This window comes from Bacteroides sp. AF25-5LB (assembly GCF_003602965.1).
GTDB lineage: Bacteria > Bacteroidota > Bacteroidia > Bacteroidales > Bacteroidaceae > Bacteroides > Bacteroides uniformis.
Genome location: NZ_QTMC01000016.1, coordinates 1 through 57,671 on the forward strand (window position 1 = coordinate 1; position 57,671 = coordinate 57,671).

Consider the following 57,671-nt stretch of genomic DNA (forward strand, 5'->3'; position numbering starts at 1 on the left):
CTTTTGTAGCTGCGATTTAGTTTAAGTCACTTTGCATAATAAATTTGTTGGCATAAGAATTATTATGTAAAGGTTTGCATAACATTTCCAACAGGTAGCGGGTAACGTGTTTCACCAGTTGTTCTTCAATATCCCTTTCGTCTGCTTTTTCTTTGGCTCCTGCCAAATCAAAGATGTACGGGTCTTTGAGCAGGTAATTGGCAAGGTCGCTTTGTGGAGCCGGAAGTGTGGTCGTGAAATTGTTTACCTTGTTGTTGCTGATTTGTCGGCTATACAAATCACTGTCAATCTGTAATTTCAATACATTGCTGCTCCATCCCATTTCCACAGACTGCTTCATGTACCAGTAGCTTAGACCTAAAGTTAGCGAACTGTCAAGTATAGTCATTTGGCTTGTCCAGTTTATTTTGGCTATAGGAGAGGTCAAGAAAACTTCTTCTATTTCCCTGATTCCCATCCTGTAAATGGCTGAAACGGTTTTTCCCACATCTTCAAATTGCGCAGGAACCTCCTGCGTAATTGCTAACGATTGACAATCAATAGATTGTATTTGCGCAGTAAGTTCCTGCGTAAATTTCTTGTCATTCAGTTTCAATACTTCATTGGTCACACTCTGTATGGTTGGGACAGACAGGCTTGCATCCGTTTCTATGAAACTTTGCAACGCTCTTAAAGGATATGCCTTTGCAAACTGGCACATATAGGTGAGGTTACGTTCCGAATAGCCTTTCTTTTCAGGGTAATGCAGTCGGATAGCCTTTGCCAACTGCTTGATGATTTTGCTTCCCCATCCGTGCAGCTGCTGGTGGTAAAGGATGTAATTGCCTACCTTCCAGTAATGGAACAGCATTTGTGCATTGGCTGCAACAATCAGCCTTACTTGTGCCTGTTCTATTTCCGAACCGACCGCTTGTATGAATGCATCAAAATTCGTTTTTTCTATGTTGGATTCCTTGTTGCTCATATTGTGATGATAATTTCTACAAATATAGTCATTGGTAACTATCTATGAAACTGTTTGATACTTTTATAGTTGATTAAACTTGTTCATGGCGTTCGCCTTAATATCATCCGCTATGTCAATGTAGGGTTTCATAGCCTTGTAGTCGCTGTGTCCCGTCCATTTCATGACCACCTGTGCCGGGATTCCGAGAGCCAGCGCATTGCAGATGAATGTCCTTCTTCCTGCATGGGTACTGAGCAAAGCGTATTTGGGTGTGACTTCATCAATACGTTCATTTCCCTTGTAGTAGGTTTCACGTACAGGCTCGTTGATTTCTGCCAGTTCGCCCAGCTCTTTCAGGTAATCGTTCATCTTCTGGTTGCTGATGACGGGCAGAGCCATGTAATTCTCGAAATGGATGTCCTTGTATTTGTCCAGTATGGCTTTACTGTATTTGTTCAGTTCAATCGTCAGGCTGTCGGCAGTCTTGACTGTGGTTATTTCGATGTGGTCGGATTTCACATCGCTTCTTTTCAGATTGCGAACATCCGAATACCGTAAACTCGTAAAGCAGCAGAACAGGAAAACGTCACGCACACGTTCCAGGTATTGCTTATCCTTGGGTATCTGGTAGTCTTTCAGCTTGTTCAGTTCATCCCACGTCAGGAAGATTACTTTTTTCGAGGTGGTTTTCAGTTTCGGTTTGAATGTATCGTATGCAATGTTCTGATGATGTCCTTTCTTGAAGCTCCAGCGCAGGAACCATTTGAGGAATCCCATTTGCTTGCCGATGGTGCTGTTTCTCATATCCTTGGTGTCACGCAGGAAGTTGACGTATTCGTTCAATCCAAACTCGTCGAAATAGTTGAACGTTGCATCCTCCTTGAACTCTTTGAGGTGGTTCCTCACTGCTGCAAATTTTTCATAGGTGGATGCCGTCCAGTTATTCTGGTTACCGCACTCTTTTACAAATTCATCGAACACCTCCCAAAAGCTGACAGGGGCTTCTTCCAGCTGTTCTTCGCTGGTGTCTTTCATTCTCATGTTGAAAGCTTCCTTCAACTGTTGGGTTGTTGGCATGACCTCCTGCACCTCAAATTCCTTGAAAATATTCTGGATTTCGGCATAGTATTTCAGCAAGTCCGTATTGATTTCGGCTGCACTTTGCTTTAGCTTGTTGGTACATCCGTTCTTTACCCGCTGCTTGTCTGCATCCCATTTGGCTACGTCAATCCGGTAGCCCGTTGTAAACTCGATGCGTTGGCTGGCAAAGATGACACGCATACGGATGGGTACGTTCTCTACGATTGGCACACCGTTCTTTTTCCGGCTCTCCAATGCAAAAATGATGTTGCGCTTGATATTCATAATTGGGTGCGTTTGAAATTCTACACCCAAATATACACCCAATTATTGAGATAGCAAAAGACATTTAGAAACATTTAGTTTTACTCTATGTTGTAATTTGCACTTGATTATCAATTGTTTGCAGTTTTATGATATTCTGTGAAAGTATAAGTTCGAGAGCCCCTCTCTCCGCAACAGTTCTGAATAAGATGGAAAACTAGCGGGTAAAGGTCTACAAATCTATGATTTGTAGACCTTTTTTGCTTGTACTCCGTTTGCTTTGAAAGACTTGGAAACTATGTCTTTGTAAATTAATTATAGATAATGAAAGTTGGATGACATCTCCTTTCATAATAAGGCGATGGGATAATGCATTGCCACTGCAAAGCAAGTGCATGCTTTTTGCAGTGCTACTGCATTCAGCTTTGCAGTGGCGCTGCAACACATATGCAGTGTCACTGCAGCATATATGCAGTAGCGCTGCAACACGTTTGCAGTCACACTGCAGCAGATGTGCAGCGACGCTGACCCGGTAGGTGTGTACGGGATTGTATCATGTTTCGTTAAGAAGATATTATAAACTATCCTTTGAATGCCGTATTTTTGTCTATCCGTAATTTAGAGTAGTCAAAGAAAGCTATGAAACACACTCGTATGAAACTAAAAACAGCGGTAAAGAACCTTCATGAAGGCTGGAAATTCCGGCAGGCGAGACTGACCAATTGGTATCCGGCTACAGTTCCGGGAGTAGTCCACACGGACTTACTGCAGAACAAGATTATTGAAGACCCGTTTTTCCGGTTGAACGAACGGGGATTGCAATGGATTGACAAGGAAGACTGGGTTTATGAAACTTGCTTTACTCTTGCTGCCGACATGATGCGGAAAGAGAATATGGAGCTTGTGTTCGAGGGGCTGGATACTTACGCTGACGTTTATTTGAATGATGAATGTATACTGAAAGCGGACAATATGTTTCGCCGCTGGTCTATCCCCGTTAGGCAGTACATCAGGGAGGAGAATAATATACTGAAGGTGTACTTCCATTCGCCGGTAAAGATAGACGTCCCCAAATGGGATGCACTTCCTTACCAGTATCCGGCATCCAATGACCAGTCTGAAAACGGAGGCTTGTTCAACAAGAAGATAAGCATTTTTGCCCGTAAGGCGGGTTATCATTATGGCTGGGACTGGGGCCCACGTCTGGTTACCTCCGGCATCTGGCGTCCGGTGTATATCAGGGCTTGGAGCGATTTGAGAATCAACGATGTGTTTATCGAGCAGAAGGAAGTCGGTGCAGGCAGGGCCGTGATTGCCGGACATGTGGAGCTGGATGCCGATAAGGATATGGACGGAGTGCTGGTCACGATAACAGACGAGGCTACCGGAAGAGTGCTTGGCGAGTGGCAAGCGGATTTGAAGCGAGGCACCAATCGGGTGACCGTTGATTTCGTCCTTCACAAGCCGAAGCTGTGGTGGAGTAATGGACTGGGGGAGCCTTTCCTTTACCGTTTCCGTACGGATATCATTGCAGGCGGGGAATTGTTGGACTCTAAAACCGAAAGGGTGGGCATACGCTCTTTGAAGGTGGTGCATCAGCCGGATAAGGACGGGCATACTTTCTATATAGAGCTGAACGGGCGTCCGGTTTTTGCCAAAGGAGCCAATTACATCCCTTCGGATAACTTCCTGCCGCGCGTCACTCCCGAGAATTATAAAAGGACGATTCTCGATGCCGCCGGTGTAAACATGAATATGTTGCGTGTCTGGGGCGGAGGTATCTATGAGAACGATGTCTTCTATGATTTGTGTGATGAGCATGGAATTATGATTTGGCAGGACTTTATGTTTGCCTGCAGCATGTATCCGGCAGAAGGCGCCCTGCTCGATAATATCCATCAGGAGGCGGTGGACAATGTGAAACGTTTGCGCAATCATGCCTGCATTGCTTTGTGGTGTGGAAACAATGAATGCCAGGATGCCTGGCTGGGCTGGGGCTGGAAGTGCGAGATAGAACGGCAGAACAAGGAATATGCCGACAAGATTTGGGCACAGTACCGGCAGCAGTATCATGTCACCTTACCCGGGGTGGTCAGGGAGTATGCACCCGGAACCTTCTATTGGCCTTCTTCTCCGTTCGCATTCGAGGGAGAGATGTCCGGTACTACTGACGGGGACCGTCACTATTGGAGTGTCTGGCATGGTAAAGCACCCATTTCCGATTATGACAGCGAGAAATCCCGCTTTTTCAGCGAGTACGGCTTTCAGTCTTTTCCAGAGTTCGACTCCGTCAAGCGCTATGCTCCTTACCCCGAAGACTGGGATATACGTTCCGAGGTGATGATGTCCCATCAGCGTGGTGGCGACCATGCCAACGGGCTGATTGAGACTTACCTATTGAATGAATATAAAAAGCCGCGTGATTTCCGGGCATTCCTTTATATGAACCATGTGCTGCAGGGAGATGCCATCAAGACGGCCATCGAGTCGCACCGCCGCCAGATGCCGTATAATATGGGGACGCTTTTCTGGCAGCACAACGACTGTTGGCCCGTAGCTTCCTGGGCGAGCCGTGACTATTACGGACGCTGGAAGGCGCAGCACTATTATACTCGCAAGGTCTATGATGACATCCTGATTTCTCCGGTAGTGGAGGGGGATGATTTGAAAGTATATGCAGTGTCCGACCGCTTGGAGAATACTTCCGGCCGGCTGCAGCTCCAGGTCTGCCGGTTCGACGGCACTGTGGTTTATCACTGGGACAAATCTGTCGGCATTTCCGGTAATGACAGCCGTGTCTGTTTTTCCGCACCGCTTGCCAAGCTGCTGGAGGGGGCAGATAGAGGAACGGTATATGTCCGCGTAGACTATACGGACAAATCGGGCAGGGTGTACCATAACAACTACTGTCTGGACAAGCAGAAGAATATGAATTATCCGAAAGTGGATTTGCAGACCGAAGTCCGTTCCATTGAAGGCGGATATGAAGTGACGGTATCAACAGACAAGTTTGCCCGTGCCGTATGCTTGTCCGTTGCTGACAATGAAAGTGTATATAGCGACAATTATTTTGATGTCCAGCCGAAGAGCAGCGTGCAGGTACAGGTCAGGACGCGATTGTCTGCCGAAGCGTTCAACGCTTCGTTGAGGCTGACTTGCTTGAACAATGAATTCTGATAAGTTATGGAAAAACAAAGCGGAGCAACATATTGAAATGTTACTCCGCTTCTCATTGAGATGTTGAAAAATGTGTTTTCAGGAGATTTAGTTGTTTTCTTTTTTAATGTCTATGGTCATGAACCGTTCACCGTCATATAGACTTTTGACGCGGATGTTCAGTCCTTTTTTCTCTTTCAGCTGTTCCGCTATATTGTCCAGCTTGAAGGAGGCCAGTCCGGTGCCCAGTGTGAGCTGACTGTCATTGTAGGCATTGTGGCGGAATTCGAGATTGACGTAATCCGGTTTGTCGTTCTCGCCGGTGGATGCTTCGTTGATGACCAGGTTCAGCATGTGCTTCTTATCTTCGTTGTTACTGTGGTAGAATTGATACTTGATGTTCAGATACTCACCCGTAATCCATAAATCCGTGGCGTTGATGTTGTCGTCTCCGATACTGTCCGCCTTTTCGGCAGGCATGGAGTAGATGTCTTTGGTCAGAATATTTTCGATGTGCTTTATTTGGGCATTGTATTCGTAGCCTGGAAGTTTCTCTTCCAGTTCGCGGAAGTAGATGAAAGCCCTCTGGCCGTCTGTTACGGCATAGTCGTGAACATAGGTTGTGTCACTGGGATATAGTTTACTGCCTTCGTCCAGTGAGAAATAGTAGTCTTTTCCTTCGATGACCTTCACCGTACCTACGGCGAACAAAGTGTCATATTTGTCATCCCAATCGTCCAGGCATGATTGCAATACAATGGCAGTCAGGAATAAAAGCATGGATGTTGCCAATGTCATTCTCAGTTTCTTCATAAGTGGTAGGTTTTAGCTCTTTTTCTGTTTAAATCTTATTTTTGTATTCAAAAAATGCGGTGAAAAGCTAAATACTGCGTAGTATATTGTTAAAGAAATGAAAGTATGATTTTCTTCTCTGCCTGATGCAGTATTTTTGCGCCAGTTGCATTTTTAAGGTAAACACGTGTTAAAAGAGAGAATGGAAGAACAGGAATTGGCAGAACGCTGTAGGCAAGGGGACAACCTTGCCCGCAAAGAACTGTATGAGCGCTATGCGGGACGCATGCTCAGCGTATGCCTCCGTTATGCAGGTGACCGGGAGACTGCCCAAGACCTGATGCATGACGGTTTTCTGAAACTTTTTGATTCTTTCGATAAGTTCACTTGGCGGGGAGAGGGCTCTCTGCGGGCATGGATGGAACGCGTAATGGTGAATACGGTATTGCAGTATTTGCGGAAAAATGATGTGATGAATCAGTCATCGGCTTTGGAGAATGCACCCGAAGCTTATGAGGAACCGGAAGGTTCGTCGATAGATGTCATTCCTCAAAAGGTGCTGATGCAGTTTATCAGTGAACTGCCTGCCGGCTATCGTACCGTATTCAACTTATATATTTTTGAAGAGAAATCCCATAAGGAGATTGCTCGACTATTGGGAATTAATGAAAAATCCTCTGCCTCGCAGTTGACGCGTGCTAAAGCGACTTTAGCGGCAAAAGTACGTGAGTGGATGAAAAGAAATGATTAAATGAAGGAACGTATGGAAGATGAATTGTGGTTGAAAAAGATAAAGGACAAGCTGGAAGACTATTCCGAACCGTTGCCGGTTGCCGGATGGGAGCGGTTGGAAAAGGAATTGTCCCTTTCCGGAACTCCGATAACCGGATCGCATAGGATGATGCCTTTCCGTCGCTGGGCGGTGGCTGCGGCAGCTGTGCTGCTGGTGGCAGTATCGTCCGTCAGTCTGTGGCTGTTGCAGAGTCCGGTAGGGAATGAAATGCGGCATACGTCAGTGCCTGCTTTGGCTGTGGCTCCGGATGTCTTGCCGGAACAGACGGTACCTGCTGTACGGACTAATCCCATAGAGCCTGCCTATCGGGCACATGGAAATGCATCGGCACCCAATAGGGAGGCAAGTCGCCCTTTGGTTGCACAACATATCAGAATATCGGTTGACGATGAGCGGCAGGAGGAAATGTTGCCGGTTGAAACTGCAGGTGAGGCTGTCGGTATTGGGCAGCAGGCGGAAGAGCCGGTAATGGAAGATACGGACCATGCGACCGCAATGCAGGCAGAGGAACCGGAGAGAACAAGGAAAGACCGCTATCGTCCGTCAGGCCGGGACAAACTGCATCTTCCGGAAAGAAACAGTTCTGGTAGGGATACTAAAGGATGGGCGGTTGGCTTGTCCGTAGGAAATACGGGAGGTTTTTCATTGGCGAATGAAGGGGAAGCGAATGTGATGTCGGACTACATGCCTGGAAGTCCTATTTATGGCGGTAACGTAGATTTATCCTCTACGGCCAATGGCATTGTTACTATTCCCGACGGGCAGGAACTGGTTTTTAAGGATGGTATGCCCTATCTGCAAAGACGCGAAAAGAAAATTGCGGATATAGACCATAAACAACCGCTCAGTTTCGGTGTTTCGGTGCGGAAAAACTTGGCGAAGGGTTTCTCTGTGGAAAGCGGGCTGACGTATACCTATCTTGCTTCTGACGTAAGGTATGAGGGCAGCTCGGAAAAGATAAGCCAGAAGCTGCATTATATTGGCATTCCGGTACGGGCCAACTGGAACTTTGTGGATGCAAAGAACTTTACGATGTACGTTTCGGCGGGGGGTGCCATTGAAAAATGTGTGTATGGCAAGATTGGTACTGAGAGTGAGACTGTGAAACCGGTACAGCTTTCTGTCATGGGTGCTGTCGGTGCCCAGTATAACATAAGCAATAGGGTGGGCCTGTATGTGGAACCGGGAGTATCTTATTTCTTTGATGACGGTTCGTCGATACAGACTATACGCAAGGAGAACCCGTGTAACTTTACGTTGCAGGCCGGTATACGTCTTACTTATTGATAGCAGGACAGACATGTTTTTGTCCACTTTCTTGTAGATTCAGAATTTTCTTAATAACTTTCGGCCGTGTTTCTTCGTTGGTGGATGAAGGGACACGGTTTTTTATTGATTGAGAAGAAAGAAAGTAGGTCGGGACATGCCCGGCAATATAACAAACACGTAGTAAAATAGACAAAATGAAGATTAAAAAGAAAGTAGCCTTAAGCGGGCTATTGCTTTGTTGTGCAATCACGGCAAAAGCACAAGTGTGTATTACTCCCCAGGTGGAGCAGCGTGCCAGGGAGTTGGTTTCTCAAATGACGCTGGAAGAAAAAATCGATTACATTTCCGGTCCCAAATCTTTTTATATCCGGGCTGTACCCCGGCTTGGCATACCCGAAATCAGGATGGCCGATGGTCCGCAAGGCATACGTAACAATACTCAAAGTACCTTGTATCCTTGTGGCATCTTGTCGGCTTCGACATGGAACCGTAAGTTGGCTAGAGAGCTGGGACATGGTTTGGCCCGGGATGCAAAGGCCCGTGGGGTAAGTATTCTGTTGGGGCCTGGAGTCAATATCTACCGCTCTCCTCTATGCGGGCGAAACTATGAGTATTTTGGTGAAGACCCTTATTTGACGGGCGAAACTGCTAAAGAATATATCTTGGGAGTGCAGGAAGAGGGAGTTATGGCTACGGTGAAGCATTTTGCGGCCAATAACCAGGAGTGGAGCAGACATCATGCCAGCTCAGATGTGGATGAACGCACGCTGCAGGAAATTTATTTTCCCGCGTTCCGAAAAGCTGTGCAGGAAGCAGGAGTAGGGGCGGTTATGGATAGCTATAATCCGCTGAACGGGGTACATGCCACCGAAAACAGCTGGCTGAACATTGATGTATTACGCAAGCAGTGGGGATTTAAAGGTATCCTGATGTCTGACTGGACATCTGTATATTCCGGTGTGGGAGCCGCTAATGGAGGGTTGGATTTGGAAATGCCCGTCGGTAAATTCATGACCAGGGAAATTCTTATTCCGGCAATAGAGAATGGTATCGTGAAGGAAGAGACCATTGACGCCAAAGTCCGGCATATACTCCAGACATTGATTGCTTTTGGAGCACTTGATACTCCGAGAGAAGATAAATCTATCGATAAAGACAATGCACAGTCTAAGGAAATTGCACTTGACTTGGCGAGAGAAGGAGTAGTCTTATTGAAAAATGATAACGGTACGTTGCCTTACCGGAACGGTAGAACATTGGTAATCGGGCCTAATGCCGATATTATTCCCACAGGAGGAGGAAGCGGATTTGTCACCCCTTATTCGGTAGTGTCACTCTATGACGGTATGGTTCAGTTGAAGGGCGGCAGACAGATAGAGCTGCTGTCTGACAGCATTCTTTATAAGGATATGTCCCAACAGATTTATACGGATGGCAGTTTTACGCAAAACGGTTTTAAGGGCGAATATTATAATACTCGTAATCTTACCGGAGAACTCTTTCAAGCTGCCATAGAGCCTGCCATAGACCATGCCTGGAAATACGGTGCACCGTTCGACGGCATGCCGGTAGATCAGTTTTCTGCCCGTTGGACGGGAGTTTACAAGGCTGACAAGGATGGAACTGTCAAGTTCCAGCTGGCTGGCGATGACGGATACCGTCTGTTTGTAAACGATAAGCTGATTACCGGAGATTGGGGGAACCATTCATTCAGTACCCGCAGTGCATTTATGCAGGTCAGTGCAGGGGAGATATACCGGTTGCGTATTGAATATTTTGATAATGTGGGTGAGGCGACTGTCAGTTTCCAGGCAGGAATGATGGATGAGGAGCGTTTGGCCTCTTCACTGAAGCATGCCAGGAATGTTATTGTATGTGCCGGGTTCAACAGCAGTACAGAAGGTGAAGGGTTCGACCGTCCGTTTGCATTGTCATACGGGCAGGAATATCTCATTAATAAAGTGGCTTCACTTCATGATAATGTGGCTGTGGTGGTGAATGCCGGAGGTGGAATAGATTTCCGCAATTGGGGGCAGAGTGTACAAGCTATTTTGATGGCATGGTATCCGGGGCAGGAGGGTGGAAAGGCCCTTGCCGAAATCATTACGGGCAAGCTTTCGCCAAGTGGCAAACTACCAGTCAGCATCGAGGAAAAATGGGAAGATAATCCGGTATATGGTAATTATTATGACAATCGCAATGTACCTCATAAACGGGTGCAGTATGCCGAAGGTGTTTTCGTAGGTTATAGGGGATATGACCGGAACGGAAAGCAGCCGCTCTATCCTTTCGGGTATGGACTGTCATACAGTAGTTTTGAATATAGTAATCTGAGTGTTGAGAAGACGGGGGGGAAGCCGGGTTACGGTAAGCTTTGACATCAAGAATACCGGAAAGATGGATGCTGCGGAAGCGGCTCAGGTATATGTGCGGGATGTGGAATGTTCTGTTCCGCGTCCATTGAAGGAGTTGAAAGGCTACGATAAGGTTTACTTGAAGAAGGGTGAAACCAAGCGCGTTCGGATATTGCTGGATGAGGAAGCCTTTGCCTACTATGATGTGGAATCACATCGGTTTGTAGTGGAAAAGGGGACTTTTGAGATTCTGGCAGGTCCTTCTTCAGCTGATTTACCATTGAAGGCAACTGTTGTTTTATGATAAAATAAATATCAAAACAAGAATGGCAGTATGAAAAAGATAATAATACTGATGGTTTGTCTGTGGGGACTTGGTAACACCTTTACCTCGGCACAAACTACGGAGAAGGAGAAATTCATCTCAAGCTTGATGAAGCAGATGACGCTGGATGAAAAGATAGGCCAGCTTGCACAATGCACCTACCGAGGGAATTTTACCGGACCCGACGGTGGAAATATTCCTAAAGAAGAGTATGTCCGGCAAGGCAGAATAGGCTCTATGCTGAATGTGATAGGAGTAAAGGATATACGCCGTTATCAAGAGCTTGCTTTGCAATCGCGTTTGCGCATTCCTTTAATTTTCGGACTGGATGTTATCCACGGCTATCGTACCGGATTTCCGCTTCCGCTTGCCGAGGCTGCAAGTTTCGATTTGGCCATGATTGAGGAAGCTGCACGCTACAATGCTTTGGAAAGTGCCGCCGATGGTTTGAACTGGGTTTTTGCCCCGATGGTGGATATTTCGTGGGACGCACGTTGGGGACGCGTCATGGAAGGGGCCGGTGAGGACCCTTATTATGGTTCTCGGGTAGCGGAGGCGCGTGTCAGAGGCTTGCAAGGAGACGATTTGGCAGACACGACGACTGTCATGGCATGTATGAAACATTTTGCCGGATATGGTGCACCGATAGCAGGAAAGGAGTATAATAGTGTGGATATGTCAATGGGCCACTTTGCCAATTTTTATATGCCTCCCTATAAGGCGGCCATAAAGGTAGGAGCAGCTACCGTGATGAGTGCTTTCAATGATTTTAATAATATTCCTTGTACTGCCAATGATTTCTTGCTCAACCGGCTATTGAGAGAGCAGTGGGGATTTAAGGGATTTGTTGTGTCCGATTATAATTCGGTAGAGGAATTGGTGAACCACCGTTATGCTGTTGACAAGAAAGATGCCGCAGCCAAAGCGCTGAATGCTGGTCTGGACATGGAGATGGTAAGTACCTGCTACTTGACTTATCTGAAGGAGCTTGTTCAAGAAGGGAAAGTAAAGGAGAGTGTGCTTGATGATGCAGTACGGCGTATATTGGAGAAGAAATATGAGTTGGGATTGTTTGAGGACCCTTTTCGCTACTGTAATCCGGAAAGAGCGGCCAGAATATTCAATGCGCCCGAAGTCCGTAATGCTTCGCTCCGTATGGCCGAGCGTTCCGTTGTATTGCTGGAGAATAGGGAATCTGTGCTTCCGTTGACGGCACAGACGAGGAAGATAGCCTTGATAGGAGGACTCTCAAAATCCCAGTACGATATGGCAGGTGCTTGGGCTGCCACTACGGACCGGAACAAAGTGGTGACCTTATATGATGCATTGGTCCGGAAAGGACTGGAGGTGAGCTATGCTGAAGGCTATGATATGAAGAGCAATCAGTTGACCGGATTGCAGGAAGCATTACAGGCTGCTGAGGCTTCGGATGTCATTGTTGTGGCGGTAGGCGAGAGATTCGGTCAGAGTGGCGAGAAGGCTTCCAAAGTGAATATAGCCATACCCGAGGGGCAGCAGAAGCTGGTGTCGGAACTGGCAAAGACTGGAAAACCTGTCATTGCTCTTGTCATGTGTGGGCGTCCGGTAATCTTCAATGAGATAAGGGAACATGCTGATGCGGTACTGTGTACTTGGTGGCTGGGAAGTGAGGCCGGCAATGCCATATGCAATGTGTTGTGGGGAGAGTATAATCCTTCGGCTAAATTGCCCATGACATTTCCTGCACACGTAGGACAGATTCCCATTTATTATCAGAATAAGAGCACCGGCCGCCCTACCGCATTGAAACAGACCTATAAGGCATCTTATATCGATGCTTCCACTGAGCCTGCCTATCCTTTCGGATATGGGCTTTCGTACACGGATTTTGGATATTCTGATTTGAAACTGCTGCCGGGCAAGGCTGCAGGCGTCCATACGGAGGTGTCGGTAAAAGTGACTAATACCGGTAAGTGTGCAGGAGAGGAAGTAGTTCAATTGTATGTGCAGGATAAGGTAGCCTCTGTTACGCGTCCGATAAAGGAATTGAAGGGCTTCAGGAAAATTCATCTGAATGTGGGTGAAAGCAAAACTGTAGCTTTTCAGATAACTGACGATGCACTGGGATTCTATGACAATGAGATGAATTATATGGTAGAACCTGGTGATTTCGTCTTTATGGTGGGTGGCAGTAGTGATGATGTACAGCAGATTACCTATAACTTGAAAGAATAGGATTCTTACCCTATAAATGAAAAGCAAGGCTGTCTGGAATCATATCCGGACAGCCTTGCTTTTCTGTTTTAGTTGGTTATCACATTCGTGAAATACTCTTTGAACAGTTTTTCTGCCCGTTCCAGTTGTTCCGGAGTATTTTCCTTCACTTCTTTCAATTTGTAATCCCATCCCATGGCTTCGTATTTGTGAACACCCAGACGGTGATAAGGAAGTATTTCCACCCGTTGTATCTGCTGGTATTTGCCAAGACTTTCACCCAGCAGGCGGGTGTCTTCTTCCGAATCGCTGTAACCGGGGACCAGTACATAGCGCAGCCAGAAGGGGTGTTCATGTTCTTCGAGCCAGGCAGCGGTGCGGAGTGTCTGTTCGTTGCTTCGTCCCGTCAGCGTACGGTGGCGTTCGGGATTGAATTGCTTGATGTCCAGCAGCACGAGGTCAGTCAGACTAAAGAGCTCTTCCACCTTTTCATTCCAGATGCCTCCGTTACTGTCCAGACAGATATGGATGCCGTTCGCCTTCAGCTCCTTGAAAAGAGGAATCAGCGCTTCTGCTTGCAGGGTAGGCTCACCGCCGGAGAAAGTAATACCTCCTTTCTTCCCGAAGAATGCCTTTTGGCTGATAGCCATTTGCAGAATCTCTTCCGGAGTGGTGGGAGTGCCTCCTTTTACATCAATCGTATCCGGATTGGCACAATACAGACAACGGAACGGACATCCTTGCAGGAAAACGACGAGCCGGAGACCCGGCCCGTCGAATGTTCCCATACTTTCGTAGGAGTGTACATTTATCATATTACATTCTTTCGTGGAATGAACGGCTGATGACTTCCAACTGATGCTCGCGGCTCAACTTCACGAAGTTCACGGCATAGCCGGAAACGCGGATGGTGAGTTGCGGATACTTTTCAGGATGTTCCATGGCATCTTCCAGCATTTCGCGGTTCAGTACGTTTACGTTCAAATGGTGGGCACCTTTGGTGAAGTAGCCGTCCATCATGGTTACCAGGTTCTCTACACGTTCTTCCGGTGTCGGGCCCAGTGATTTGGGAACAATGGAGAACGTATTGCTGATGCCGTCCTGCGAGTCGCGGTAGCGCAATTTGGCTACGGAGCTCAAGGAAGCGATGGCACCGTTCTTGTCACGTCCGTGCATTGGGTTGGCACCCGGAGCAAAGGCAACACCTTTGGCGCGTCCGTCCGGAGTGGCACCGGTCTTCTTGCCGTACATCACGTTGGAGGTGATAGTCAGCAAGGAAAGGGTGGGACGGGCATTCTTGTAGACAGGCAGCTTTTTCAGTTCTTCGCTGAAATAGTAAACGAGGTCTACTCCCAGGTGGTCCACACGGTCGTCATTATTGCCGAAGCAGGGGAATGAGCCTTCGGTGTCGAAACCTTCGGTCAGGCCGATTTCGTTGCGGCGTGCAGTGACTTTGGCATATTTGATGGCGGACAGTGAGTCTATGGCGATGGAAAGGCCGGCAACACCGTATGCCAGATTGATGCGTGGGTCGGTATCGATGAATGCCATCTGGGCTTTCTCATAATAATACTTATCATGCATGTAGTGGATGATATTCATGGCCTCGTTGTAGACACGGGCTATTTCAGTCAGTACCTTCTTGTAGTTGGCCATAACTTCCTCAAACTTCAGTGTCTCGCCGGTCAATACGGGAATACCTTTCACCATGACAGTTCCGGTGTTTTCGCAACGGCCACCGTTGATGGCAAGCAGCAGGGCCTTGGCAAGGTTGGCACGTGCGCCGAAGAACTGGATTTGCTTGCCGATGGCTTGGTAGGATACACAGCAGGCAATGCCGTAATCGTCGCAGTTGCGCACTTCGCGCATCAGGTTGTCGTTTTCGTACTGGATGGAGCTGGTATCTACAGAAACTTTGGCGCAGAAATCCTTGAAGCCTTCCGGCAGTTCGGGACTCCACAATACGGTCAAGTTCGGTTCCGGAGAAGGACCGAGGTTGTATAGCGTCTGCAAAAAGCGGAAAGAAGTCTTGGTGACCTTCACGCGTCCGTCGTTGAAGCGTCCGCCGATGGCTTCGGTCACCCAAGTCGGGTCGCCGGCAAAGATATCATTGTACGACTGCATGCGCAGATGGCGTACCATACGTAGTTTGATGACGAACTGGTCTATCAGTTCCTGTGCAAACGTCTCGTCAATCTTGCCGTGAGCCAAATCGTATTCGATGAAAATGTCGAGGAACGAAGATACGTTACCCAGTGACATGGCTGCTCCGTCCTGCTCTTTGATGGCAGCAAGATATGCCATGTATACCCATTGCACGGCCTCTTGAGCTGATGTAGCCGGATGGCTGAGGTCGAGTCCGTAATATTCGCCCATAACCTTGATGTCCTTCAAAGCTTTGATTTGTTCTGCCACTTCTTCGCGTAGACGGATGCGTGCTTCGGTCATCGGGCCGGTGAGGTTGCGCAAGTCCTCCTGCTTGGCTTCAATCAGACGGTCGATGCCGTAGAGAGCCAATCGGCGGTAGTCGCCGATGATACGTCCGCGGGCATAGTTGTCGGGCAATCCGGTAAGGAATCCCAGTGAGCGGAAGGAACGGATTTCTTCGGTATATACATCGAATACGCCGTCGTTATGTGTTTTGCGGTAATGGGTGAAGATGTCTTTTACTTTATCGTCCACTTCCACTCCGTTTTCACGGCATGCTTTTGCTACCACGTTGATGCCTCCGAAAGGTTTGATGGATCGTTTCAACAGTTCATCAGTCTGCAAACCGACAATAAGTTCATTGTCCTTATCAATATACCCGGCTTTATGAGAAGTGATGGTAGATACGGTGGTATTGTCCAGTGAACGGACGCCATTGTTGTTCCTTTCTTCTTCGAGAGCCTTCAGACAGATGTCCCAGATACGTTTGGTACGTTCGGTAGGTCCCTGCAAGAAAGATGCATCCCCGGTATAGGGTGCGATGTTTTTACTGACGAAATCACTGACATTGATTTCTTTATTCCAAAGCCCATTGGTAAAGGTTTTGTTCAATTCCATAATATTTGTTTTTGTTAGTAGGTTAGATAATGTTATCCTTTAGAGCGCGCAAAAATACTGAATAAATTCCGTAATTTTATAAGAGATACTTCTCTTTTTATGTTGAACAGCATAAAATAACTATTATTAGGTAGTGAATGTCCGGGGGAGTAGAGATGTTAATACTTTCTTTATATGTGGTTTATGAATTGAAACAAGAACCGAATAATAATCTGCATTATTTACAAATGATGTAGGTTTAAGGAACAGTCGTATTCTGAACCTAATTCAGTCGTATAGTGAATGCCATTCAGTCGTATACTGAATAGGGTTCAATCGTATACTGAATGTGGCTCTTTGTAAATATACTGATAGCCAGTAAGTTATAAAACTCTGTCTTGCCCTTGATAAATTTCAACAAATAGCCTAAATGCCGTTATGTTCGTTCCGTAGTGGGTATAAACAAGAATTTTGGTATAATTGCTCTGTTTTTGTGCAGAAAAGTTTGTAGAATAAAAAATGATTTGTATCTTTGCACCGCTTTAAAAGAAAAGTACTTCTGAAAAAGAAGTTTTGGAGAGGTGGCAGAGTGGTCGATTGCGGCGGTCTTGAAAACCGTTGTGCTGCGAGGCACCCGGGGTTCGAATCCCTGTCTCTCCGCTGAACTAACTGGATAATGAATAGGTAAGTCTCATAAATTCAACGATTTGTGGGACTTTTTTTATTCCATTATCTCTGCCCTATCGGATATTATTTAGCCCTTTATAGAATAAGAATTTATACTTTAGTTTTGACTGAACTTCAGTATATATGTGCAATTTTAGAACAAATAATCTAAAAATGATTTTCTTTTGTAACTTAGCATAATATTTAAAACAAATATGGTAAAAGCTACAAAAGATAATAGGCCTTTTTCAAGTGGTGTGTTTGATTTAGAGGAGTTCAATATTTATACAAAGGTAATTGATTTGCCTCTTGACGGGATTCCGACATATCTAGAAGAAGGGATAAATGGAGTTTGTACCGGAGGCTCTGCTCTTTTTAATGTGTTTTCTAATAAACGCAGGGTTGTGAAGAATGATTTGATAACTATTTTTCCTTATCAGTTGGCAAGTATAACCGAAATCAGTACAGACTTTGCCGTTATTTTCTTTAAAGTACCAAAGAAATTGTTTATGGATACCATTAATGGGCTGGGTAGGCTTACACTTGACTATTTTTTCTATATGAGGAAATATTATAGCTCTCCGCTCAGTGAAGAAGAGTATAAGCGCTTTGTTCATTTCTGTCATATATTGTCATACCGTGTAGATTTATCTTGTGCCTTTCTTAGGAGGGAATCGGTGATGTATTTATTGAGGGTTTATTATTGGGACTTGTATGTGGGCTATAAGAGTAACCCCAAGGCTATGGCTTCCGTGAAGTTTGTACGTAAAGAGAAGCAGGTTTTTGAATTCTTTTATTTGGTTATAGAGTATCATACTATAAGTCGTGATGTGGCATTTTATGCAGATAAGATGTGTATCTCACCTAAATATCTGACAATGTTAATAACAGATAATACTGGTCGTTCGGCTAAAGAGTGGATTGTGGAATATACCATACTTGAGATAAAAGTCTTATTGAAAGACTCCAATCTTGAAATAAAGGAAGTGGTTTCACGAACTAATTTTCAATCGAATTCTACGATGACACGTTTTTTTCGTAAGCATACAGGCACTACTCCGTCAGAATACCGTGAGAGAATGTTTGTCTGATATTTGGATAATTTGTACTTATACCAAAAGGCAAGAAAGATATGAAAGAATATCTTAAAATAATAGATGAAATAATCGCTCTTGTGGGGTTACATTTAATTCCCAAATTTGTTAATCTATATCAAGGCCAGGTTGACATAAGATGTGAGGAAAATGATACTGGAGTCTTAATTAATATTATTGTGTCTTTACCAGATAAAAATGAACTGCAGGCTTTGCAAAATCAAGTTGGTATGGACTCACTACAAGCCAAACAGATCTTAGAAGGAATATTAAAATTGGAGAAAATGGATTCATGCAAACCATTGGAAAACAGACAACTGGAATTGAAACGAATTTGGCTTAACAAGCTTGTTTCAGTGTTGGAAGAGCATATGGAAAATACAGAGTTTAATGTTGCTATGCTCTGTCAACTGTTGGGAATGAATCGAAAACTGTTGTATCGAAAGATTAAACAGTTGACGGGGGTTACTCCAGTAAGCCTTATTCGGCGTGTTAGGATGATAAGAGCCGCTACACTTTTATTACAAGGCAGATTCACTGTATCGGAAGTAATGTATATGGTAGGCTATTCCAATCCTTCTTATTTTTCCAGGTGTTTCATGGCAGAATATAATATTTCTCCAAGTCAATATGCAATAATTCAAAAAAAAACAGGTGGAGCGTCCGAATAAGGGGGCACTCCACACATGATTCATTGTCTTTTGTTCTGTTATTTTTTATACCAATCCTTACAGTCATTTCCCATTGATTTTGCCCATGTAGCAAAACCGGGATATTGGCTGTCAATTCTGTTCCTTTCTGTTACCGGGGTAAACCCTAGCATCGGTATATCGATAGCAAATGGATATGCTCCTTTACGGTCGATATAGTAAGCATCATCATTGCTGCCAATCAATGACTGATTGGCATAAGCTGTAGCTTTGTGTTTGGGCAGATGAACCTCTGTGCGATTCTGTTCTCCTTGTGAATATTTTACGATGATGTATGGATTATAGGACAATAGCTGATTCTTTAGGAAAGAACCGTTGAATTCTCTGGTGACTACATATTTATTGCCTATATTCTGTTTGGCATTGGACATTACGATAATGGACGAAGTCTCTTTTTCCAATATTGCACCTTCCGGCAAAGTGATTTTATCGCCAATTTGTGCTGCATCTATCTGATAGGCAAATGCGTTAACATATGTAGCGCCATCATGTACCGGAGTGAATTCGTCAACGATCTTCGTTACTATATTCTTTTTGTCGAAATAGACTTTGCGTTCGTATTCTACAATTACGTCATTCATGTCATAATCGCCACCGGAAGGCCAAATATCTTCGAATGCCAGTGTGCCGGTAACATTTTCATCTTCATCGGGTTTGGGTTCTTCTTTATCACCTTCATCGGGAATAGACGGCCTTTCAGGATCGTCAATAGAACTTCCCGGAGTAGCATCTACATAAAATAAAAGGTCACAGTAGCTTTGATTTACACCATCTTCTGCTCCAAGAATCGTCTTGCCGCTTTTTTGGTCTTTAACAGAGACAAAGGCCGACATGTTGTTTTGGGGATTGGAAGTGCGAAGATTTGAATTGTATGGATTATATAAATCAGGCAATTTAAGATAATCTTCTAAATTATTTCCATAACCGTTCTTAAAACCGTCGGCATAAAGAAACCAGCCTACTGTATATCCTGCTGGGAATGTATCATGGGCTTGGCCGTCTTCATCGAAGTAAAGCAGACGAACTTTATTCCCGGATTCTAAAATCAATATTTGGCCGCCATACCAGTCAAAAGACACATTGGGGAATATAATGTATTTCCTCACTTGGTCTACATCGACGGACGTTCCGGTTTTATAAAAATAATATCCGAAAGTATTGTTATAACTTGCACTTCGATTGAGAAAAATGAGATTCAATGCGGTGTTGTCCTCCTTTATCGAAATATTGATAGTTTTTCCATTACCAAGTAATTTTGAATTGTCTTGTCCTCCTTTATTGAAGAATGTTTTCATCCGGTCTGTCAAATCCAAAATACTTTCATTACCAATATTTTTTTCCTTTGTCATATATTGGCTGTTCAGCTGACCTCCTTCTCCCCAATAGCACAGTGAGTATAGATTTTGGGATTTGTTTACTAAATAAGGTACATCAGACGAAGCGCGAGTGACAGACTTTGTTTTAGGATTTGATTTTGCCGACATGTCAAAAATGACAGCATTGTCTTTAATTTCAAGTTCTATGCATCCCGGCAATCCCCATGTCGCAGTATATAAATAAACTTTATTAAGATAGGTAGGAAGCTGCATTTTTCCCTCATACTTACCGCTGTTGTCGGTATAGGTTTTGAACAAGGCTTCTATACCCTCTTTCTTTATCGGCGTACCTTCCACTGTTTCCATCGGATTTTCACCGTAAATTTCTATCAAAGGAATAAACCCGTAAATGTCATAGTTGACAGAAAGCCGGACATCACTGCGCATCTCAAAGCCGAAATATTTATCCGGGTCAGGAAGAGGTTCTTTTTCACGATTCGGGTCGTATACGTCTTTCTCCATACAACCTGTCATAAGGCCTGAAAGTGCAAGCACTAAAATGAAAGCCCCAATGCTAATTAAGCGGTTTTGTTTCATAAGATATAAAAATGTTATGTTAATTTTATTTGTATGTATTTTTGATTAGTTACTTGCTCTTTAAATACCCGATACATTTTATTATGCAAATTTAGTCTGTATTGCTCAAACTCATTGATACAAAATTGACAAAAGAATGATAGAAAAAGGACAGTTGATTTTTTTTGTATATCCATGTGATAGTTTGTCGGGAGTGTCTTTTTGTTCTTCCTTTATTGGATTTTACCCTCTTTTCAGTATATTTGCGCTCGGCGTTTTAAGAATATTATCTTTGAGCCGATTCCAATACTAAACTAGATAGAATTAATGGAGAAAATAAATGCAGTAATTACGGGAGTGGGAGGGTATGTTCCTGACTATATTCTGACCAATGAAGAAATATCCAAAATGGTAGATACGACAGATGAGTGGATAATGGGGCGTATCGGTATAAAGGAAAGACGTATCTTGCACGAAGAAGGATTGGGGACTTCGTTTATGGCCCGTAAAGCTGTAAAACAATTAATGCAACGTACAAAATCTAATCCTGATGATATTGATTTGGTGATTGTGGCCACTACAACGGCCGATTATCATTTTCCTTCAACAGCATCCATATTATGTGAGAGAGTAAAGCTTAAGAATGCTTTTGCTTTTGATATGCAGGCTGTTTGTAGTGGCTTTTTGTATGCATTGGAAACTGGAGCCAATTTTATCCGTTCGGGAAAATACAAGAAGGTCATTGTAGTAGGGGCTGATAAAATGTCGTCGGTGATTGATTATACCGATCGTGCCACTTGTCCGATTTTTGGTGACGGTGCTGCCGCTTTCATGCTGGAACCCACCCGGGAAGATATGGGAGTAATGGATGCCGTATTGAGAACAGACGGGAAAGGTCTGCCCTTTTTACATATCAAAGCAGGAGGTTCCGTATGTGCTCCATCTTACTATACACTGGACAATCGGATGCATTATATTTATCAGGAAGGACGTACAGTCTTTAAATATGCTGTGGCCAATATGGCGGATGCTTGTGAGGCGGTCATGGAGAGGAATCACTTGACGAAGGAGGACATTGACTGGGTGATTCCCCATCAGGCAAACATGCGTATAATTACTGCAGTTTCGCAACGCTTGGGAGTATCTCCCGAAAAGGTAATGGTCAATATAGAACGGTATGGAAATACAAGTGCCGGCACGCTTCCGTTGTGTGTATGGGATTTCGAGGATAAGCTTAAAAAGGGGGATAAACTGATTTTTACAGCATTCGGAGCAGGATTTGCCTGGGGAGCTATTTACGTGAAGTGGGGATACGACGGAAAAGGTTGAGGCTCACTGATAAGATTTAGGTTGTTTGTTTTTTTTCTGATACAACTTTTAGTATCTTTGCGAAACAGCAGTTTTTTATTGTGACAGAAAATTGCATGTGTTTTGTTAACCATATAGAAAACTAAAAACAATCAGCGTATTATGAACCAGGAATTATCCATGAGCCCCAATCTATTGGTGGCTGCCCTTCAAAAACCGGCTTCCGAATTTACGAAAGCAGACATTGTTTCCTATATAAAGGAGAACGACATTCGTATGGTGAACTTCATGTATCCTGCGGCAGACGGGAGACTGAAGACACTGAACTTTGTCATCAATAATGAAGCATACCTTGATGCCATACTTACATGTGGTGAACGCGTAGATGGTTCCAGCTTGTTTCCGTTTATAGAGGCCGGTAGCAGTGATTTGTATGTAGTGCCGCGTTTCCGGACCGCTTTTATAGACCCTTTTTCTGAATTGCCCACACTGTCAATGCTCTGTTCTTATTTCAATAAGGATGGTGAACCGCTGGAAAGTTCTCCGGAATATACCCTGCGTAAGGCATGTCAGGCATTCACTACGGTTACGGGGATGGAATTTCAGGCTATGGGAGAATTGGAATATTATGTCATTTCTGAAAATGACGGATTGTTCCCGGCTACCGACCAGCGTGGTTATCACGAATCGGCCCCTTATGCCAAGTTCAATGATTTCCGTACGGAATGTATGTCATATATTGCGCAGGCAGGCGGACAGATAAAGTATGGGCATTCTGAAGTCGGTAATTTTACGCTGGACGATAAGATTTATGAGCAGAATGAAATAGAATTCCTGCCGGTGCGTGCCGAGGAGGCTGCTGACCAACTGGTGATAGCAAAATGGGTTATTCGTAATCTGGCTAGCCAGTATGGATATAACATTACTTTTGCACCGAAAATCACGGCAGGAAAAGCCGGTTCCGGATTACATATACATATGCGTATCATGAAGGACGGGCAGAACCAGATGCTGAAAGATGGGGCACTTTCTGAAACAGCCCGTAAGGCCATTGCGGGCATGATGAAGCTGGCTTCTTCCATTACAGCTTTCGGTAATACAAATCCTACTTCCTATTTTCGTCTGGTTCCTCATCAGGAAGCACCGACCAACATTTGCTGGGGCGACCGCAACCGTTCGGTATTGGTACGCGTTCCGTTGGGCTGGTCGGCAAAAACGGATATGTGCATGTTGGCAAATCCGTTGGAGACCCCAAGTCATTATGATACTACACAGAAACAGACGGTGGAAATGCGTTCGCCTGACGGTTCGGCCGATTTGTATCAATTGATTGCCGGACTTGCTGTAGCTTGCCGTTATGGATTTGAGATAGACGATGCTTTAGGAATTGCAGAAAAAACATATGTCAATGTAAATATCCACAAGAAAGAAAATGAAGATAAGTTGAAACAACTGGAACAGCTTCCTGACAGTTGTGCCGCTTCTGCCGATTGTTTGGAAAGACAGCGTGCTGTCTTTGAGCAATATCATGTGTTCAGTCCTGCAATGGTTGATGGGGTTATTTCCAAACTGCGTTCTTACGAGGATAGAACCTTGCGTGCAGAGATACAGGACAGTCCGGAGGAGATGCTGAAACTGGTCGAGAAGTATTTCCACTGCGGATAGGAGAAGAAATGAGGGCATAACTCGCCGCAGGTTACACAGATTGCTATAGAATTTCTGATAATCAAGAACTTTTATCTGTGTTAATCTGCGGTGATTGTGTATTTTGATACCTCTCCATTATTCCTTTGGCTTTGAATACTGGTTCTGCTTTTTGTATTTCCGATTCGAAGCCGAACCAATAACCATTTTGGGTATTGTCGTCAATGGGTAGAAAACATAAGCGGAGGCTTTCTTTGTAGTTTCCATAGATGACTTCCCAATATTCCGGTGGCATCTGGCGCTTGGTCTTGACTTTCTCTGCTGGTTTTTTCTTTAATGACATGCCTGCCTCTATCCAGGCAATGGTGACCATGATTTTATAGGCCGGATAATGCATACTGCAGAATTCATAGAGTACGAGGCCTCGCTTTTCCAGGCTCATGGGCTGGTCTATAAGATTTTTATCGATTAAAAATTCCAGAAAGCGACGTAGGAAGTCGTTGTCATCCAGAATCAGCTTGCGGGTGATGGCTTGCCAAGCAGTTGTGTTATAGAATCCATCCAGAAGACGTGACAGTTGCCGGGCTGTTTGAAGCTCGTTGACACTGATTTCATTTGTTTGAAGCACTTCATAAGGGGGGAGAGGAGAATATCGGATGCCTAGTTCTTCCGCTCTTCTTCTCATTTCTGTGCCGGGAAGTAACTTCAGGGATTCAAGCTGTATCTCGCCGGCATTGTATCCGGCAAGTGTACGCACATCTTCAAATATTTCGGATAGGCGGTATAGAGGCAAGCCGGCAATGAGGTCGGCGTGTGTTTCCATATTGGGTAGGGAACATAGGAAACGAAGACCTTGCAGTGAGTCCTCCAGGCTTCCCATCCGACGGCTTTTCTGGAGGACCGGTTCGCGCAGGCTTTGAATACCGGCCTCGAGATGGAGCAATCCTTTAGGTAGCTTTTTCAATTCATTTTTCAGCTCTTCGGATAATAGTGCAGGGTGTATTTCTAAGTGAAAGCATATGTCCGGGTTGAATTCCAGGAAAAGTTGCAGTAATTCTTTAGCACGGCGCGGATTATAATTAAAGGTCCGGTCGAGGACGCGTACGTTTTTTATTCCATGACTGTGGATAATTTGAAGGCGTTCACGGATACTTTCAATGGACAGTGTGCGCACCGGTTTTTCTTCACCGCTGACGCAGAATGCGCATGTATTGAAACACCCTCGGGTAGTCTCCAGTTGTACGAATGGTTTGCTCCAGTTGAAGAAACTGCTGTTTTCCGGCGGTACGAGTCGGGAAAAGTTGAGTACACGGGCTATGCCGTTGTCTATATATTGCTTTTGAGGATTCATATAGCAAAGCCCCGGAATGCTGTCCCATTTTTCCGGCTGGTTCCAGCAAGACAGCCATTGGGGGAATGCTTCTTCTCCCTCTCCCCTGAATACACAGTCGATGAAAGGGTTTTTATGCAGAAAGTCTTCATTGTTTCCTAAGAATTCAGGTCCGCCCAAGATGAAGCAGCTATTGGGAAGCAATGCTTTTAATCTCGCCGTGATGTGCAACAGTTGTTCGTGGTTGAACAACCATGTCGTTGCGGCAATGATGTCGGGTTGGTGCCGGTATATTTCGTCGACAATCATTCCTACGTTTTCATTGATGGTGGCAGATACGATTTCCCATTTTACGGAATTGTTCTTTGCTATTTGTGCGTGCAGTGCAGGGAGTGCCAACGAAGAGTGTGCATACGAGCTATTGAGGTCTATCCAAAGAATTTTCATGTTTAATTGAGTTTCATCTTTGCAAAGATAACTGATTTTGCTTTTCGTATAAACAAAAAGGGTTATATTTGCATGACGGAAATCGAAAATAGTAGAGTGTTGGTATAGAATGTTTTTTGAAAGATGAAATATTTCTTTTGTATTCTTATTTCTATAAGGTGATAACGGGTTATCTTATCACTGGCTTGATAAAGTAAGGAAGGAAGTGCTATTAAGTGTGATTGATACAGAATGCAAAATATCGGAATAAGTTTCCAGCTATTTTGAACATTTTGAGAAAGTAAACTCTTTTGTACAAGAACTGGTTTAGGTAATTGATTCCTTCCTATGATGTAGGGATACTCTGTGAGGAGTATCCCTACAATTTTTTACATTGATTCCACGTTGCCTCCCTTTGGGGGGAATTGTTTGGACAATAACAAAAAAGAGGAATATTCTTTCGAATTTCCTCTTCTTTGCGGGTGGCAGATGGGACTCGAACCCACGACATTCAGAACCACAATCTGACGCTCTAACCAACTGAACTACAGCCACCATGTTAGTGCATTTCTTAAATGCGGTGCAAAGATAGGGATAATCTTTAATATTGCAAAGAATGAGACGAAATTTTTTGAGATTTCTGCATTATTTTTTCTTCTCGTAGATATCTATATTGTGTTGCTGGAGCAGCTTTCGAGAGCTTTTGATGAAGATTTCCAGGTGTTTACGAGCTTCCAGAGTTAAATGTTCTGTAGGAAAACTGGCAGGATAAAGAATGTAATTTTTTTCTTTAGTAAGTTCCGGCCGGCCGGTCCAGACCAGATTATATCCACAATAGGAAACACGACAGTATGGAAAAGGCAGAGGATTGGAGTCTGGTAGGGGCGTCTGATTCTGACCGCTGTAAGAGGGACGGATGGGTTGGGGGAGAGGATGTTTCTCCAACTGCAAAGTGAAGATAAGGCCGCCGTCAGTGTTGGCCTTGCTCATATTGGAAATGAAGTTTCCCAAGGAATAGACTATGATGTGCTGTTCGGTACCGTTGGTACGTAGTTCCATCGGTTGAATGACGTGAGGGTGTGAACCGATAATATGTGTTACACCTTGTTGGAGCAACCAGTTGGCCAGCTCGCGTTGCTCACGATTGGGAAGGGACTGGTATTCCTCTCCCCAATGCATGCAGGCAATAATGGCATCTGGTTGGCGTGCCTTGGCACTTTGGATATCTTGCAGGATGGTATTCTTATCAATATAGTTTACGATATTGGGAGAGGTAGCCTTGATACCATTGGTGCCGTAAGTATAGTTGAGCAGAGCAATGCGAAAGCCGTTTCTGTTGATGAACAGAGGATAGCGTTGCCTGCGCTCCGACAGATTCTTGTAGGTGCCTGCGTAACGAATACCGGAGGAGTCGAGCAATTGTATGGTACGCTCCATCCCCTTTTTCCCACGGTCCAGACAGTGGTTGTTGGCTGTCAGTAAAATATCGAATCCGGCGTCCTTTATGGCTTGAAGATATTCATCGGGGGCGCTGAACATAGGATAGCCCCGATAGGGCTTGCCCCCCAATGTGACTTCCAGATTTCCTATGGCGAGGTCTGCCTGGGATATTTGCTCTTTTATGAGGGAGAAGCAGGAGGAGTAGTCATATTTTCCTTCAGATACATGTGCTGCGTCTATTTGTGCCTGGTGCTGCATCAGGTCACCGACAAATAATAGCGTAATCCTTTCCTGGGAGGAAAGGGTTACGCTATACAGTAAGACAGTCATGAAGACGACGAGCGTTTTCATTACGTTGTTATTGGTAGATTGCTTTCTTGCCGGCAAGCAATGTATTCTTCATAAGGGAAACGATGGTCATCGGACCTACGCCTCCCGGTACGGGGGTAATGAATGAACATTTAGGAGCTACTTCATCGAATTTCACATCACCGGTCAACTTGAACCCGGATTTCTTGGAGGCATCGGGCACACGGGTAGTACCTACATCAATAACGACAGCACCTTCCTTGACCATTTCCGCCTTAACAAAGTTCGGTTGTCCCAACGCAGCAATGATGATGTCCGCTTCCTGGCATTCCTTTACCAGGTCTTTGCTGCGGCTGTGGCATACGGTTACTGTGGCGTCGCCGGGATAAGCTTTCTGCATCATCAGGGCAGCCATGGGTTTGCCGACAATGTTACTGCGTCCCAATACCACGCATTTCTTGCCTGAAGTTTCTATCTGATAGCGCTTCAGCAGTTCAAGGATACCGTTGGGGGTAGCGGATACATAGCAGGGAAGACCAATGGACATCCGTCCCACATTGATGGGATGGAAACCGTCCACATCCTTACGGTAGTCGATGGTTTCAATCACCTTTTGCTCAGAGATATGTTTGGGCAAGGGAAGCTGTACAATGAAACCGTCCACATCTGCATCCTCGTTCAATTCGCGTACTTTGGCAAGCAGTTCCTCTTCGGTAACGTCTGCCTCGTAACGGATAAGGGAGGACTTGAATCCGCAAACTTCGCATGCTTTTACTTTGGCGGCAACGTAGGTTTCGCTACCTCCATCGTGTCCTACAAGAATGGCGGCCAGATGCGGGCGTTTACCCCCACGAGCCACTATCTCGGCTACTTCTGCTGCAATCTCTTGCTTTACTTGCTCTGAAATTGCTTTTCCATCAATCAGTGTCATAGGCTATTATCTTATCTTTTTAATTTCGGCATCATCTTGCCCATCTTGCTGCCAGTGACCATCTTCATCATCTTGCGGGTCTGGTCAAACTGTTTCAGCAGGCGGTTTACTTCCTGAATATTCGTACCGCTACCTTTGGCAATGCGCTGGCGGCGTGAACCGTTCAGAATGGCCGGATTACTGCGTTCTTCCGGAGTCATGGAGTAAATAATGGCTTCAATGCTCTTGAAGGCATTGTCGTCAATGTCTATATCCTTGATGGCTTTGCCTACGCCCGGTATCATGGAGGCAAGTTCCTTCAAGTTACCCATTTTCTTGATTTGTGCAATCTGGCTCAGGAAGTCGTTGAAGTCGAACTGGTTCTTGGCAATCTTCTTTTGCAGGCGTTTGGCTTCTTCCTCGTCATATTGTTCCTGTGCACGTTCCACCAAAGATACGATGTCACCCATACCGAGGATACGGTCGGCCATACGTGAGGGATGGAATTGGTCTATGGCATCCAGCTTTTCACCGGTACCTACAAACTTGATGGGCTTGTTTACCACCGAACGGATAGAAAGGGCGGCACCACCGCGGGTATCACCATCCAGTTTGGTCAATACTACACCATTGAAGTCGAGCCGTTCGTTGAATTCCTTAGCGGTGTTCACTGCATCCTGACCGGTCATTGAATCCACTACGAACAGAATTTCGTCCGGATTGATGGCCTTCTTGATGGCGGCAATCTCGTTCATCATCTCCTCATCCACTGCCAAACGACCGGCTGTATCGACAATTACAAGGTCGTAGCCTTTGGCTTTGGCTTCTTGGATGGCATTTTGGGCAATGGCTACCGGATTCTTGCTGTCCGGTTCCGAGTACATAGGTACGCCAATCTGTTCAGCCAGTACGCGTAACTGCTCGATGGCAGCAGGACGGTATACGTCACAAGCCACCAATAACGGCTTTTTGTTCTTCTTGCTCTTCAGCATGCGGGCCAGCTTTCCGGAGAAAGTTGTCTTACCGGAGCCTTGCAAACCGGACATTAGGATAATGGCAGGCTTGGAGTCGAGGTTTATTTCAGAAGTCTCGCCGCCCATGAGCTGGGTCAGTTCATCGTGCACGATTTTTACCATCAGCTGGCTGGGCTTAACGGCTGTCAGCACGTTTTGTCCCAAGGCTTTTTCCTTAACAGTATCGGTGAAGTTTTTGGCTACCTTATAGTTCACATCGGCATCCAAAAGTGCCTTACGTACGTCTTTCAGGGTTTCCGCAACATTGATTTCGGTGATTTTGCCCTCACCTTTCAAAATTTTAAACGACCTTTCAAGTCTCTCGCTTAAATTATCGAACATAGTATCTAATTACAATTACTAAATTACAAATTACTCTTATTGAGGCGCAAAAGTACAAAAAATCCCTTTAACTGCCTTCTTTTGAAGCAGAATATTATTGAAGACTTGCAGTGGATGGGCGAAAAGAATGGAAGTGCCGGTCAGGGCACTGATAATTATCTATATTATTCTGTTTTTTGAGGGCTTTTTACTTATTTTCTATGTATGAAAAAACGGATATAAAAAAGCTTCCACCTACGTTTATGGACGTAAATGGAAGCTTTTGTACAATATCTGTATGCAGTTATTGTTAACTGTTCATGCTCATCAGGAATTCGTCGTTGTCTTTGGTCTTCTCCAGACGGTCTTTTACGAAGTCCATGGCTTCTATCGGATTCATGTCGGCAAGGTACTTGCGGAGAATCCACATGCGGTCCAGTGTCTGCTTGTCTTGCAGCAGGTCGTCGCGGCGGGTGCTGGAGGCAACGATGTTGACAGCCGGGAAGATACGCTTGTTGGACAAGTTGCGGTCGAGCTGCAACTCCATATTACCCGTACCCTTGAATTCTTCGAAGATAACCTCGTCCATCTTCGAGCCGGTGTCAATCAAGGCAGTGGCAAGGATGGTCAGTGAACCACCGCCCTCGATGTTACGTGCTGCACCGAAGAAGCGTTTGGGCTTATGCAATGCGTTGGCATCCACACCACCGGAAAGCACTTTGCCGGAAGCCGGGGATACGGTGTTGTAGGCACGTGCCAGACGGGTGATGGAGTCGAGGAAGATGACAACATCGTGTCCGCATTCCACCATGCGTTTTGCTTTTTCAAGGACGATGCCGGCAATCTTCACGTGGCGTTCTGCCGGTTCGTCGAAGGTAGAGGCGATTACTTCCGCATTGACGGTGCGAGCCATGTCGGTAACTTCCTCCGGGCGTTCGTCGATGAGCAGCATAATCATGTAGACTTCCGGATGATTGGCGGCAATGGCGTTGGCAATGTCTTTCATCAAGATGGTCTTACCGGTTTTGGGCTGTGCTACAATCAAGGCACGCTGACCTTTGCCGATGGGAGCAAACAAGTCTACGACACGGGCCGACATAGAGTCGGAGTATCCGCCTTTGCAAAGCTTGAACTTCTCGTCCGGGAAGAGGGGGGTGAGGTGCTCGAACGGTACGCGGTCGCGTACGAAAGCCGGGTCACGTCCGTTTATTTTGGATACTTTTACCAGCGGGAAGTACTTTTCGCCTTCTTTCGGGGGACGGATTACGCCTTCTACCACATCACCGGTTTTCAGGCCGAACAATTTGATTTGTGATTGTGATACGTAAATATCGTCCGGTGAGGACAAATAGTTGTAATCGGAGGAACGGAGGAAGCCGTAGCCATCCTGCATGATTTCCAGTACACCGGTTCCGGTGAGGATGTCGTCGAATTCGTACGCTTTCTCGCGTTCTATTACGGGTTTGCGTTCCGGAGCGGCGGGATAGTTCTCTCCGTTGTTATACGGTTGTGCAGGGCGCTGCTGTACGGGGCGCTGCTGGTTATAGCCACCGGTACGGTTATTATTGTTGTTATTATTATATGGGTTGTTGTTGTCACGGGGACGGAGGCGTGGGCGTTGTGGCTGTTGCGGTTGCAGTTCGGCAGGGGCAACGGCAGGAGTGGGAGTTGCGGGAGTTTCTGCTTTGGTCGCTTCGAATTTACCGATAAGTTCGGAAGGCAACTCTATCTTTTCTGTGGGGAGGTCTTCAATGGGGATGAAGTCATCTGCCGCCTCGGCCAGAATAGGGCTTTCGTCCGGTACGATATTCTTCACGGCTTTTTTAGCTTCCACTTTTTTAGCTTCCGCTTGAGGTTCTGTTTTCGGAGCTTTAGCCTCGAAGTTCAGTTCTGGTTCGGCAACCTTCGGGGTTTCTGTTGCTTGGGGTGCGGCAGCCTCTTCCTTTACCTTGCGGGGGCGTCCCGGTTTGCGTTTGGGGGGGGCGGCTTCTTTGGCTGGCGCCGGCGTTGCAGCTTCTATGGTCGGTTCTTGGGGTGCTTCCACAGTTTTGGGTTGTTCTTTCGCAGCCGGTACTTCCTCTGTTTTGGCTTTGGTGAGGTCTCCGTTTTTATTGGCTGAGAACACTTTGTCGGCACCTTCCTTTTTTACGGTCTTTACAGTGACGCGCGAGCGTTTTTGCTTTTCCCCTTTACGCTCTTCCTTCAGCTTGTCGGCGGCAACTTTCTTGGTAGCGCCTGCGATAGCTTGTTCGTCAAGTATCTTGTAAACAAGTTCTTCTTTTTTGAGTGAGTCTGTTTTTTTTATGCCCAGTTCTTGGGCAATAGTTTGTAGTTCCGACAAATTTTTGTCGTTCAGTTGAATGATGTTATACATACAGTATATATGTGAATGGTTTAAAATTTACTTTTATTGAAAGGCATAAGTGCACAGTTGCAGTTGTTGTAGGAAGCAACTTGGGCAAGTTTACCTTGTGATATATGATTTATATGGGATATTTATTATTGAACCGGAAATCTGATAAACAATTCTCGCCACAGCAAGAAGTCGCAGAATGTTTCAACGGTGCAAAGGTAATAAATATTTTTGGTTTCATAAACAAATCATCTTTTTTTTAAATTTAAAACTTTATCTTTGCTGTATTAACAACAACATGAAGGATTGGTTTATGAATATAGATGAAGTGCAGTTGATAACTTTTTCACCTACTTGTACCTCTAAACAAGTGGGAGAGGCAATTGTTCACGGAACGGGAATTTCGTCTGTCTCCAAAGTGGACCTCACCTTGGAGGCGGCGGGTAAAAGGGAGGTGCCTTCTCATGCTTTGGCGGTCATCACGGTGCCCGTATATGGCGGTCATGTGGCTCCTTTGGCATTGGAGAGAATGAAGAAGCTTCATGCTGACGGTGCACCTGCCGTGGTTGTGGTGGTTTACGGCAACCGGGCCTATGAGAAGGCTTTGGTGGAATTGGATGCTTTTGTCACGAAGTTGGGCTTCAAGGTAATTGCAGGCGCCACGTTTGTAGGCGAGCATTCTTATAGCAGTGAGAAATATCCGGTGGCGGCCGGACGTCCGGATGCGGACGACTTGGAGTATGCAAAGCTTTTTGGTGAAAAGATACGTGCTAAAATAGCAGCGGCCGAAGATATGGAGAAACTGTATGGGGTGGATGTGACCCGTATCCAGCGTCCGCGCCAGCCTTTCTTCCCGTTACTCCGCTTTTTGCGCAGAGTCGTCAAGTTGCGTAAGAGTGGGGTGCCTATGCCCCGCACTCCGCAAGTAGATGCGGAACGTTGTACGCATTGCGGATATTGCGTGAAGCATTGTCCTGCAGGAGCCATTATAAAAGGAGACGAGTGTAATACGGTTGCAGAGAAATGCATCAAATGTTGTGCTTGTGTGAAAGGCTGTCCGCAGAAGGCGCGCACGTATGACACGCCGTTTGCCGTATTGCTTTCCGATTGCTTCAAGAAACAGAAGGAGGACAGAATCATTCTGTGATGGCTACTGGCCGGTGGTTGATACAACCAGCACTTTCCGGGTTTTTTCGTCTATTCTGAAACGGTTGTCCGCCCGTTCTCCCACCAGCCAGATGATGTCATCTCCGCAGCAAAGTACCCATTGCCGTTCTTTGCGCAGAAGGGAGAACTTGCGGTCGGTCAAGTAGTCGCTTACCTTCTTCCGGCCTTTCATGCCGAAGGGCACGAAGCTGTCTCCCTGCCTGCAAAGGCGTAGCGAGAGGGGATGCTGGAGTTTGTCGGCATCAAAGCAGGCGGTAGCTTTGTCGCGTGGAATCATGAAATCCGGTGTATAGGGATGTTCTTTTATTTCCAATAAGGGCTTTACGGCTTCTTGTACGGGCTCTATCAACAACGAGCCGCGGTCTTTGATGACACGCCAGCCGGGGGTGGCAAAGACTTTGCCGGGCTGTCCGTCCAATGTCCGGCAGATGTCCCTTACTTGTGCGGCGTTGAACCCGAGCGGATGCAGGATCTCAAATAAGACCGTTTCCGATGCCGCTTCTTGCTTCAGGGCGTTGATACTTATGCCTTCCGATGTCTTGACCCGCAGTTTGGCTTCTTCTATACCTATATTATATATAGAGGCCGCATCGTCCAGATGCTCTGCCGTTTTGAGGATGCTTTCCTTGACGGAGGGGTTTATCTCCTGCATCATGGGAAGCAGGTTCAAGCGTATTTTGTTGCGGGTATATTCGTCCTGCAGATTGGTGCTGTCCGTCACGTAGGATTGCCCGATACTTTCCAGATAACCGACGATTTCCTTTCTGTCCAGACAGAGCAAGGGGCGGACTATATGTCCGTTTCGGGGGCGTATGCCCCGCAACCCGTTGATGCCGGTACCGCGAATCAGATTGAGCAGCAATGTCTCCACACTGTCATCCTGATGGTGGGCGACGGCAATGACGGCTGCACTGCATGCTTCCCTTGTTTTTTCGAACCACGCGTAGCGCAATTCCCTTGCAGCCATTTCGATGGAGATATGCCGTTCCTTTGCTTCCTGCTCCGTGTTGAAGTGGACGGTGTGCAGCGTCACCCGGTGCTCCAGGCAGAGCTGGCGTACAAAGTGCTCGTCGCGGTCGGATTCCGCTCCGCGCAGATGGAAGTTGCAATGGGCGGCTTCGCATGTGTATCCCAGGCTGAGGAGCAGACGCAGCAACGCCACGGAGTCCGCCCCGCCGCTCAGTGCCACAAGTATCTTGTCGTCCGGCGAGAAGAGCTTGTGGCGCTCGATGTATTGTACTACCTTCTGCATATTCAACTATAGAGTGGTGCAAAGATAGTGCAAACGATTTTTATTGCCATATCTGCAAGTATCTATTTTCAAAATCTTTATCGGCTAAGGTCGTATTTGCTAAAAGCTAATCTTACTACAGTTGTGTTTTATGCATACCACAGCTTTGTTCTTTTCTTACCACAGCTGTGGTAAGAAAAGAACAAAGCTGTGGTAAAATTACGATTTAGTATCTCTGGAAATAATGTTCTGCCTTCTGGGAATTATTGTTTAGTGTCTCTTATTTAAAAACATTCTAAATTATTTGTACCTTGTAGCCATAAGTATTATCTTTGTCCCCAAAATAGAAAAGAAAGGCAGAAAGACTATGCGTTTGTCCGAATTGAATACCGGTGAAAAAGGTGTAATCGTAAAAGTGCTGGGACACGGTGGTTTCCGCAAACGGATTGTGGAAATGGGATTTATTAAAGGTAAAACAGTGGAGGTCTTGCTGAATGCTCCGTTACGTGACCCTATCAAATACAAAGTAATGGGATATGAGATTTCTCTTCGTCGGCAGGAGGCTGAGATGATAGAGATTATCAGTGAGCAGGAAGCCAAGGAGCAGGCTGTGCAGCCCGATTACCACGAGGGGCTGGGCGAAAACATGCATCTGGGCGAAGATGAGCTGAAGCAACTGGCCCTCGGCAAACGCCGAACCATAAATGTGGCTTTGGTGGGAAATCCCAACTGTGGTAAAACTTCTCTTTTCAACATCGCTTCCGGCTCGCACGAGCATGTGGGTAATTACAGTGGTGTTACGGTAGATGCCAAGGAGGGGTATTTTGACTTCCAGGGCTATCACTTCCGTATTGTCGACCTTCCCGGAACCTATTCCCTCTCGGCCTACTCTCCCGAAGAAATCTATGTCCGCCGGCACATTATCAATGAAACGCCGGATATCATTATCAATGTTGTGGACTCTTCCAACCTGGAACGCAATCTCTATCTCACCACCCAGCTGATTGACATGAACGTGCGCATGGTGATTGCACTGAACATGTACGATGAGCTGGAAGCCAGTGGAAACACGCTGGATTATGTAAAGCTCAGCCAGTTGTTCGGAGTTCCGATGTTGCCTACGGTCAGCCGTAGCGGAAAAGGCATCGAACAGCTGTTCCATGTGATTATCAATATTTACGAAGGCGGCGATTTCCTCGACCATAAAGGCAGGATGCGCAGCGAGATATTGAATGACCTTCGCAGCTGGCATAAGGAGTATGTTCCCGACCATGACTTCGGCAGCCATAAAGAAGAGATAGAACAGCCGCGCGGCTTCTACCGCCATATCCATATCAATCACGGTCCCGAGCTGGAACGTAGCATTGAGGAGGTGAAGCGCGTCATCAGCGTCAATGAGAACATCCGCCACAAATATTCCACACGTTTCCTTGCCATCAAGCTGCTGGAGAACGACGAAGACTTGAAAAAGATTGTGGAGGAGCTGCCCAACGGAAAGGAAATTCTTGCCGTCCGCGACCGGGAAGAGGCACGGATTGCCGAGGTGGTGAACGAGGAGAGCGAGCAGGCCATCACCGATGCCAAGTATGGTTTTATAGCCGGTGCCCTGCGGGAGACCTATGTGGACAATCATCAGGATACGTCGCGGACCACTCAAATCATAGACTCAATCGTTACTCACCGTGTATGGGGCTATCCCATTTTCTTCCTTTTCCTTTATCTGATGTTCGAAGGCACCTTTGTGCTGGGCGACTATCCTATGCAGGGGATTGAATGGCTGGTAGGCGAATTGGGCGACCTGATACGCAACAACATGTCCGAAGGACCGCTGAAGGACCTTCTGGTGGATGGTATTGTCGGTGGTGTGGGAGGCGTCATTGTATTCCTGCCGAATATTCTGTTACTCTATTTCTTCATTTCCTTGATGGAGGACTCGGGCTATATGGCGCGTGCCGCTTTCATCATGGATAAGATTATGCATAAGATGGGTTTGCATGGAAAGTCCTTCATTCCGCTGATTATGGGCTTTGGGTGTAATGTGCCCGCCATCATGGCTTCGCGTACCATAGAGAACCGCAAGAGCCGTCTGGTGACGATGCTCATTAACCCACTGATGTCGTGTAGCGCCCGTCTGCCCATCTATTTATTGCTGGCAGGCGCCTTCTTCCCGAACAATGCGAGCTTTGTGCTGTTAGTAATCTATGCCATCGGCATTCTGTTGGCAGTGGTCATGGCACGTCTTTTCTGCCGCTTCCTGGTGAAAGGGGACGATACACCGTTTGTCATGGAGCTGCCGCCTTATCGTATGCCGACATCCAAGGCCATCTTCCGCCATACGTGGGAGAAGGGGGCGCAGTATCTCCGCAAGATGGGAGGTATCATTATGGTGGCATCCATCGTTATCTGGGCATTGGGATATTATCCCAACCACGATGAATATGAAAGTGTGACGGAACAGCAGGAAAATTCCTACATCGGCCGGATTGGTAAAGCCATGGAACCAGTCATCGAACCGTTGGGATTCGACTGGAAGCTGGGCATCGGCATCCTTTCTGGCGTGGGCGCCAAGGAACTGGTGGTAAGCACGCTCGGAGTGCTTTATGCCGACGATGCCGAGGCAGATGCCGCAAGCTTGGGCGAACGCATTCCGATAACGCCCCTGGTGGCTTTCGGCTACATGGTGTTTGTGCTGATTTATTTTCCGTGCATCGCCACGTTGGCAGCCATTAAAGGTGAGTCGGGCAGTTGGAAGTGGGCCGTGTTTGCGGGGCTTTATACTACTGCGCTGGCCTGGCTGATGTCTTTTGCAATTTATCAGATAGGAGGTCTGTTTTTATGATGAATAGTTGGCAGGAGTGGGTAGTAGCCTTATTGTTGTTGCTCTGCGCTGTGCGGATTGGCATGAGTATTTATTCTTTTTTTCATCGGGTCAAAGAAAATGGTAATCCGTGTGATAGTTGTGCAAGTGGCTGTGAACTAAAGAATTTGTATGATAAGAAGCGTGCGGAGTGCAGTGGAGTGACGAAAAAAAAGAAGAAAAGTTGTTGCGGATAGTTGGTAGTTTCAAAAAAAGTGCTACCTTTGCATCCGCAAACAAGAAATAAAGAGTTCTTGTAAGAACCGGTACCTTGGATGAGTGGCTTAGTCAGCGGTCTGCAAAACCGTGTACGGCAGTTCGAATCTGCCAGGTACCTCCAAGAATAAAACTCCGAAACTGCTTTTTAAAAGTGTTTCGGAGTTTTTTGTTATAGGGAATTGTTTGCCCATTCTATAAAATATCATTCGCTGAATAGTTACAGCTTACTTATTAAAGATTGAATAAAATGAAAAAAGTTGGATTTCTGATTTTCTGTCTGTTTGCTATGTGCAGCATAGCAGGCAAGGCACAGGATGTAGTGGCGGACAGTACCGGCTACATCGTTAAGGTGGGGGAGATGGCTCCTGATTTTACGGTGAAGCTGACGGATGGGAAAAGCATTACCCTTTCGGGACTTCGTGGGAAGGTGGTCATGTTGCAGTTTACCGCGAGCTGGTGTGGAGTGTGCCGTAAGGAGATGCCTTTCATTGAGAAGGATATTTGGCTGAAACATAAGTCGAATCCGGATTTTATGCTGATTGGCATCGACCGTGACGAGCCGTTGGAGAAAGTGATTGCTTTTGGTAAGTCAACCGGAGTGACCTATCCTTTGGGTCTGGACCCGGGAGCGGATATATTTGCGAAGTATGCGCTCCGCAAGGCAGGTATCACACGCAATGTCTTGATTGATAAGGAAGGGCGTATTGTGAAGCTGACACGTTTGTATAACCCTGAAGAATTTGCTTCTTTGGTGAAGGAGATTGACGGAATGCTGGCTGAATAGTCGGAATAAGAAGGATAAAAAGAAACAAGAAGGCTTGTCAAAAGCCTTCTTGTTTCTTTTTATCCTTGTCGGGATAGTTTGGCAAGATAGTCATAATGTGTACCCTCTTTCACCAGTTCTGCAGTAAAGCCGTTTTCGGCAGCATAAAGGCTCAGGGTTTGGAAGTCGATGTAGAGCCAGTCAAAGGAGTCGCCTTTGACATTCTTGTATTGCATCTGGAAGTCTACCTCTCCGTAGTAATCACCGGCAAGGTCGATAACAATACTGCCATCTTCCTCTTCGAACAGATAGCTCAGGTTGCTGGAATCCATTAAAACGCAGCCTCCAGGCCGGAGCAGCAGCTTCATCTTCCGGAAAAAATCAGGCAGATTCTCCAACTTTCCGATAATGCCGGAACCGTTCATCAGCATCAGGATAGTGTCGTATTCATCGGCAAAGTGTTCATTGAACAGATTGGTTTGTGACACGCTACGCACACCTCGCTGCTTCATCACTTCCACGGAAAGCGGGGAAATGTCGATGGCATGGACCTCTTTTCCGGCTTCTTGCAGGGCAAGGCTATGGCAACCGCTGCCGGCACCCACATCCAGAATCCTTCCGGTTGCCATTTGCAGAGCAGTACGCTCCAGCAAGGGCATTTGCTTTTCTGTGCGGAATAGCTCTTCGACGGGAATTTCGTCCTCATCAAATTGTGAAGAGAACACGCGTAGGCGGTCGGCTTTATGCCGTTTAAAGTAATCGGCTATGGCTGCGCCCATCGGGTCCTTGTCGGCAGGCAATAAGGCTGTATTTATCATTTCTTATGTCTGTTAGCGCGTTTGCGGCGGATTTCTGCTTTCATTTTGGCTGAGGCGGAACCGTGTTGCCCGGTAATGTAGGTTTTCTTCTTGGCTTTGGTCTTTATCTTGTTTTCTTCTTTAGGTTTGTCCTTTTTGCCTTTGAAGACAATACCACCCATCATCGCTTCTTCTATACTCATATATTTCGTTGTTTTAGTGATGTAAAATATCATTTCTCCGGCAGTACCTCAATCCAATAGTCATCCGGGTCATTGATAAAGTACAGTCCCATTGCTGTGTTTTCGAAGCATACCCATCCGTTTTCCTTATGGTATTGGCGTATGGCGTTGTAATCGCCGGATACGCGGAAGCAGAGGTGACTCTCGTTCTCTCCTAATTCGTAGGCTTGTGGGTGGTCTTTCAAGCAGGTCAGTTCCAGCAGGAAGCCGGTACTGCCGTCGGTCAGATAGACCAGAGTGAAAGAGCCGTCGGACGACTCTTTCCTATGATGTTCTTTCAGCCCCAGTGCCTTTTCGTAGAATGCGATGCTACGTTCCAGGTTGGTGACATTGATATTAAAATGGTCGAATTTACTTTTTATTTCCATTTGTTTATTTCTGATTTGATTATTTACAATTTACAGTCTGCGTGTGCGGTCATTTGACCATTGCTTTCAGAATTTCACCTACATACGTGCGTGGCATACCTTCCATCGTTGCCGGTGAGGGCAGCTTCTTACATTCCAGAATGACCGTAGGCTCTGTCTGTCCCGTAGGATAGAAACGGATGGTATAGCTTTCTGCTTTTTCCATTTGTTCATACGGTTGGTCGGGCGACAGTATGCTGAATACAACTGGTTTGCCGTTGACTTTGCCCAAAGAACCTCCGGAGTTTGCTGTCATCATGGTCATGTTGAAAGGCTCTTGGCCGATGACGATAACCAATTTGCCTGCTCCGGTCTGGATGGCATCGGCTGACAATTGCTCGGGGGCTATGGTCGTATATTCTTGTTGCTGGCTCTTTTGGGCAGGAACCAGTGCGGCAGGTTTCTTGACTTGGGGCACTTCGATGACTTGGGCATCTTTCACGACGCCTTCGGATGCCTTTTCAGCAGCCTGGGCGGGTTCCACGGTAACTTGTTTCTTTGGGGTGATTACCGTCGGACCGGAATTGACGACAGCCTTCACCTCTTTCTTTTCTTCCTTCTTTTCTTCTACCGGAGCTTTGGCAGTGGTGGCGCTCAATGCTTCTGCTGCTCCCAGGCAAAGGTCATCAACGAAGTCTACGGTTTTTCTGCGCCACTTGGCAAGTCCGCGTACCAGTTTGGTCTTCGCCTTGTTCAAGGCATACTTGTCTACAATCCACTCCTCGGCGGTATATTTTTCTTTTCCTTCGCGGTAGTTAAACCGTATCTTCTCTACTTCGAGCACGCTCTTTTCGGGTTGGCAGGTCACAGTCAGCTGGTAAAGGATTTTGGTACGGTCTAATGACAGAGCCGTAGAACTGAATACAATCCATTCATCCCCGATACCTACAATCTGTCCTTTCTCTTTGTCTGAGAATACTACACGGCTGTTATTTTCATTCTCTTTCAGACGGGCATCCATCCAGCCGAGCAGACGTTCGTAGATTTCATCCTGAGACATGCCGGGGATGCTGAATTCTTTGGTGAATACCACTTTACCGTCCACCTCGGGAACGGCACCGGCCAGATATTTACTGTCGTCCCTATCCTGCGCCTGCAGCATGGTCGGCAGACACAGGCAAAACAGTGTAAAAAGAAGTTGTGTCAAATTTTTCATAATAGTATGTGTTTTAATTATTAATTTACGAATTATGGGCTACAAGTTGGGGAGTTCGAAACTTTCACCACGGTGTGCGATGCTCAGAAAGTGGCATCCCTTGCTCTCGGCAAACTGCCGGAAGGCGTTGCCTCCCTGATAATCTTCGCTGAAGTGCATCGGTACAAATATAGTGATTTTTATTCGTTCCACGAATTGTTCTGCTCCACGCATATAATCTTTTCCGATACGGCTGTCTACCGGAAACATGGCTACATCTATGGCAGGTGCAGTTTGCTGCAGAGCTCTCACTTCGGCCAGAAAGTCACCTTCGGCCTTGCGTATTTCCTGCGGAGTAGATTCCTCGCTCCAGTGCCAGTTGTTTAGGTCACCGGCATGGAACAGTCGCCTGCCCTGCAGGTCTATCAGGAAGGAGATACCCACATCGGTGGAACTGAAGGCTTGGATACGGATATGTTCGTCTTCGTAGGTGTCGCCCTTATTGATATAGGTGGCATCTTCCGCTGAGGCGCGGCGGTGCTTCAGGATGTCTTTGGAGAATATGTAGCGGATGTCGGGCCGCTGTTTTTTCCATGAAAGAACTTCGCGATTGAAGTGGTCGGGATGGAAATGCGAGCATAGTACGTAGAGTACGCCCGGCTTTTCCAAGAGATTGTCGTGCACGATACCTTTATTGAAAACCTCTTCCGAGGAATCTTTATAGTAATCGATAATGACCGTCACTCCGTCCGCTTCAATCGCGAAGCCGCTATGGTAGATGTAATCAAGTTTCATTTACGGATTGAATTATAGCGCAATATTACAAAAAACGCTACACAAACTTCCGGTTTAAGCTGTTATTTTATGCAAAAGCACGCTACATCGGTACTTCTATGAAGAGAATGTGAGAGTCTTTCAGTGTTTCCAGCTCAAAACTGCCGGTTTCGTACACTCCCATTCCGTCACGACGTGAGAGCACTGTGCCGTCCACTTTGACTTCACCCTCCATTACGAAGATGTAGACACCGGAATGCGATTGGTGCATGTGGTAGTCAATCTTCTTTCCAGCTTCTATTTCACCGATAGAGAACCAGGTCTGTTGTAGCAATCTGGCAGGAGCATCGCCGTCAGGGGATACTATTAGCGCCATTTCATTTTTGCGCAGAAGTGGACGTACGTCGAAGTCCTGGTATGCGGGTGGTGTGTTCAGCTTTTCGGGCATCACCCAGATTTGCAGGAATTCTACCGCTTCAGTGTCACTGCCGTTCATTTCGCTGTGGTAGATGCCGGTGCCGGCACTCATGGTTTGTATATCTCCCGGAGTGATGACGCGGCTGTTCTGATGACTGTCCCCATGTTTCAGTTTCCCTTTCAAGGGAATGGAGATGATTTCCATATTTTTATGAGGATGTGTGCCGAAGCCCTTTCCCGGAGCCACACGGTCGTCGTTCAGTACACGCAAGGCGCCGAAATTCATCCGGCGGGGATTGTAATACTCGTCAAAACTGAAGGTGTGGTGGCTGTCAAGCCAATCATATAGGGAATGACCTCTGCTATCTGATTTGTCTATAACTTTTTTCATAATTTATTCCTTTTCCTAAAATGGTTTATATACTAGTAACGCTTTGGAAAGTTATAAAGTTTTAAAACCGATGTCTAATAATTTGTAAATGAGTGGGAACTATGCTTTGACCTCATTTTCCAGTGGCTTATGGTTCATAAAATCTTTGATGTTCTGTAACGTTGTCGAAGCAATGTTTTCCAGTGCCTCGCGTGTGAAAAAGGCCTGGTGCGAAGTGACGATGACATTATTGAAGGACAGTAGCCGCGCCAGGGTATCGTCATCGATGATTTTGTCCGATTGGTCTTCATAGAAATATTCGCTTTCCTCTTCGTACACATCCAGGCCGGCAGAGCCGATTTTCTTGTTTTTCAGTCCTTCAATCAGGGCGTTGGTATGGATGAGTTGTCCACGTCCGGTATTGATAATCATTACTCCGTCCTTCATTTTACTGATGGAATAGTCGTTGATGAGATATTTGGTCTGCTCAGTCAGCGGGCAGTGCAGGGAGATGATATCCGAATTGTGATAAAGCTCATCCAGGCTGGTATATACCACTTGGTGTTCACGGGCAAAATTATAGTCGGGATAGAGGTCGTAGGCAAGGATATTCATGCCGAATCCGCGCAGGATACATATCAGTTTTTTGGCAATTTTTCCCGTACCGATGATGCCTGCTGTCTTTCCGTACATGTCGAAGCCCAGAAGTCCGTGCAGCGAGAAGTTTCCGTCCCGTGTCCGCCAGGTGGCGCGTGGAATTTTACGGTTGAGGGATAACATCAGGGCAACGGTATACTCTGCCACGGCATAAGGGGAATAGGCAGGGACGTGCACTACGGTAATGCCACAGTCGGTAGCTGCTTTCAAATCTACATTGTTGTAGCCGGCGCAGCGCAACGCCAATAATTTCACACCATTGTCCGCCATCAGACGAATAACTTCGGCATCGGCCGTGTCGTTCACGAAGATACAGACTGCATCTACGCCTTGGGTTAAAATAACATTGTGCTTGTTGAGATGCCCTTTATAGTAGCGGAGCTCAAAACTATATTCCTTGTTCTTTTCATTGAAAGATGCTTCATCATAAGGTTTGCTGCCAAAAAATGCAATAGTGTATGCCATGGGATTTGTTGTTTTTTAAATGTTATATAATAATAGGGAGATAACAAGTGGAAAGTTGATATGGTTCAGTGGCCGGAAGGATCCATAAAATGATAATTATTTCCATTTGTTTCATTAGAAACTATTTGGTATTTCAATGAAAGTATTATATTAGGATAACTTTATGCACAAAACTATTTTTTATGTGCAATATTATTGTACCTTTGCGCCCGAAAACAATTAAAAAAGATTTAGATGAGAAAAATTTCGTTGATTAGCATTGTGATGTTAATCGTTTCAATTCCAACTTTTGCGGGTGGTATCCTGACAAATACAAATCAGCATGTATCTTTTCTTAGAATGTTAGCACGTGGTGCTTCCATTGATATTGACGGTGTCTATTCTAATCCGGCCGGTTTGGCCTTCTTGCCGGAAGATGGTCTCTATTTGTCTTTGAATGGACAAAGTGCTTATCAGACTCGTAACATAAAGGCGACATTTCCCTTGTTTATTGAAGATGGGAATACACGTTATTATAAAGGAAAAGCTTCTGCTCCTTTCATTCCTAGTTTTCAAGGTGCATATAAAAAAGGAGACTGGACTATTTCCGGTAGCTTTGCTGTTGTAGGTGGTGGTGGTAAGGCATCGTTTGATGATGGTTTGGGTATGTTCGATTCAATGGTGATGGGACAAGTCCATACTATTTCGGGTGGTCAAATCACTCCCAATATGTATTCTATCAATAGTGCAATGGATGGAAGCCAGTTTATTTATGGTGTGCAATTGGGGTTGTCGTATCAAGTTAATGATTGGTTAGGTGTGTTTGCCGGTGGACGTATGAATTATTTTACCGGTGGGTATGAAGGATTTCTGACTGCAACCGCACACAGTAATATTCCTACTTATGGTGGTATGGAATTGGTTGGTATCGATTTAGACTGCGACCAGACCGGCTGGGGATTGACCCCTATCTTGGGAGCTGATGTGAAGTTGGGCAAATGGAATATTGGGTTGAAGTACGAGTTTATGACCAGTCTTAATCTCGAAAATAAAACCAAAAAAGCTGAAGTACGTGCGATGGGAACTGCTATGGGAGATGAAGGGAATCCTTTGGCTGACTATAAGGATGGTGTGAATACTCCGAGTGATATCCCTGCATTATTGACTGCAGCTGTTGGTTATGAATTCCTTCCTACGCTTCGTGCAACGCTGGAATATCACCATTTTTTTGATAAAGCGGCAGGGATGGCCAATGATAAGCAGAAAGCGTTGAAGCATGGCACACATGAAATTTTGATTGGTGCAGAATGGGATATAGCTAAACAGCTGACCATCAGTGCTGGTTATCAGCGTACAGATTATGGCTTGGCTGATGATTTTCAGAGTGATATAAGTTTTTCATGTGACTCTTATTCACTGGGGTTTGGTGCTGCCATCAAAATGACAAAGCATTTGACTATGAATATAGCCTATTTTTGGACAAACTATGATGATTATACAAAGAAGATAAGTGAAACCACCAAGAATGTTTATAGCCGTACTAATAAAGTGTTTGGTCTTGGTGTTGACTATAAGTTCTGATTTCACAATCCTACCTTTATATATTAAGAAGCCGTCTCAAATGTCGATTTGAGGCGGCTTCTCTTTTTATATTGGATTAGAAAGAATACTGTACAAGCAGGTTCATACGGTTGGCATGGTTGGTGGAATTGTCGAAGTTGGTGCGCCAGCCACGCAGATATTCAGCGCCTACCTGCATGTTCGGGGTTACGTTCCAGAATACGTTGGCTACGAAATACTGTCCGTAGCGATAGGTACTTGGCAGGTCGTTGGGATAACCGTCTTCAGAATAAAGGCGGGACATGCTGTAAGTGCTTGAGAGGAATATCTTCGGAGATATGTTATATTGCAGACCTGCATACCAGCCCAGCATGGGCAATGCCTGCATTTTGCCTTCCTTTTCGGGATTGGGGACAATATCGACGTTCAGATTGCTGATGTCGTTCAGGTATTGCCCGATACCTTTACCATAGTTGACTTGCCCGAATGCCTGCCATTTTTTACCGAGATTGAAGGTCGTTGAGGCTTGTATACCGTATCCGGTGACACTGGATGCCTTATCCCTTTCTACATTGGTATATGTCATGCTGCGGATGATACCTCCTACACGCAGATGACTGCTGCTGTTCCAGCTGTATTGTGCCGAAGCCGTGAAGTCCGGCATGCGTTGCTGGGCAATCTCGAATTGGCTGCTTGTTGTGCCGTCAACGGCAGGCGCCTCGATGGAAGCTTGGAAACGAAAGTCTTTCAGCCCTTTATAAGTATATGACAATTGTGTGGCGCGGTAGAATGTGGCACCGTTGGGACCTTGAAAGTCAATGGTGGAAGGGAGGGCGCCTAAGTCCATGAAACCGCCATAATTGTATCCTATTGTTATATTGCGGAATGAAAGATAGGCATTGCGCAGTTGGAATGTTTTGTCTCCACCACGGAAATTTCCAGCAGTATAGACTGTGAAGTCACCCAATAGCCGGGTGTGTCCGACCAATTTCAGAAAGATAGTAGCCGTACTGGCATCCATCTGAAATTGATTTTTGATTTTACTACTGCTTGGAATGTTGGCAGGAACAAAGTCGATGTCATCCACAATACCTCCAAAATCATACTCGCCGGTGGCACGGACATACCCTCCGATACCCAGGGCGAATTTGCCTTGTTTGTCCATCAATAAGAAGCGGGGAGCTTTCGGGTCATGGATGTAAGGCAATTGTGACTCATTCATGATGCGGATAATCTCGTCGCCCGCTTTGTCGATGGTAACTATGACAATGCCGTTTGGAGCTTCGTCATCGATAATCTCTTTTTTTTGTGCATGGATAGTGGACAAGGGAAGTCCGGTTACGCACAACAGAAACATTGCTTTTAAGATTGTTTTCATTTAAGTTAGGTTTTGATGAATGTGCTTTCAACAACTTAAATGAAAAAAGGTTTTGTAGTCTTGGAGGAAGAAAGGAGGTTATTCCGTCAGTATTCTTGCCTTGAATGAAGATCGTATGCAAAATTACCCTTACCCTAATTTCCGGAATAACCTCCTGAGGATGTGTGTTAAGTTATTTATTTTTTCATGACGGCATTCCATAGCGCTTTGCGTAGGGTTCCCATGGTGTCGTCACCTTCATAATCCCAGAACATCATGCCTTTCATGCCGTTTTTTAATATCCATTCACCTTTGGCGGCAATACTGCGGGGATTGTCGTAGCCACAGTAGAAACTGCCGTTTTTGGTGACATAGGGGACATTGCCTTCGGCATCCCAATTATCGATGACATAGCTGTCGTCTTTGCTCAAGTTGAGAATATCCCGATAATTGATACTGCCGCCGGAATTGAAATCTGCCCTTCCATAGAATGGAATCCCCAATACTAATTTGTTGGCAGCTACACCTGCATTCAGGTATTCGTCTACGGAATGCTGGCAGTCCCAGTAATTACTAGGCTTGTTCAATGCTGATTGATGCTGGGGGGCACCAACCAGATCATAGGCCATGATATTGACGAAATCTACATACGGGTCTACAGCCTTTACATCAATATATTTGTAGCCTTCGCCTTGGGGACGCTTGTCCATGCAATAACCTGCATAGGTCAATAGGGTGGACTGCCCCAACTCTGCACGCAAGTCTTTCATCAATAGGGTGAAGTTTTCCACATCTACCAACTCGTCATAGGCATTGCTGCTGAAAGTCATACCGGGAAATTCCCAGTCAATGTCAATACCGTCTATACCCTCACTCAGAACAAAGGCTCTGCAGTCTTGTGCGAATTGCTTGCGCATTTCCGGACTCTTCGCCAGGGCGGAGAAGCCTCCGTCCTGGGAATTGTCAGAATTGGAAACGCTATTGGTAAAAGAGAGTAATATCTTCACATGTGGATACTGGCTCTTTATTTTCTTTACCTTATCAAAACGGGATTTATCACCTTGCAGGCCAAACTTTTCATAAATTCCGTTTTTAACATATAATTCTGCAAAAGCGTAGTTTATGTGGGTCAGGTATTTGGCATCGGGTATGGATGTGCCATAATAAGTGACGTAGCCCAATGCAACCCGGCCTGCAACCTGCTCGGCCATTTCGGTCTCGTTGTCTTCATTTCCCGGAGCTGGCAGTCCGGGAATGTAGTCGTCATTGTGACATGCGGCTACTAGAAAGACAGTAGCTATTATAAATAGCAGTTTCTTTTTCATAGAGAGTGCATATTATTCAGAATCGGTTCCTGCTTCAGTCTTGAAGTAAGCATACCAGCCGCTGTCGTCCCAATCCACACCACCGCTATACTTGCCGGGATGATAGATTGTGATATAGTTCTCATCCAGTGTCAGCAGCCAGAATTTGTTGCTGCCTACGCTTTGTCCGTTGTCGTCATAATTCCCTCCGATGGTGGGGATGCTCGTTATCAGTTCACCCAGTACTCCGTCTTCCGGTTTTTCGTGTGTGAAGGAGAAAGTACCTTCTGCCTTTAGGTTTCCGCTGGCATCATAGGTTTTCATCTTGTTTCCGTCGAATTCGAATACCATGGACTGGTCTCCGGCTTCGGCGGCAGTGACATTGGCCCACCAGGCAAAATTTGATTCGGGAGTATAGCCTGCACTGGTATATTTCCAGCCTCCATGAGCCCCCATATTGCAGACGGAACCCCAGCTGACTTCACGGAACTTCCAGGTTTTCTTGGCAGATTTGTCACTCTTGTCGGTTGCACCGGTGAAGTAAGTGGACCAATCGTCGAATACATTGGTCACAGTCACTACAACCGGCTCTGTCTTGATAATTTGATTGGCGGAAATACCCATATAGTAGATGGAATAGTCTGCATTGGATTCCATGATGACCGTAGCGTTGTCCGTGACCAGTGTCTTACTTTGTTTACTTCCTTCGTCCCCCCATTCTATGTGCCATGAACCGCCAATGTCCGGGCGGGAGTTTTTCAAGGCGATATACTGGTCGCCTTCCACTACTCCGTCTTGGTTGGGGAAGGGTTGGGTAATGGATATGGCAGCTTGTAATGCCTCTTTGGTAATGGGCGTACCGGCATCAGTCACATATTTGTCTCGCAAGTCTTCGTCTTCGATAGGATCGCATGCAGTAACGATGAAGGCTGAAGCAAGCATTGCTATCAATATTTTTGTTGCTTTCATATTGTCTTTATTTATAGGTTAATACTCCTTACATATTGTTCCAATCCGAGAACTGGGCAGATGCATCCCAGCCTGGATTCTGCTCAAGGACTCCATTGGAGATGTCGATTTCGTCTTGCGGAATGGGCCAGTAGCCTTGGGTTGCCTGTAAGCGTTTCTTATAGTCGAATTTTACCATCGGTACCACCGTAGCGGCATTTATTATATTGAACCCGGTCTGTTTGTTGAGTATGTCACCGGCTTCTTCGAGTGAAGGACCCGACCAGCGAAGGATGTCCCACCAGCGGATGGACTCGAATGCAAGTTCCCAGCGGCGTTCCTGCTTGATGGCTTCCAGAGAGTAGGCAACCGGAGCCAAGTGGGAGCGGGCACGTACCTTGTTCAGACCCGTAGCGTCTTGCTTCAGCTCGGACTGCATGAGCAGGACGTCGGCAAAACGGATATGAATCAAGTCGGCAATTTGGAGTAGCTGTTGGGATGTCTGCGAAGATATTCCGGGGAACATCTGTTTGCCGAAAGGTTCGATTTTGCCTTCATTGTAGGAGTTGATATTGATGTATTTTTTCTGGAAATAGCCGGTTTGTTCATAGTAACGATAGGATACGGTATATTCCGGTTCACCCTCGTCCATGGTGCAGTCCATCAGTACGTTGCCGGTAATATTCGGGTCGAGTGCTTTGTACGACCATATGGAACCGGTCAGACGGGGATCCTCCTTGTAACCGTCCGTATAGGTCTGCTTGGCGGCCCAGTCTTTCCATTCGTTGACCATGGCCGGAGATACTGGGCCAGCTCCCCAACCGGTGCCGAAGGGGTAGCTGTCTTTGTTGGAATAGTTGTCGGCAGACGGTGAATAGAATTGGGCGCAAGTGTTGGAGAACCAAGTATAGGTCCAGTCGGATTTCAGGTTATGCTTGTTGGCGAACAAAGTTTCGTCGGAACTGTTTCCTTCCCATTTCAAGTTATGGTTGATGACGTATTGGTAACGGAACCCTTCGGTATTGTCTTCGGTAGCATCGTTGGTATAGGCCCAAATGTTGCGTTGGTCGGACACCAGTTTATGACCGGAGTTGTTTACACAGTCATCTATCCAAGAGATGACCTCCTCTTTGGTAGTTCCGTTGGGAAGCTCGGTTTTTTCGTAGCGTCCGGTATAGAAAAGGAATACACGTGCCATCATGGCTTCGGCGGCATATTTTGTAGCGTGTCCGGTCATGTCTGAGCCTTTCGGATAAATCTTTGCGGGCATCATTTCGATAGCATTTTTCAAGTCTGCTGCAATCTGGGCGTAGATTTCGTCTACGGATGCACGCGGCAGGTTGGTGCTTTCCAGTGTGGTGCGTAAAGGAACTCCGCCAAAAACTTGTGCCAGTTCATAATAAGCCATGGCACGCAGGAAGTAGGACTCACCGAAAAGCCGGTTGCGTTCGCTCTCGCTGGACCATGATTTCACGTTCTCCATTGTGTTGATGGCATTGTTGGCACGGTTGATAAGGGTGTAGCAACGGTCCCAGATGCCGGCAAATGTATTCAGATTGCCACTGTACATAAGGAAGTTGGTGGCACAGTTGTTGGAGTAGGAGAGGTTGCCTCCCAGACAGTCGTCACCTGCCAACTGGGCAATGTAATACTGGGAAGAGGTTTCAGGACTTTCAAACAACAGATGGGCGTATATGGCCGTCACCATCTCTTGGGCATCCTTTTCTGTCTCCGGGAAGTTGGCGGTTGTCTTTTCGGTCAGAAGTTCCGAATCGAGGAAGTTTTCGCATCCTGAAAGAAGAATCAGTATTGCTGATGCTATGAATAATATCTTTTTCATAATTTCTTCGGTTAATTAGAATTTTACATTTAAGCCTATCATATAGGTACGTGCACTGGGGTAGTAGCCCAGGTCGATGCCTGATGCCCAACCATAATCGTCGCCGCCGTAACCGATTTCCGGGTCCATACCGGAATAGCCGGTGAAGGTAAAGAGGTTCTGTGCGGTCAGATACAGACGCAGCTGTTGTACCGGTAACTTTTTGAATGCTTTCTTGAAGTCGAACCCCACAGTGATGTTCTTTATCTTGAGATAGTCTCCATCTTCGATATAAATGTCTGATACTCTGTTCCAGTTGGAGCTGGAAGCGCTGGACAGTCTCGGGAACTTGTCGGACGTACCTTCGCCGTGCCAGCGTTGGAATATCTCTGCTGTATAGTTATTCAAGGGTGAGGAGGAGAAGTCACGATAACACTTCAGAATCTGCTGGCCGAATGCGCCGTAAGTAGTGATTGAGAAGTCAATGGCCTTCCAGCTGGCATTCAGGGAAAGTCCCATTGTCAGGTCGGGATTCGGGTTACCTATCATAGTACGGTCATTGGCATCGAGCGTACCGCTATTGTCGGTGTCTGCCCAGATTACGTCACCCGGCTGTGTCTTGTCGCCATTCAGTTTCGGACCTTTGTAGTTGTCTATCTGTTCCTGGTTCTGGAATATGCCGTTACTCTTGTAGCCGTAGAAGTAGCCGATGGGTTTGCCTACTTCAGCACGGAAGCACTCTTCGGCTCCTTCCCACAGAACGCTGCCGCTACCGTGGATGATTCCGTCTTTGTTGGCAATCTTGGTCACTTCATTCTTGTTGTGAGCAAGGGTCAGGTTGGCTCCATATTGGAAATCCTTTCCGATGTTGTCGTTCCAGTGGAGTCCTACTTCAATACCCGTGTTTTTTACATTACCGCCATTGACGGACACTGCATTGGCACCGAAGGAAGAGAGTACCGGAGCCGTAACCAGCCAGTCTCTGGTATTTTTGTTATACCAGTCGAATTCAAAGCCCAGGCGGTTGTTCAAGAAGCGTGCATCGATACCGAAATTCAATTGCTCCTGTGTTTCCCAGGTAAGGTCCGGGTTGGTCAGTCGGTAGGCGTATGAACCGGTACTGATGAGGTCCATGGAGTCGCCGAACGTATAACCGCCATATCCGTTGTTGGAAGTTATCAGTGAAAGATATTGGAAAGTAGATACATTACAGTTACCGTTTTGCCCCCAGGAAGCACGCAGCTTTAAGAAGTCCAGCCATTTGATTCCTGACATGAAGGACTCGTTGCTGATAACCCATCCGGCGGATACTGAAGGGAAGTATCCCCAGCGGTGTCCGCGGGCAAAAGTGGAGGAACCGTCCGCACGCATGATGACAGAAGCCATGTATTTCTCTTGATAGTTGTAGTTGACACGTCCGAAGAAGGAGGCGATGGAACCTTCCCCGTTAGGCTTGCCAGTCAAGGAGGACACACTGTTGGCGGTCAATGGAACATTGGACAAATAAGCGTGCTTGAAATCATAGAAGTTTGAGCCTATGGCTGAACCGCTCATTTCTTCTCCCATACCCCATTTTTCCATACTCTGACCTACCAGGATGTCGATGTTGTGGTCATCGATATTGAAGATGTAGTTGGCTGTATTGTCCCATGACCAACGGTTATACATGGACATGGATTGGGTTACCTTGTCTTCTGCGTTGTTGAGTGACGCACTCAGATAATCGAATCTCGGCAAATAGGAACGATAACTGGAGGCTCCCATGATGTAGCCGAACTGGCTCTTGATACGCAGGTTCTTGATGGGTTGCAGTTCTGCATAGAAGCTGCTCTGCATGTAATGGGACTTGCTTAGGTTCTGGTTCATATAGTAGTCCAGATAAGCTATCGGGTTTTTATTGGCTCCGTTGGAGATATCCCATTTGTAGTTGTCCTTTTCCTGGTCTGCGTAGAGGTAGTAGTCTCCATCTGAATTGTAAGGGTGCATCAACGGGCTCATGATGAGCATATTGTGCACTCCGTTCCAATAAATGCCGCCGGTTCCGAATGAACCTTGCGTTTGCGAATATTTGTAGTTGATGGTTTCGCCCACTTTCAGGAAGTCAAGATTGCCTTTTTTCATGACTACGTGGTCCGAGTTGACGCGGAAGTTGTAGCGGTTCATTTCAGGAAATTCGCCGGGAACTCCCATGGTGGCTTCTTGGTTGGTGTATGAAATACCTATGGCATATCTGGAACGGTCTGTTCCTCCGGTGATGTTGACTGCGTGGTTCTGTACCAATGCATCTTCATTCAGCACTTCCTTCAGCCAGTTTGTCCCTTTCCATGTTCCGTTCTGTATGGCCTGCAAATCCCTTTCCGGAATATAGGTCGCCCAGTTGTACGGACTCAATCCGTCCATTACACGGCCTTCATCCTGCATCATCATGTACTCTTGGGCATTGAGGATAGTAGGGATTTTGTAGAGGTTCTGCACGCCGACATAGCCGTCGTAACTGACTTCGGCAACACCGGTTTTACCTCGTTTGGTGGTAATCAGGATAACGCCGTTGGCAGCACGCGCACCATAGATGGCGGCGGAAGCGGCATCCTTCAAGACGTCCAAAGATTCAATGTCACTCGGGTTCAGCCCGTCGATGCTACCGTTGGCAACTCCATCTACCACATAAAGCGGGGAGAAGGTTCCGGTAGTACCGATACCGCGGATATTCACCTTAAAGCCCGAACCCAGGAAGCCGTTGTTTTGCGTGATGTTGACACCCGGTGACTGGCTCTGCAAAGCGCCCAGGGCATCCACAGTGTTCAGCTTGGCTATGTCTTCCCCTTTCACTTGTACAGTGGCGCCGGTGACAAGTTTCTTTTTCTGTACACCGTAACCGACAACAACTACTTCATCCAGTAGTTCGGAATCTTCTGCAAGGGTGATTTTCATGTTGGCATCTGCTTTGGCTTCCTGCGTCTTATAGCCGATGTAGGAAATGACCAGGGTGGCACCTCTTTTTACGTTTAGCGAGAATTTACCGTATAAGTCGGTAGTAACTCAATTGGTAGTACCTTTTTCCAAGATACTTGCTCCGATGATAGGCTCTCCATTCTGGTCGACAACAATACCGCGGGCTGTTTGTGCCTGCATCTGTTCTGTCACTCCGAATGAATTTTCCGAATAGGTCTCTATTGCCATGATTCTGCTGCTTCCTATAAATAGGGAGGCGATGGCAATTGCTGTGAGGATTTTGTTGTTCGATGTTCCTCGTTTACGATTTTCATTCATAATAGATGTTTTTTGTTTAAGCTAATGGATCTCAAAATAAATAGGTTGAATAGAAGATGACACTAATAGTGTCTTGGGGCTTTCGGGTAAATCATAGGCATTCATTGTTTTTCTAAGGTTACTATATATAATATGGTATATTCTTGGTTAATATCAATGTGTTTTCCAGAGCTTCCGGATTGTTGTTATCAAATATAACCCTAATTTTAATTATTTAAAATATAGAATCTTAAGTATTAAAATATGTTGTCTATTATTTTATATGCTTAAGGAATTTGCGTGAATGAAATCTTGTTTGAGGATGAATTCGGTTGCATGCTTTTGAATTTGTACTATAATTTATTAATATGTTGATTTATATGCTTTTAGTTTTTATATTTTAAAGTTGTTGTAAATAATATTCTTTGTTTGGGATGTTCTATTTAAGTCTCGTTAACTAAATATGCACAGTTTGCAATTACTTCGAATAAAAAAAGGACTTTCGTTTTGCTTGAGTTTTAGTTAAAATATATGTTGTTTGTTCATTTGCAAAACTTGTTGTATCTTTGCAACCGGATTTAAAATGTATGATGCCGTGAATAACGGTCGTGTATTCTAGAACACCACGTAAAAAACAGGAGTATGAAACAAAAAGTATCTGTACCTTTTATGTTGCTGGGCATTCTGTTCAATGTATGCTTGATTGCAGCCAATCTTCTTGAGACTAAAGTTATCCAGTTTTTGGGTATTACCGTAACAGCCGGATTGCTGGTCTTTCCTGTTTCTTATATTATCAACGATTGCATTGCCGAGGTTTGGGGCTTTCGTAAAGCTCGTCTGATAATCTGGAGCGGTTTTGCCATGAACTTTTTTGTGGTAATGCTGGGACTGATAGCCGTGGCATTGCCTGCCGCCCCTTTCTGGGATGGTGCCGCGCATTTCAATTTTGTCTTTGGAATGGCTCCCCGTATTGTCATAGCTAGTCTGACGGCATTCTTGGTGGGCTCTTTTCTGAATGCCTACGTAATGAGCCGCATGAAACTGGCAAGCAACGGGCGTAATTTCTCCGCACGTGCCATTTGGTCGACGGTGGTTGGTGAGACGGCAGACTCGTTGATTTTCTTTCCGGTGGCGTTCGGAGGAATCATTGCATGGCGGGAGTTGCTGGTGATGATGTGTATCCAGATTCTGCTGAAGTCCATGTACGAGGTATTGATACTGCCTGTGACTATCCGTGTGGTAAAAGCTATTAAGCGGATAGACGGTAGTGATGTCTATGATGAAGGCATCTCCTATAAAGTATGGAAAATAGGCGATATTTAAAGCCCCTTACCCGTAGTGAGGGGAAATCAGTTATTATGTCAAACAAATAATAAGCAATGCCCTCTCTGTTTCCCTCCCTACGGGGGAGGGAAACAGAGAGGCTTTTAACAAGATGAATAGGGACACTGCTTTGGTGGTATTCAGTGGCGGGCAGGACTCGACCACTTGCCTCTTTTGGGCAAAACGTGAATTTAAGAAAGTGTATGCGCTGAGTTTTCTGTATGGACAGAAGCATCAGAAGGAAGTGGACTTGGCGAGGGCCATTGCCCGTAAGGCAGGTGTGGAGTTCGAAGTAATGGATGTTTCCTTTATCGGCCGGCTGGGACATAACTCATTGACAGATGCCGGCATGGAGATGGACCAGGAGAAGCCGGCAGACAGCTTTCCGAATACTTTTGTGCCGGGACGCAATCTGTTTTTCCTGAGTATAGCCGCCGTCTACGCCCGCGAGCGGGGAATTAATCATATTGTGACGGGGGTGTCGCAGACCGATTTCAGCGGTTATCCCGATTGCCGGGATGCTTTCATCAAGTCGCTTAACGTGACGCTGAACCTGGCTATGGACGAGCAATTCGTACTGCACACACCACTGATGTGGATTGACAAAGCGGAGACCTGGGCACTGGCAGACGAGCTTGGAGTGCTCGAACTTATACGCCACGAAACGCTGACTTGTTATAACGGTATCCCGGGAGATGGTTGTGGACACTGCCCGGCATGCACGTTGCGCAGAGAAGGATTGGAAAAGTTTTTGGCTTCTACTAAATGAGGCACACTTGTATCACTAAAAATATATGGCTATGACAGAATTGAAAGACCAACTTTCCCTTTTGGGGAGAAAGACAGCATACCGTCAGGACTATGCTCCCGAAGTATTAGAGGCATTTGATAACAAGCATCCCGGCAATGACTACTGGGTGCGTTTCAACTGCCCCGAATTCACCAGTCTTTGTCCCATCACGGGACAACCGGACTTTGCGGAAATCCGTATTTGCTATATCCCCGATGTCAAGATGGTGGAGAGCAAGAGCCTGAAGCTCTATCTGTTCAGCTTCCGCAATCACGGAGCTTTCCACGAAGATTGCGTGAACATCATAATGAAAGACCTCATTCATTTGATGAATCCTAAGTATATCGAGGTGACTGGTATCTTTACCCCGCGTGGCGGCATCTCCATTTATCCGTATGCCAATTACGGACGTCCCGGCACGAAGTTCGAGCAGATGGCGGAGCATCGTTTGATGAACCGTGAATAAGATGCTGTATCTGATGGCTCCTATAAATAGAAGGGGGCTGTTAGGACAGGTAATTTTTGCATCACTATATTCTATATCCTTGTCTACTGACCTTTAGTTTCTTGTTTGCTAATTTTTATTCGTCCGACAGTTGTTGCATTATCGTCCAACAGCTGTCGGACGATAATTAAACAGCCGTCGGACGATAATGTAACAACTGTCGGACGAATAGTTTTTAGTAAATGAGAAGTTAGTCTGTCTTTATTCATCGGCTAATATAAGGCTTCTCTATCATTAGTTTTGCTACATCTTTATTTTCTCTTTTACGATTATCCGCATAAATGCCGCTGACGAATAAGAAATTGTTTTGATTTTATTATTTAAGAGATTTCCTCAGCACCTTCCGAGCTCGTTTTCGGTTTTTTTATCTGTTTTATTATTGATAATACCTATCAATGGTGATTGCATGGTATGATATATACGATAAATCCACTCCATATAATTACCTACAATAAGCGATTGCACAGCTGGATGTTAATAATGACCTTTGCACCGGTTTACTAACAACATTATAATTATTATAAAATTGAAAGCATATACATTTAAATTCTCGCTGCTGTTTCTCCTTCTGTTGGCTTCTCTGTCTGTACATGCGCAGAGGAGAGGAGGGATGATTTCTGGTAGAATCATTTCTACGGAAAAAGAAACGGTGGATTTTGCGACTGTTTATCTGAAAGGGACGAGTTATGGAGGAACCACGAATCAGGAAGGCCTCTATCACATCAAGGCGCCTGCCGGCGACTATACGTTGGTGGTGTCTGCCGTAGGTTATACAAAGGTGGAGAAAAAGGTGAAGCTGGTCAATGATGAGCGGATGAAGCTGAACATAACCATCGCTCCTGAAACGCAACAGCTGGACGAGGTGACTATCGTTTCTACCGGAGTGAGCCGGGTGAAGAGGTCGGCATTCAATGCTGTGGCAGTCGATACAAAGGAACTCCAGAACACCACGAAGAATCTGAGCGATGCCTTGACCAAGGCTCCGGGCATGAAACTCCGTGAGTCGGGTGGGGTAGGTTCGGATATGCAGTTGATGCTGGACGGTTTTAGCGGAAAGCACGTCAAGGTGTTCATTGACGGTGTGCCGCAGGAAGGTGTGGGAAGCTCCTTCAGCTTGAACAATATTCCGGTGAGCTTTGCCGACCGTATAGAGATATATAAAGGTGTAGTTCCCGTGGGCTTCGGTACGGATGCCATTGGCGGTGTCATCAATATTGTTACCAACAAGAAACGCCGGAACTGGTTTCTGGATGCTTCTTATTCTTACGGCTCGTTCAATACCCACCGTTCATACGTTAACTTCGGACAGACTTTCAAGAACGGTTTCAGCTATGAAATCAATGCCTTTCAAAACTACTCGGACAACGATTATTATGTAGATGCGCCGGTAAAGGATTTTGAGACGGGCAGTTTCAACGAAAGTGAGAAGGTGCGCGTGAAGCGTTTCAATGATACTTACCACAACGAAGCCATTGTGGCTAAAGCGGGTATTGTGGACAAAAGTTGGGCAGACCGGCTGATGTTCGGTTTCACCTATTCGCACATGTACAAGGACATACAGACCGGCGTACGCCAGAAGACAGTCTTCGGGGAAAAGCACCGCTTTGGCCATTCACTGATGCCTTCGATGGAATACAGCAAACGCAACCTGATAATCAAGGGGCTGGATATGGTGCTGACAGCCAACTACAATCGCAATGCCACTACGAATGTGGATACTGCCC

40 protein-coding genes, 3 tRNA genes and 3 pseudogenes (1 of these 46 running past the window's edge) are annotated in these 57,671 nt (G+C 45.9%); 20 read left to right on the forward strand and 26 right to left on the reverse strand.

The genetic code is table 11. The features are described 5' to 3' along the window. Positions 1 to 82 precede the first annotated feature (82 nt). Positions 83 to 964: pseudogene (locus DWY57_RS15925) on the reverse strand (DUF1016 N-terminal domain-containing protein); the annotation flags it as partial. 63 nt (positions 965 to 1,027) lie between these two features. Beyond that, entirely contained in the window at positions 1,028 to 2,311 is a 1,284-nt protein-coding gene (locus DWY57_RS15930; protein ID WP_119962061.1) for a site-specific integrase, read from the reverse strand. A 618-nt stretch (positions 2,312 to 2,929) separates the two neighbouring features. Here DWY57_RS15930 and DWY57_RS15935 point away from each other — a divergent pair. Then, a complete protein-coding gene (locus tag DWY57_RS15935) occupies positions 2,930 to 5,467 on the forward strand; it encodes a glycoside hydrolase family 2 protein (RefSeq protein ID WP_005831673.1) in 2,538 nt (845 codons plus the stop codon). Between the two features lie 87 nt (positions 5,468 to 5,554). Here DWY57_RS15935 and DWY57_RS15940 read toward each other — a convergent pair whose 3' ends face one another. Next, positions 5,555 to 6,259 carry a NigD-like protein gene (locus DWY57_RS15940; RefSeq protein ID WP_005831671.1) on the reverse strand — a complete coding sequence of 235 codons (705 nt, stop codon included), beginning with the start codon at positions 6,257 to 6,259 and terminating at the stop codon, positions 5,555 to 5,557. 181 nt (positions 6,260 to 6,440) lie between these two features. Here DWY57_RS15940 and DWY57_RS15945 point away from each other — a divergent pair, with 181 nt between their 5' ends. The 4 genes and pseudogenes from DWY57_RS15945 (at position 6,441) to bglX (ending at position 13,193) form a co-directional block, all read left to right on the forward strand. Next, positions 6,441 to 6,989: a sigma-70 family RNA polymerase sigma factor gene (locus DWY57_RS15945; RefSeq protein WP_005831669.1), complete on the forward strand. Its 549-nt coding sequence runs from the start codon at positions 6,441 to 6,443 to the stop codon at positions 6,987 to 6,989. Beyond that, positions 6,990 to 8,318, forward strand: coding sequence for a porin family protein (locus tag DWY57_RS15950; protein ID WP_034522673.1), 1,329 nt, complete (start codon positions 6,990 to 6,992; stop codon positions 8,316 to 8,318). It abuts the gene before it with no gap. A gap of 176 nt (positions 8,319 to 8,494) precedes the next feature. Then, positions 8,495 to 10,958, forward strand: a pseudogene (locus tag DWY57_RS15955) (glycoside hydrolase family 3 C-terminal domain-containing protein). 30 nt (positions 10,959 to 10,988) lie between these two features. Beyond that, positions 10,989 to 13,193 (forward strand): beta-glucosidase BglX, encoded by a 2,205-nt coding sequence (bglX, locus tag DWY57_RS15960; protein ID WP_119962062.1) that lies wholly within the window; start codon positions 10,989 to 10,991, stop codon positions 13,191 to 13,193. Between the two features lie 68 nt (positions 13,194 to 13,261). On the opposite strand, the gene pflA is transcribed toward bglX, so the two are convergent. Continuing rightward, positions 13,262 to 13,987 (reverse strand): pyruvate formate-lyase-activating protein, encoded by a 726-nt coding sequence (gene pflA, locus DWY57_RS15965; protein WP_005831659.1) that lies wholly within the window; start codon positions 13,985 to 13,987, stop codon positions 13,262 to 13,264. 1 nt (position 13,988) lies between these two features. Continuing rightward, a complete protein-coding gene (gene pflB / locus DWY57_RS15970; RefSeq protein ID WP_005832491.1) occupies positions 13,989 to 16,217 on the reverse strand; it encodes a formate C-acetyltransferase in 2,229 nt (742 codons plus the stop codon). Positions 16,218 to 16,771: 554 nt separating this feature from the next. Here pflB and DWY57_RS15975 point away from each other — a divergent pair. The 3 genes from DWY57_RS15975 to DWY57_RS15985 all read left to right on the forward strand — a co-directional run bounded on the left by DWY57_RS15975 (position 16,772) and on the right by DWY57_RS15985 (position 18,627). Next, a tRNA-Ser gene (locus tag DWY57_RS15975) sits at positions 16,772 to 16,856 on the forward strand. A gap of 221 nt (positions 16,857 to 17,077) precedes the next feature. Next, positions 17,078 to 17,953 carry a helix-turn-helix domain-containing protein gene (locus DWY57_RS15980; protein WP_005832488.1) on the forward strand — a complete coding sequence of 292 codons (876 nt, stop codon included), beginning with the start codon at positions 17,078 to 17,080 and terminating at the stop codon, positions 17,951 to 17,953. A gap of 41 nt (positions 17,954 to 17,994) precedes the next feature. Next, entirely contained in the window at positions 17,995 to 18,627 is a 633-nt protein-coding gene (locus DWY57_RS15985; RefSeq protein WP_005831576.1) for an AraC family transcriptional regulator, read from the forward strand. 38 nt (positions 18,628 to 18,665) lie between these two features. Here the strand turns inward: DWY57_RS15985 and DWY57_RS15990 are convergent, their stop codons facing one another. Then, on the reverse strand, positions 18,666 to 20,579 hold the full coding sequence (locus DWY57_RS15990) for an LruC domain-containing protein (RefSeq protein WP_005832484.1): 1,914 nt from the start codon (positions 20,577 to 20,579) through the stop codon (positions 18,666 to 18,668). A 306-nt stretch (positions 20,580 to 20,885) separates the two neighbouring features. On the opposite strand from DWY57_RS15990, the gene DWY57_RS15995 reads away from it, so the two are divergent. Together DWY57_RS15995 and DWY57_RS16000 are read left to right on the forward strand one after the other, a co-directional pair. Then, positions 20,886 to 21,887, forward strand: a complete 1,002-nt coding sequence (locus DWY57_RS15995; RefSeq protein WP_005831570.1) for a beta-ketoacyl-ACP synthase III — start codon at positions 20,886 to 20,888, stop codon at positions 21,885 to 21,887. A 141-nt stretch (positions 21,888 to 22,028) separates the two neighbouring features. After that, on the forward strand, positions 22,029 to 23,531 hold the full coding sequence (locus DWY57_RS16000; protein WP_005832480.1) for a glutamine synthetase family protein: 1,503 nt from the start codon (positions 22,029 to 22,031) through the stop codon (positions 23,529 to 23,531). A 61-nt stretch (positions 23,532 to 23,592) separates the two neighbouring features. On the opposite strand, the gene DWY57_RS16005 is transcribed toward DWY57_RS16000, so the two are convergent. The 6 genes from DWY57_RS16005 to rho all read right to left on the reverse strand — a co-directional run bounded on the left by DWY57_RS16005 (position 23,593) and on the right by rho (position 31,633). Further along, positions 23,593 to 25,287 carry a DUF4080 domain-containing protein gene (locus DWY57_RS16005; RefSeq protein ID WP_119962063.1) on the reverse strand — a complete coding sequence of 565 codons (1,695 nt, stop codon included), beginning with the start codon at positions 25,285 to 25,287 and terminating at the stop codon, positions 23,593 to 23,595. Between the two features lie 460 nt (positions 25,288 to 25,747). Then, positions 25,748 to 25,821: transfer RNA gene (locus DWY57_RS16010), tRNA-His, on the reverse strand. Positions 25,822 to 25,911: 90 nt separating this feature from the next. Further along, positions 25,912 to 27,057: a CapA family protein gene (locus tag DWY57_RS16015; protein ID WP_119962064.1), complete on the reverse strand. Its 1,146-nt coding sequence runs from the start codon at positions 27,055 to 27,057 to the stop codon at positions 25,912 to 25,914. Positions 27,058 to 27,064: 7 nt separating this feature from the next. Continuing rightward, entirely contained in the window at positions 27,065 to 27,946 is an 882-nt protein-coding gene (gene folD, locus DWY57_RS16020; protein WP_009038180.1) for a bifunctional methylenetetrahydrofolate dehydrogenase/methenyltetrahydrofolate cyclohydrolase FolD, read from the reverse strand. A gap of 11 nt (positions 27,947 to 27,957) precedes the next feature. Further along, positions 27,958 to 29,280, reverse strand: coding sequence for a signal recognition particle protein (ffh, locus tag DWY57_RS16025; RefSeq protein ID WP_117965352.1), 1,323 nt, complete (start codon positions 29,278 to 29,280; stop codon positions 27,958 to 27,960). Positions 29,281 to 29,569: 289 nt separating this feature from the next. Beyond that, positions 29,570 to 31,633: a transcription termination factor Rho gene (gene rho / locus DWY57_RS16030; RefSeq protein ID WP_119962065.1), complete on the reverse strand. Its 2,064-nt coding sequence runs from the start codon at positions 31,631 to 31,633 to the stop codon at positions 29,570 to 29,572. A gap of 292 nt (positions 31,634 to 31,925) precedes the next feature. Between rho and DWY57_RS16035 the strand changes: the two genes are divergently transcribed. Next, a complete protein-coding gene (locus tag DWY57_RS16035; protein WP_057089127.1) occupies positions 31,926 to 32,759 on the forward strand; it encodes a 4Fe-4S binding protein in 834 nt (277 codons plus the stop codon). Between the two features lie 3 nt (positions 32,760 to 32,762). On the opposite strand, the gene tilS is transcribed toward DWY57_RS16035, so the two are convergent. Next, positions 32,763 to 34,031: a tRNA lysidine(34) synthetase TilS gene (gene tilS / locus DWY57_RS16040; RefSeq protein WP_119962100.1), complete on the reverse strand. Its 1,269-nt coding sequence runs from the start codon at positions 34,029 to 34,031 to the stop codon at positions 32,763 to 32,765. Positions 34,032 to 34,377: 346 nt separating this feature from the next. On the opposite strand from tilS, the gene feoB reads away from it, so the two are divergent. From feoB to DWY57_RS16060, 4 genes are all read left to right on the forward strand, one after another. Then, entirely contained in the window at positions 34,378 to 36,849 is a 2,472-nt protein-coding gene (gene feoB / locus DWY57_RS16045; RefSeq protein ID WP_119962101.1) for a ferrous iron transport protein B, read from the forward strand. Then, entirely contained in the window at positions 36,846 to 37,064 is a 219-nt protein-coding gene (locus DWY57_RS21405; protein ID WP_016274282.1) for a hypothetical protein, read from the forward strand. The genes feoB and DWY57_RS21405 overlap by 4 nt, the downstream gene beginning before the upstream one ends. A gap of 68 nt (positions 37,065 to 37,132) precedes the next feature. Beyond that, positions 37,133 to 37,207, forward strand: a tRNA-Cys gene (locus tag DWY57_RS16055). 126 nt (positions 37,208 to 37,333) lie between these two features. Continuing rightward, positions 37,334 to 37,870 (forward strand): TlpA disulfide reductase family protein, encoded by a 537-nt coding sequence (locus DWY57_RS16060; protein WP_119962066.1) that lies wholly within the window; start codon positions 37,334 to 37,336, stop codon positions 37,868 to 37,870. 59 nt (positions 37,871 to 37,929) lie between these two features. Here the strand turns inward: DWY57_RS16060 and DWY57_RS16065 are convergent, their stop codons facing one another. The 7 genes from DWY57_RS16065 to DWY57_RS16095 all read right to left on the reverse strand — a co-directional run bounded on the left by DWY57_RS16065 (position 37,930) and on the right by DWY57_RS16095 (position 43,113). Next, positions 37,930 to 38,667: a class I SAM-dependent methyltransferase gene (locus DWY57_RS16065; RefSeq protein ID WP_119962067.1), complete on the reverse strand. Its 738-nt coding sequence runs from the start codon at positions 38,665 to 38,667 to the stop codon at positions 37,930 to 37,932. Further along, the gene (locus DWY57_RS16070) at positions 38,664 to 38,849 is read right to left on the reverse strand and encodes a hypothetical protein (RefSeq protein ID WP_008664928.1); all 186 of its coding nucleotides are present in this window, start codon (positions 38,847 to 38,849) and stop codon (positions 38,664 to 38,666) included. Before DWY57_RS16070 ends, DWY57_RS16065 begins: the two co-directional genes overlap by 4 nt. 29 nt (positions 38,850 to 38,878) lie before the next feature. Next, complete coding sequence (locus DWY57_RS16075; protein WP_119962068.1) at positions 38,879 to 39,256, reverse strand: VOC family protein; 378 nt, start codon at positions 39,254 to 39,256, stop codon at positions 38,879 to 38,881. A gap of 49 nt (positions 39,257 to 39,305) precedes the next feature. Beyond that, positions 39,306 to 40,451: a DUF4468 domain-containing protein gene (locus tag DWY57_RS16080; protein WP_119962069.1), complete on the reverse strand. Its 1,146-nt coding sequence runs from the start codon at positions 40,449 to 40,451 to the stop codon at positions 39,306 to 39,308. 39 nt (positions 40,452 to 40,490) lie between these two features. After that, on the reverse strand, positions 40,491 to 41,225 hold the full coding sequence (locus DWY57_RS16085; protein WP_119962070.1) for an MBL fold metallo-hydrolase: 735 nt from the start codon (positions 41,223 to 41,225) through the stop codon (positions 40,491 to 40,493). An 82-nt stretch (positions 41,226 to 41,307) separates the two neighbouring features. After that, a complete protein-coding gene (locus DWY57_RS16090; protein ID WP_057089062.1) occupies positions 41,308 to 42,012 on the reverse strand; it encodes a pirin family protein in 705 nt (234 codons plus the stop codon). Positions 42,013 to 42,111: 99 nt separating this feature from the next. Continuing rightward, positions 42,112 to 43,113, reverse strand: coding sequence for a 2-hydroxyacid dehydrogenase (locus DWY57_RS16095; protein ID WP_117600347.1), 1,002 nt, complete (start codon positions 43,111 to 43,113; stop codon positions 42,112 to 42,114). A gap of 234 nt (positions 43,114 to 43,347) precedes the next feature. Between DWY57_RS16095 and DWY57_RS16100 the strand changes: the two genes are divergently transcribed. After that, positions 43,348 to 44,673 carry an outer membrane beta-barrel protein gene (locus DWY57_RS16100; protein ID WP_119962071.1) on the forward strand — a complete coding sequence of 442 codons (1,326 nt, stop codon included), beginning with the start codon at positions 43,348 to 43,350 and terminating at the stop codon, positions 44,671 to 44,673. A gap of 76 nt (positions 44,674 to 44,749) precedes the next feature. Here the strand turns inward: DWY57_RS16100 and DWY57_RS16105 are convergent, their stop codons facing one another. The 6 genes and pseudogenes from DWY57_RS16105 to DWY57_RS21410 form a co-directional block, all read right to left on the reverse strand. Beyond that, positions 44,750 to 46,030, reverse strand: coding sequence for a hypothetical protein (locus tag DWY57_RS16105; protein WP_117600345.1), 1,281 nt, complete (start codon positions 46,028 to 46,030; stop codon positions 44,750 to 44,752). 176 nt (positions 46,031 to 46,206) lie between these two features. Further along, positions 46,207 to 47,334, reverse strand: coding sequence for a glycosyl hydrolase family 18 protein (locus tag DWY57_RS16110; protein WP_119962072.1), 1,128 nt, complete (start codon positions 47,332 to 47,334; stop codon positions 46,207 to 46,209). A 12-nt stretch (positions 47,335 to 47,346) separates the two neighbouring features. After that, positions 47,347 to 48,282 carry a hypothetical protein gene (locus DWY57_RS16115; protein WP_057089055.1) on the reverse strand — a complete coding sequence of 312 codons (936 nt, stop codon included), beginning with the start codon at positions 48,280 to 48,282 and terminating at the stop codon, positions 47,347 to 47,349. Between the two features lie 28 nt (positions 48,283 to 48,310). Next, positions 48,311 to 50,101 (reverse strand): RagB/SusD family nutrient uptake outer membrane protein, encoded by a 1,791-nt coding sequence (locus DWY57_RS16120; RefSeq protein WP_119962073.1) that lies wholly within the window; start codon positions 50,099 to 50,101, stop codon positions 48,311 to 48,313. 15 nt (positions 50,102 to 50,116) lie between these two features. After that, positions 50,117 to 53,107, reverse strand: a pseudogene (locus tag DWY57_RS16125) (TonB-dependent receptor); the annotation flags it as partial. A 12-nt stretch (positions 53,108 to 53,119) separates the two neighbouring features. Next, entirely contained in the window at positions 53,120 to 53,350 is a 231-nt protein-coding gene (locus DWY57_RS21410; RefSeq protein ID WP_243634701.1) for a hypothetical protein, read from the reverse strand. A 621-nt stretch (positions 53,351 to 53,971) separates the two neighbouring features. On the opposite strand from DWY57_RS21410, the gene DWY57_RS16130 reads away from it, so the two are divergent. The 4 genes from DWY57_RS16130 to DWY57_RS16145 form a co-directional block, all read left to right on the forward strand. Further along, positions 53,972 to 54,652, forward strand: a complete 681-nt coding sequence (locus tag DWY57_RS16130) for a queuosine precursor transporter (RefSeq protein WP_117965328.1) — start codon at positions 53,972 to 53,974, stop codon at positions 54,650 to 54,652. Between the two features lie 112 nt (positions 54,653 to 54,764). Then, a complete protein-coding gene (gene queC, locus DWY57_RS16135; protein ID WP_005831503.1) occupies positions 54,765 to 55,421 on the forward strand; it encodes a 7-cyano-7-deazaguanine synthase QueC in 657 nt (218 codons plus the stop codon). Between the two features lie 31 nt (positions 55,422 to 55,452). Next, entirely contained in the window at positions 55,453 to 55,908 is a 456-nt protein-coding gene (gene queF, locus DWY57_RS16140) for a preQ(1) synthase (protein ID WP_117965416.1), read from the forward strand. Between the two features lie 649 nt (positions 55,909 to 56,557). Continuing rightward, positions 56,558 to 57,671, forward strand: the 5' end (the start) of a protein-coding gene (locus DWY57_RS16145) for a TonB-dependent receptor (protein WP_243634706.1). Its footprint extends 1,193 nt past the window's final position; 1,114 of the gene's 2,307 nt are visible here — the first part of the coding sequence; its start codon is at positions 56,558 to 56,560; its stop codon lies off the right edge, out of view.

Coding starts and splice junctions, on each gene's coding strand:
- pflB (WP_005832491.1), bottom strand. CDS start 16,217: ATGGAATTGAACAAAACCTTTACCAATGGGCTTTGGAATAAAGAAATC.
- DWY57_RS21410 (WP_243634701.1), bottom strand. CDS start 53,350: ATGAATGAAAATCGTAAACGAGGAACATCGAACAACAAAATCCTCACA.
- rho (WP_119962065.1), bottom strand. CDS start 31,633: ATGTATAACATCATTCAACTGAACGACAAAAATTTGTCGGAACTACAA.
- DWY57_RS16130 (WP_117965328.1), top strand. CDS start 53,972: ATGAAACAAAAAGTATCTGTACCTTTTATGTTGCTGGGCATTCTGTTC.
- DWY57_RS15985 (WP_005831576.1), top strand. CDS start 17,995: ATGAAAGAATATCTTAAAATAATAGATGAAATAATCGCTCTTGTGGGG.
- pflA (WP_005831659.1), bottom strand. CDS start 13,987: ATGATAAATGTACACTCCTACGAAAGTATGGGAACATTCGACGGGCCG.
- DWY57_RS16100 (WP_119962071.1), top strand. CDS start 43,348: ATGAGAAAAATTTCGTTGATTAGCATTGTGATGTTAATCGTTTCAATT.
- queC (WP_005831503.1), top strand. CDS start 54,765: ATGAATAGGGACACTGCTTTGGTGGTATTCAGTGGCGGGCAGGACTCG.
- DWY57_RS16070 (WP_008664928.1), bottom strand. CDS start 38,849: ATGAGTATAGAAGAAGCGATGATGGGTGGTATTGTCTTCAAAGGCAAA.
- DWY57_RS16005 (WP_119962063.1), bottom strand. CDS start 25,287: ATGAAAATTCTTTGGATAGACCTCAATAGCTCGTATGCACACTCTTCG.
- DWY57_RS15930 (WP_119962061.1), bottom strand. CDS start 2,311: ATGAATATCAAGCGCAACATCATTTTTGCATTGGAGAGCCGGAAAAAG.
- DWY57_RS16115 (WP_057089055.1), bottom strand. CDS start 48,282: ATGAAAGCAACAAAAATATTGATAGCAATGCTTGCTTCAGCCTTCATC.
- DWY57_RS21405 (WP_016274282.1), top strand. CDS start 36,846: ATGATGAATAGTTGGCAGGAGTGGGTAGTAGCCTTATTGTTGTTGCTC.
- DWY57_RS15935 (WP_005831673.1), top strand. CDS start 2,930: ATGAAACACACTCGTATGAAACTAAAAACAGCGGTAAAGAACCTTCAT.
- DWY57_RS16110 (WP_119962072.1), bottom strand. CDS start 47,334: ATGAAAAAGAAACTGCTATTTATAATAGCTACTGTCTTTCTAGTAGCC.
- DWY57_RS16065 (WP_119962067.1), bottom strand. CDS start 38,667: ATGATAAATACAGCCTTATTGCCTGCCGACAAGGACCCGATGGGCGCA.
- DWY57_RS16035 (WP_057089127.1), top strand. CDS start 31,926: ATGAATATAGATGAAGTGCAGTTGATAACTTTTTCACCTACTTGTACC.
- DWY57_RS16090 (WP_057089062.1), bottom strand. CDS start 42,012: ATGAAAAAAGTTATAGACAAATCAGATAGCAGAGGTCATTCCCTATAT.
- queF (WP_117965416.1), top strand. CDS start 55,453: ATGACAGAATTGAAAGACCAACTTTCCCTTTTGGGGAGAAAGACAGCA.
- ffh (WP_117965352.1), bottom strand. CDS start 29,280: ATGTTCGATAATTTAAGCGAGAGACTTGAAAGGTCGTTTAAAATTTTG.
- DWY57_RS15950 (WP_034522673.1), top strand. CDS start 6,990: ATGAAGGAACGTATGGAAGATGAATTGTGGTTGAAAAAGATAAAGGAC.
- DWY57_RS16085 (WP_119962070.1), bottom strand. CDS start 41,225: ATGAAACTTGATTACATCTACCATAGCGGCTTCGCGATTGAAGCGGAC.
- feoB (WP_119962101.1), top strand. CDS start 34,378: ATGCGTTTGTCCGAATTGAATACCGGTGAAAAAGGTGTAATCGTAAAA.
- DWY57_RS16095 (WP_117600347.1), bottom strand. CDS start 43,113: ATGGCATACACTATTGCATTTTTTGGCAGCAAACCTTATGATGAAGCA.
- tilS (WP_119962100.1), bottom strand. CDS start 34,031: ATGCAGAAGGTAGTACAATACATCGAGCGCCACAAGCTCTTCTCGCCG.
- DWY57_RS16105 (WP_117600345.1), bottom strand. CDS start 46,030: ATGAAAACAATCTTAAAAGCAATGTTTCTGTTGTGCGTAACCGGACTT.
- DWY57_RS15995 (WP_005831570.1), top strand. CDS start 20,886: ATGGAGAAAATAAATGCAGTAATTACGGGAGTGGGAGGGTATGTTCCT.
- DWY57_RS16080 (WP_119962069.1), bottom strand. CDS start 40,451: ATGAAAAATTTGACACAACTTCTTTTTACACTGTTTTGCCTGTGTCTG.
- folD (WP_009038180.1), bottom strand. CDS start 27,946: ATGACACTGATTGATGGAAAAGCAATTTCAGAGCAAGTAAAGCAAGAG.
- DWY57_RS15990 (WP_005832484.1), bottom strand. CDS start 20,579: ATGAAACAAAACCGCTTAATTAGCATTGGGGCTTTCATTTTAGTGCTT.
- DWY57_RS15945 (WP_005831669.1), top strand. CDS start 6,441: ATGGAAGAACAGGAATTGGCAGAACGCTGTAGGCAAGGGGACAACCTT.
- DWY57_RS16120 (WP_119962073.1), bottom strand. CDS start 50,101: ATGAAAAAGATATTATTCATAGCATCAGCAATACTGATTCTTCTTTCA.
- DWY57_RS16000 (WP_005832480.1), top strand. CDS start 22,029: ATGAACCAGGAATTATCCATGAGCCCCAATCTATTGGTGGCTGCCCTT.
- bglX (WP_119962062.1), top strand. CDS start 10,989: ATGAAAAAGATAATAATACTGATGGTTTGTCTGTGGGGACTTGGTAAC.
- DWY57_RS15940 (WP_005831671.1), bottom strand. CDS start 6,259: ATGAAGAAACTGAGAATGACATTGGCAACATCCATGCTTTTATTCCTG.
- DWY57_RS16060 (WP_119962066.1), top strand. CDS start 37,334: ATGAAAAAAGTTGGATTTCTGATTTTCTGTCTGTTTGCTATGTGCAGC.
- DWY57_RS16075 (WP_119962068.1), bottom strand. CDS start 39,256: ATGGAAATAAAAAGTAAATTCGACCATTTTAATATCAATGTCACCAAC.
- DWY57_RS16015 (WP_119962064.1), bottom strand. CDS start 27,057: ATGAAAACGCTCGTCGTCTTCATGACTGTCTTACTGTATAGCGTAACC.
- DWY57_RS15980 (WP_005832488.1), top strand. CDS start 17,078: ATGGTAAAAGCTACAAAAGATAATAGGCCTTTTTCAAGTGGTGTGTTT.